At 69.1% G+C, this 57,671-nt stretch carries 51 protein-coding genes and 1 tRNA gene (1 of these 52 running past the window's edge); 28 read left to right on the top strand and 24 right to left on the bottom strand.

The features are described 5' to 3' along the window. Positions 1–2,555, top strand: partial view of an nSTAND1 domain-containing NTPase gene (locus ACNJ7K_RS03660; protein ID WP_192378726.1) — the 3' portion only. The gene continues 1,420 nt to the left of window position 1, outside the view; the window shows 2,555 of its 3,975 coding nt (coding positions 1,421–3,975); its start codon lies beyond the left edge, outside the window; it ends in the stop codon at positions 2,553–2,555. Here the strand turns inward: ACNJ7K_RS03660 and ACNJ7K_RS03655 are convergent. The 5 genes from ACNJ7K_RS03655 to metG all read right to left on the bottom strand — a co-directional run bounded on the left by ACNJ7K_RS03655 (position 2,519) and on the right by metG (position 8,818). Beyond that, on the bottom strand, positions 2,519–3,838 hold the full coding sequence (locus tag ACNJ7K_RS03655; RefSeq protein ID WP_487041217.1) for an aminodeoxychorismate synthase component I: 1,320 nt from the start codon (positions 3,836–3,838) through the stop codon (positions 2,519–2,521). The two genes, ACNJ7K_RS03660 and ACNJ7K_RS03655, sit on opposite strands and share 37 nt — an antisense overlap. Positions 3,839–3,850: 12 nt before the next feature. Further along, positions 3,851–4,729 carry an RNA polymerase sigma-70 factor gene (locus ACNJ7K_RS03650; RefSeq protein WP_487041216.1) on the bottom strand — a complete coding sequence of 293 codons (879 nt, stop codon included), beginning with the start codon at positions 4,727–4,729 and terminating at the stop codon, positions 3,851–3,853. Then, positions 4,726–5,877, bottom strand: a complete 1,152-nt coding sequence (locus ACNJ7K_RS03645) for an NAD(P)/FAD-dependent oxidoreductase (protein ID WP_487041215.1) — start codon at positions 5,875–5,877, stop codon at positions 4,726–4,728. The genes ACNJ7K_RS03650 and ACNJ7K_RS03645 overlap by 4 nt, the downstream gene beginning before the upstream one ends. Positions 5,878–6,010: 133 nt before the next feature. Next, positions 6,011–7,150, bottom strand: coding sequence for a DUF2786 domain-containing protein (locus tag ACNJ7K_RS03640; protein WP_487041214.1), 1,140 nt, complete (start codon positions 7,148–7,150; stop codon positions 6,011–6,013). An 87-nt stretch (positions 7,151–7,237) separates the two neighbouring features. Next, positions 7,238–8,818 (bottom strand): methionine--tRNA ligase, encoded by a 1,581-nt coding sequence (gene metG / locus ACNJ7K_RS03635; RefSeq protein WP_487041213.1) that lies wholly within the window; start codon positions 8,816–8,818, stop codon positions 7,238–7,240. Between the two features lie 22 nt (positions 8,819–8,840). On the opposite strand from metG, the gene ACNJ7K_RS03630 reads away from it, so the two are divergent. The 7 genes from ACNJ7K_RS03630 to ACNJ7K_RS03600 all read left to right on the top strand — a co-directional run bounded on the left by ACNJ7K_RS03630 (position 8,841) and on the right by ACNJ7K_RS03600 (position 16,031). Further along, positions 8,841–9,671: a TatD family hydrolase gene (locus ACNJ7K_RS03630; protein ID WP_487041212.1), complete on the top strand. Its 831-nt coding sequence runs from the start codon at positions 8,841–8,843 to the stop codon at positions 9,669–9,671. Positions 9,672–9,711: 40 nt separating this feature from the next. Then, positions 9,712–10,788 carry a maleylacetate reductase gene (locus ACNJ7K_RS03625; RefSeq protein ID WP_487041211.1) on the top strand — a complete coding sequence of 359 codons (1,077 nt, stop codon included), beginning with the start codon at positions 9,712–9,714 and terminating at the stop codon, positions 10,786–10,788. A 79-nt stretch (positions 10,789–10,867) separates the two neighbouring features. Beyond that, positions 10,868–11,296, top strand: coding sequence for a DoxX family protein (locus ACNJ7K_RS03620; RefSeq protein WP_060652141.1), 429 nt, complete (start codon positions 10,868–10,870; stop codon positions 11,294–11,296). A gap of 141 nt (positions 11,297–11,437) precedes the next feature. Continuing rightward, on the top strand, positions 11,438–13,117 hold the full coding sequence (locus ACNJ7K_RS03615) for a sulfatase family protein (RefSeq protein WP_487041210.1): 1,680 nt from the start codon (positions 11,438–11,440) through the stop codon (positions 13,115–13,117). A 391-nt stretch (positions 13,118–13,508) separates the two neighbouring features. Then, positions 13,509–14,636 (top strand): resuscitation-promoting factor, encoded by a 1,128-nt coding sequence (locus ACNJ7K_RS03610; RefSeq protein WP_159419015.1) that lies wholly within the window; start codon positions 13,509–13,511, stop codon positions 14,634–14,636. A gap of 53 nt (positions 14,637–14,689) precedes the next feature. Beyond that, on the top strand, positions 14,690–15,598 hold the full coding sequence (rsmA, locus tag ACNJ7K_RS03605) for a 16S rRNA (adenine(1518)-N(6)/adenine(1519)-N(6))-dimethyltransferase RsmA (protein WP_120281691.1): 909 nt from the start codon (positions 14,690–14,692) through the stop codon (positions 15,596–15,598). 226 nt (positions 15,599–15,824) lie between these two features. Then, a complete protein-coding gene (locus ACNJ7K_RS03600; protein ID WP_006553820.1) occupies positions 15,825–16,031 on the top strand; it encodes a cold-shock protein in 207 nt (68 codons plus the stop codon). A 63-nt stretch (positions 16,032–16,094) separates the two neighbouring features. Here the strand turns inward: ACNJ7K_RS03600 and ACNJ7K_RS03595 are convergent, their stop codons facing one another. Beyond that, on the bottom strand, positions 16,095–16,361 hold the full coding sequence (locus ACNJ7K_RS03595) for a hypothetical protein (protein WP_120281692.1): 267 nt from the start codon (positions 16,359–16,361) through the stop codon (positions 16,095–16,097). 90 nt (positions 16,362–16,451) lie between these two features. Between ACNJ7K_RS03595 and ACNJ7K_RS03590 the strand changes: the two genes are divergently transcribed. The 3 genes from ACNJ7K_RS03590 (at position 16,452) to ACNJ7K_RS03580 (ending at position 19,736) form a co-directional block, all read left to right on the top strand. Continuing rightward, positions 16,452–17,387 (top strand): 4-(cytidine 5'-diphospho)-2-C-methyl-D-erythritol kinase, encoded by a 936-nt coding sequence (locus tag ACNJ7K_RS03590; RefSeq protein WP_026061828.1) that lies wholly within the window; start codon positions 16,452–16,454, stop codon positions 17,385–17,387. Between the two features lie 44 nt (positions 17,388–17,431). Beyond that, a complete protein-coding gene (locus ACNJ7K_RS03585; protein ID WP_487041209.1) occupies positions 17,432–19,225 on the top strand; it encodes an ABC-F family ATP-binding cassette domain-containing protein in 1,794 nt (597 codons plus the stop codon). Between the two features lie 73 nt (positions 19,226–19,298). Continuing rightward, positions 19,299–19,736: a DUF6069 family protein gene (locus tag ACNJ7K_RS03580; RefSeq protein ID WP_487041208.1), complete on the top strand. Its 438-nt coding sequence runs from the start codon at positions 19,299–19,301 to the stop codon at positions 19,734–19,736. A 74-nt stretch (positions 19,737–19,810) separates the two neighbouring features. On the opposite strand, the gene ACNJ7K_RS03575 is transcribed toward ACNJ7K_RS03580, so the two are convergent. The 3 genes from ACNJ7K_RS03575 to ACNJ7K_RS03565 are packed head-to-tail and all read right to left on the bottom strand — an operon-like array spanning position 19,811 to position 23,273. Further along, positions 19,811–20,965: an acyl-CoA dehydrogenase family protein gene (locus ACNJ7K_RS03575; protein WP_268655270.1), complete on the bottom strand. Its 1,155-nt coding sequence runs from the start codon at positions 20,963–20,965 to the stop codon at positions 19,811–19,813. A gap of 2 nt (positions 20,966–20,967) precedes the next feature. Continuing rightward, positions 20,968–21,762: an enoyl-CoA hydratase/isomerase family protein gene (locus ACNJ7K_RS03570; protein ID WP_268655271.1), complete on the bottom strand. Its 795-nt coding sequence runs from the start codon at positions 21,760–21,762 to the stop codon at positions 20,968–20,970. Then, positions 21,759–23,273 carry an acetyl-CoA acetyltransferase gene (locus ACNJ7K_RS03565; RefSeq protein WP_268655272.1) on the bottom strand — a complete coding sequence of 505 codons (1,515 nt, stop codon included), beginning with the start codon at positions 23,271–23,273 and terminating at the stop codon, positions 21,759–21,761. Before ACNJ7K_RS03565 ends, ACNJ7K_RS03570 begins: the two co-directional genes overlap by 4 nt. A gap of 98 nt (positions 23,274–23,371) precedes the next feature. Between ACNJ7K_RS03565 and ACNJ7K_RS03560 the strand changes: the two genes are divergently transcribed. From ACNJ7K_RS03560 to ACNJ7K_RS03540, 5 genes are all read left to right on the top strand, one after another. Beyond that, positions 23,372–23,980 carry a TetR/AcrR family transcriptional regulator gene (locus ACNJ7K_RS03560; RefSeq protein ID WP_159419012.1) on the top strand — a complete coding sequence of 203 codons (609 nt, stop codon included), beginning with the start codon at positions 23,372–23,374 and terminating at the stop codon, positions 23,978–23,980. Between the two features lie 134 nt (positions 23,981–24,114). Continuing rightward, positions 24,115–24,597, top strand: coding sequence for a nuclear transport factor 2 family protein (locus ACNJ7K_RS03555; RefSeq protein ID WP_060652153.1), 483 nt, complete (start codon positions 24,115–24,117; stop codon positions 24,595–24,597). Positions 24,598–24,611: 14 nt separating this feature from the next. Continuing rightward, positions 24,612–25,073 carry a VOC family protein gene (locus ACNJ7K_RS03550; RefSeq protein WP_487041245.1) on the top strand — a complete coding sequence of 154 codons (462 nt, stop codon included), beginning with the start codon at positions 24,612–24,614 and terminating at the stop codon, positions 25,071–25,073. 24 nt (positions 25,074–25,097) lie between these two features. Next, entirely contained in the window at positions 25,098–25,769 is a 672-nt protein-coding gene (locus ACNJ7K_RS03545; protein ID WP_487041207.1) for a pyridoxine/pyridoxamine 5'-phosphate oxidase, read from the top strand. Positions 25,770–25,818: 49 nt separating this feature from the next. Continuing rightward, positions 25,819–26,859: an enoyl-CoA hydratase/isomerase family protein gene (locus ACNJ7K_RS03540; RefSeq protein WP_487041206.1), complete on the top strand. Its 1,041-nt coding sequence runs from the start codon at positions 25,819–25,821 to the stop codon at positions 26,857–26,859. 17 nt (positions 26,860–26,876) lie between these two features. Here ACNJ7K_RS03540 and ACNJ7K_RS03535 read toward each other — a convergent pair whose 3' ends face one another. Next, positions 26,877–27,527, bottom strand: coding sequence for a hypothetical protein (locus ACNJ7K_RS03535; protein WP_268655275.1), 651 nt, complete (start codon positions 27,525–27,527; stop codon positions 26,877–26,879). A gap of 95 nt (positions 27,528–27,622) precedes the next feature. Then, positions 27,623–29,332 carry a peptide chain release factor 3 gene (locus tag ACNJ7K_RS03530; RefSeq protein WP_487041205.1) on the bottom strand — a complete coding sequence of 570 codons (1,710 nt, stop codon included), beginning with the start codon at positions 29,330–29,332 and terminating at the stop codon, positions 27,623–27,625. A 204-nt stretch (positions 29,333–29,536) separates the two neighbouring features. Here ACNJ7K_RS03530 and ACNJ7K_RS03525 point away from each other — a divergent pair, with 204 nt between their 5' ends. After that, complete coding sequence (locus ACNJ7K_RS03525; protein WP_487041204.1) at positions 29,537–31,174, top strand: fatty acyl-AMP ligase; 1,638 nt, start codon at positions 29,537–29,539, stop codon at positions 31,172–31,174. Between the two features lie 25 nt (positions 31,175–31,199). Here the strand turns inward: ACNJ7K_RS03525 and pth are convergent, their stop codons facing one another. The 3 genes from pth to ACNJ7K_RS03510 form a co-directional block, all read right to left on the bottom strand. After that, complete coding sequence (gene pth / locus ACNJ7K_RS03520; protein ID WP_060652160.1) at positions 31,200–31,772, bottom strand: aminoacyl-tRNA hydrolase; 573 nt, start codon at positions 31,770–31,772, stop codon at positions 31,200–31,202. 95 nt (positions 31,773–31,867) lie between these two features. Then, positions 31,868–32,476 (bottom strand): 50S ribosomal protein L25/general stress protein Ctc, encoded by a 609-nt coding sequence (locus tag ACNJ7K_RS03515; protein WP_487041203.1) that lies wholly within the window; start codon positions 32,474–32,476, stop codon positions 31,868–31,870. 218 nt (positions 32,477–32,694) lie between these two features. Then, the gene (locus ACNJ7K_RS03510) at positions 32,695–33,873 is read right to left on the bottom strand and encodes an aminotransferase class V-fold PLP-dependent enzyme (protein ID WP_487041202.1); all 1,179 of its coding nucleotides are present in this window, start codon (positions 33,871–33,873) and stop codon (positions 32,695–32,697) included. A 154-nt stretch (positions 33,874–34,027) separates the two neighbouring features. On the opposite strand from ACNJ7K_RS03510, the gene egtA reads away from it, so the two are divergent. The 5 genes from egtA to ACNJ7K_RS03485 all read left to right on the top strand — a co-directional run bounded on the left by egtA (position 34,028) and on the right by ACNJ7K_RS03485 (position 39,535). Beyond that, positions 34,028–35,257 carry an ergothioneine biosynthesis glutamate--cysteine ligase EgtA gene (egtA, locus tag ACNJ7K_RS03505; RefSeq protein WP_183070653.1) on the top strand — a complete coding sequence of 410 codons (1,230 nt, stop codon included), beginning with the start codon at positions 34,028–34,030 and terminating at the stop codon, positions 35,255–35,257. Next, positions 35,254–36,549, top strand: coding sequence for an ergothioneine biosynthesis protein EgtB (gene egtB / locus ACNJ7K_RS03500; protein ID WP_487041201.1), 1,296 nt, complete (start codon positions 35,254–35,256; stop codon positions 36,547–36,549). The genes egtA and egtB overlap by 4 nt, the downstream gene beginning before the upstream one ends. Beyond that, positions 36,542–37,291, top strand: coding sequence for an ergothioneine biosynthesis protein EgtC (gene egtC / locus ACNJ7K_RS03495; RefSeq protein WP_159419007.1), 750 nt, complete (start codon positions 36,542–36,544; stop codon positions 37,289–37,291). Before egtB ends, egtC begins: the two co-directional genes overlap by 8 nt. Continuing rightward, positions 37,288–38,244, top strand: a complete 957-nt coding sequence (gene egtD, locus ACNJ7K_RS03490) for an L-histidine N(alpha)-methyltransferase (RefSeq protein WP_159419006.1) — start codon at positions 37,288–37,290, stop codon at positions 38,242–38,244. Before egtC ends, egtD begins: the two co-directional genes overlap by 4 nt. A 64-nt stretch (positions 38,245–38,308) precedes the next feature. Then, positions 38,309–39,535 carry an MFS transporter gene (locus ACNJ7K_RS03485; RefSeq protein WP_487041200.1) on the top strand — a complete coding sequence of 409 codons (1,227 nt, stop codon included), beginning with the start codon at positions 38,309–38,311 and terminating at the stop codon, positions 39,533–39,535. Here ACNJ7K_RS03485 and ACNJ7K_RS03480 read toward each other — a convergent pair. From ACNJ7K_RS03480 to ACNJ7K_RS03455, 6 genes are all read right to left on the bottom strand, one after another. Next, entirely contained in the window at positions 39,504–42,098 is a 2,595-nt protein-coding gene (locus tag ACNJ7K_RS03480) for a helix-turn-helix transcriptional regulator (protein WP_487041199.1), read from the bottom strand. The genes ACNJ7K_RS03485 and ACNJ7K_RS03480 overlap by 32 nt on opposite strands. A 221-nt stretch (positions 42,099–42,319) precedes the next feature. Further along, positions 42,320–43,003, bottom strand: a complete 684-nt coding sequence (locus tag ACNJ7K_RS03475; RefSeq protein ID WP_487041198.1) for a hypothetical protein — start codon at positions 43,001–43,003, stop codon at positions 42,320–42,322. A gap of 157 nt (positions 43,004–43,160) precedes the next feature. After that, positions 43,161–43,790 (bottom strand): DUF2461 domain-containing protein, encoded by a 630-nt coding sequence (locus ACNJ7K_RS03470; RefSeq protein WP_487041197.1) that lies wholly within the window; start codon positions 43,788–43,790, stop codon positions 43,161–43,163. 33 nt (positions 43,791–43,823) lie between these two features. Next, positions 43,824–44,801: a ribose-phosphate diphosphokinase gene (locus ACNJ7K_RS03465; RefSeq protein WP_006553847.1), complete on the bottom strand. Its 978-nt coding sequence runs from the start codon at positions 44,799–44,801 to the stop codon at positions 43,824–43,826. Beyond that, positions 44,798–46,273 (bottom strand): bifunctional UDP-N-acetylglucosamine diphosphorylase/glucosamine-1-phosphate N-acetyltransferase GlmU, encoded by a 1,476-nt coding sequence (gene glmU, locus ACNJ7K_RS03460; RefSeq protein WP_487041196.1) that lies wholly within the window; start codon positions 46,271–46,273, stop codon positions 44,798–44,800. The genes ACNJ7K_RS03465 and glmU overlap by 4 nt, the downstream gene beginning before the upstream one ends. 80 nt (positions 46,274–46,353) lie before the next feature. After that, positions 46,354–46,425 (bottom strand) — tRNA-Gln (locus ACNJ7K_RS03455). Between the two features lie 193 nt (positions 46,426–46,618). On the opposite strand from ACNJ7K_RS03455, the gene ACNJ7K_RS03450 reads away from it, so the two are divergent. The 6 genes from ACNJ7K_RS03450 to ACNJ7K_RS03425 all read left to right on the top strand — a co-directional run bounded on the left by ACNJ7K_RS03450 (position 46,619) and on the right by ACNJ7K_RS03425 (position 53,308). Continuing rightward, the gene (locus ACNJ7K_RS03450; RefSeq protein WP_172415033.1) at positions 46,619–47,224 is read left to right on the top strand and encodes a TetR/AcrR family transcriptional regulator; all 606 of its coding nucleotides are present in this window, start codon (positions 46,619–46,621) and stop codon (positions 47,222–47,224) included. An 83-nt stretch (positions 47,225–47,307) separates the two neighbouring features. After that, positions 47,308–47,949, top strand: a complete 642-nt coding sequence (locus tag ACNJ7K_RS03445) for a ScbR family autoregulator-binding transcription factor (protein ID WP_308257006.1) — start codon at positions 47,308–47,310, stop codon at positions 47,947–47,949. Continuing rightward, positions 47,946–48,275: a helix-turn-helix domain-containing protein gene (locus ACNJ7K_RS03440; protein ID WP_230791907.1), complete on the top strand. Its 330-nt coding sequence runs from the start codon at positions 47,946–47,948 to the stop codon at positions 48,273–48,275. Before ACNJ7K_RS03445 ends, ACNJ7K_RS03440 begins: the two co-directional genes overlap by 4 nt. A gap of 66 nt (positions 48,276–48,341) precedes the next feature. Beyond that, complete coding sequence (locus ACNJ7K_RS03435; protein WP_487041195.1) at positions 48,342–48,920, top strand: PIN domain-containing protein; 579 nt, start codon at positions 48,342–48,344, stop codon at positions 48,918–48,920. A gap of 63 nt (positions 48,921–48,983) precedes the next feature. Then, the gene (mfd, locus tag ACNJ7K_RS03430; RefSeq protein ID WP_487041194.1) at positions 48,984–52,637 is read left to right on the top strand and encodes a transcription-repair coupling factor; all 3,654 of its coding nucleotides are present in this window, start codon (positions 48,984–48,986) and stop codon (positions 52,635–52,637) included. Continuing rightward, the gene (locus tag ACNJ7K_RS03425; protein WP_230791906.1) at positions 52,634–53,308 is read left to right on the top strand and encodes a nucleoside triphosphate pyrophosphohydrolase; all 675 of its coding nucleotides are present in this window, start codon (positions 52,634–52,636) and stop codon (positions 53,306–53,308) included. The genes mfd and ACNJ7K_RS03425 overlap by 4 nt, the downstream gene beginning before the upstream one ends. 7 nt (positions 53,309–53,315) lie before the next feature. Here the strand turns inward: ACNJ7K_RS03425 and ACNJ7K_RS03420 are convergent, their stop codons facing one another. From ACNJ7K_RS03420 to ACNJ7K_RS03405, 4 genes are read right to left on the bottom strand one after another with little or no spacing between them, the layout of a single operon-like run. Beyond that, complete coding sequence (locus tag ACNJ7K_RS03420) at positions 53,316–54,428, bottom strand: class I SAM-dependent methyltransferase (RefSeq protein WP_487041193.1); 1,113 nt, start codon at positions 54,426–54,428, stop codon at positions 53,316–53,318. Further along, the gene (locus ACNJ7K_RS03415; protein WP_487041192.1) at positions 54,425–55,465 is read right to left on the bottom strand and encodes an NAD-dependent epimerase/dehydratase family protein; all 1,041 of its coding nucleotides are present in this window, start codon (positions 55,463–55,465) and stop codon (positions 54,425–54,427) included. Before ACNJ7K_RS03415 ends, ACNJ7K_RS03420 begins: the two co-directional genes overlap by 4 nt. Before the next feature lie 36 nt (positions 55,466–55,501). Further along, on the bottom strand, positions 55,502–56,290 hold the full coding sequence (locus ACNJ7K_RS03410) for a glycosyltransferase family protein (protein ID WP_277371130.1): 789 nt from the start codon (positions 56,288–56,290) through the stop codon (positions 55,502–55,504). After that, on the bottom strand, positions 56,287–57,543 hold the full coding sequence (locus ACNJ7K_RS03405) for a class I SAM-dependent methyltransferase (RefSeq protein ID WP_487041191.1): 1,257 nt from the start codon (positions 57,541–57,543) through the stop codon (positions 56,287–56,289). Before ACNJ7K_RS03405 ends, ACNJ7K_RS03410 begins: the two co-directional genes overlap by 4 nt. Positions 57,544–57,671 lie beyond the last annotated feature (128 nt).

Raw genomic sequence — 57,671 nt, 5'->3', positions numbered from 1 at the left:
ACGCCGACTACGTCGAACTCATCCACGACGCGGTGATCGACGCGTGGCCCCGACTCAAGTCGTGGATCCAACAGGACCGCGCCGGCGCTGCCCTGCGACAGCAGATCGAGGCCGACGCATCGACCTGGCTCGCCTCCGGACGCAACCGGGAACTGCTCTACCAGCGCGGACGCATGGATGTCGTGACCGAGCAGAATCCACAGCTTGCCACGGCGGGCACCCCCGAGGATCGGCGCGGACCGGTCGCGCTCAGCCCTACCGCCGTGGCCTTCCTCGACGCCTCCCGCCGGCAGATCGCCCGCGAGACACGGACCCGGCGTGTCGGCATCGCCGCGATGGCGCTGTCCACGATCATCGCGTTCGTCATGACCGGTCTGGCCTGGGACGCGAAGGGACGGGCCGAGACGGCACGGAGCACCGCGCAGTTCCAGCAGATCGTCGCGCTGTCCGACTCCCTGCGCGACGAGGACCCCACCACCTCGGCGAATCTGGCGCTCGTCGCGGCCGAACTCCAGCCCGACAACCCGGTCGCGTACTCGAGGCTCATCGCCAGCCAGGCGGTGCCCCTCGCCTACACGCTGAGCGGACACACCGGGCCGGTCTACGGCGTCGTCGTCTCACCCGACGGATCCACCCTCGCGTCGGCGAGCGACGACGGCACCGTCCGCCTGTGGGCGCTCGACGGCGACGAACCGGTCGCGGTGGGCGAGCCGTTGCAGTTGTCGTCGAAGTACATGGCGTCGGTCTCGTTCAGCCCCGACGGCCGTTTCCTCGCGATCGGTGCAGGTGACGGCGGTGTGTGGATCTACGACGCGTCCGATCGTGCCGCGCCGCGCGTGGTACTCGACCGGCAGGTCTACGCCGGCGGCGCCGTGCACAACGTGCGGTACTCGCCCAACGGCCGGGTGCTCGCCGTGCCCTACGACGACGGGCACGTCGCGCTCGTCGACACCTCGGATCCCGGATCGGGCCGGTTCCCCGTCACCTTGATCGACGACCACGACGGTGGTGTGCGGACGGTGGCCTTCCGTCCCGGAGGCCAGGTTCTCGCCACGTCCAGTGACGACCGCACCGTCCGACTGTGGGACGTGAGCACGCCGTCGCGGCCGGTGCCGCTCGGTGAGCCGCTCACCGGTTTCGGTGACGTCGCGCATTCGGTGAGCTTCAACGGCGACGGCACGATCCTCGCGGCGAGCAGCGACGACGGTGTACTGCACCTGTTCGACACCACCGATCCGCGCGCGGCCCGCCCGCTGGGGGTACCCGTGAACGCCCACACCGGTGGCGTCTGGAACATCGCGTTCCTCCCCGACGGACGCACACTGGCGAGCGCGTCCTGGGACGGCACCGCGAAACTGTGGGACCTCGACCCCTCGACACGGACCCTCGACGAGATCGGCCCGCCACTGACCGGGCACGGGGGTGGCGTGCCCACGCTCGCGGTGAGCCCGACCGGCACCACCGTCGTCACCGGCGGACAGGATTCCAACGTCCGGGTGTGGACGATGCCGCAGACCCGGATGGCGGTCGCCGACGGAGCGCTGACCAGGCCGGCGATCGATCGTGCCGGAGACCTCGTCGCGACCGGCAGCTATGGACCGGATGTCACGCTCTGGCGCGTCGGTCAGGGCGGCGACTGGAACCGCGCCGGGGGGATCGCGTTGCCGCGCCCGCTCGGCGGTGCGTACGTGTGCGCGCTCTCGCCCTCGGGCACGATCCTGGCCACGGCACCGACCTCCGGGGGCAGCGTGCAACTGTGGGACGTGCGCGATCCGGCGACACCGAAGCCGTTCGGCGAGCCGGTGCCGCTCGACACGAGGTTCACCTCCGCGCTGGCGTTCGGACCCGACGGAACGACCCTCGTGACCGGCGCCGACGACTTCTCGGTGCAGTTGTGGGACATCGCGGATCCCGCCGAACCGGTGCCGTGGGGCGAACCGCTGACGGGGCCGAAGAATCTCGTGCGCAGTGCCGCCGTCAGCCCCGACGGCCGAAGCCTCGTGGTCACGAGCGCCGACAGCGAGATCTATGCCTGGAACGTGACCGATCCGCGCTCTCCGACACGGGTGACCGTCTCGGGTGGGCACGCAACCGGGGTGAACACCGTGGCCTTCGGCGGGTCGAGCGACGTGCTGGTGACCGGCGGGGACGACCACGACGTGGTGGTCTGGGACCGCGCAGAGTCCGGAGACTTCGTGGCGCGCGAAACCCGGTTGAGCGGCCATACCGGCACCGTCTACTCCGTCTCGATCACGCCGGACGGCACCCGCGCGGTCAGCGGCAGCGACGACGGCACCGTCCGGTTGTGGGACGTCGCCGACCCGGATGGCATGCACGAGATCGGTGGCCCGGTCACCGACATGGGAACGGGACGATGGCAGGTGACCTTCGCGCCCGACGGCACCATCGTGGCCGGCGGCGGCGACGGTCTGCTCCGCACGTGGGGGCTCGACGCCGACGCCGTCGTGGCCCGCATCTGCCGTTCCACCTCGGTGCGACTCGACGAGGTACTCGACCGCTACGAGTTGCCGGCTCCTCCCGACGAGGTGTGCTGAGCGCCTGCCCGCGCGTCGCCGAGCGCGAGGATGCTGGCGGCCTTGTCCAAGCATTCCTGCCATTCGGCGTCGGGATCGGAGTCGATGGTGATGCCGCCTCCCACACCGAGGGCGCACACGCCGTTGCCGGTGTCGTCGTGGCCGAACTCGACGGTGCGGATCGCGACATTCAGTTCGGTGCCGGCGATCGGACTCGACATGCCGACGGTGCCGCAGTAGACACCGCGCGCGGAACCCTCCCACCGGGTGAGCAGCGTCCGGGCGCGGAGCTTCGGGCAGCCGGTGACCGATGCGGGCGGGAACGCCGCGTCGAGCACGTCGGCGACCGTCACGCCCGGTCGCCGCTCCGCCGCCACGGTGGACACCAGATGCCACACGCCGGGGGCGGGCCGCACGGTCAGCAGATCCTCGACCCGCACCGAACCGGTCTCGGCGACGCGGCCGAGATCGTTACGGACGAGATCGACGATCATCACGTTCTCGGCGACATCCTTGACCGACGCCCGTAGCCCGGCGGGGTCGGCGGAGCGGGGGAGGGTGCCCTTGATCGGACTCGACCGCAGCGTGTCGCCGCGGAGGGAGACGAACAGTTCGGGCGAGAGCGACGAGACCGCACCCCACGATCCCTGCAGGTAGGCGGCGCGCGCCGGGGCAGTCCGGGAGATCCCGTCGGCGAAGAACGCCAGCGGATCGCCGTCCCACCGGCCGGTGAACCGCGTGCACACGCACGCCTGGTACACCTCGCCGGCGCGGATCGCGTCGAGACAGCGTTCTACGCCGCGGCGGTGCTCGTCGCGAGGCGGTGGTGTCCAGTCGATGTGCCAGCCGGCATGTGGGGCAGCCGTCGGAGATGCATCGGTGTTCGACGGTGCGGTGAGGACCGCCGCGGCGAGATCGTCGGGGCAGGGTGCGGTGCCGAGCGTCTCGTACCACCAGCACCCGTCGGCGTCGAGACGCAGGACGGTGTCGGTCCACCCGCTCGCGGCGAGGGGCAGTGCGGGTCGGTCCGGGATGCGATCCGGGTAGGCGAGGTAACCGATGCGTCCGCCCCCGATGAGCGGCCGATCGTCACCCCCGGGTTCGGGAGCGTCCGCCGGAAGGGAGAAGACCTCCGCCGGTGGGACGGATTCGACGGACACGGACGGGACGAGCACGGCCGCCGCCCCGAACCATTCGCCCGACAGTGCCGCCGGGCCGGGAATGGCGAGGATCCTGGCGCGTTCTGCCAGTGCACCGAGAACGCGATCGACGGTGCCGCCGCGGCCGAGTCGTTCCATCCGCATGGCGTCAGCTTGTCATGCCTGGTCGGAGGTGTCGGGACGAGCCCCGAGATGCGCGAGCTTGTCGGGATTGCGGACCACGTAGACGCCGGTGACCAGACCGCCGTCGATCTCGAAATGCAACACCATGTCGAGAACGCCCGCCGAGTACACGAGGACGCCGGGCATCGAATTCACCACGGCCGGCTCGATGGTCATGTCCGGCAGCGGATGCCGGACCAGTCCGAGGAACAGGCGGGCGACCTTCGCGGATCCGAGGACCGGAACCCGGGCTGCATTGACCTTGCCGCCACCGTCGGCGAGGTACCGCACGTCGGGAGCCAGCAGCGACAGCAGTCCGTCGAGATCGCCGGTGGTGGCCGCGGTGAGGAACGCCGCGACCACCCGGTCGGTCTCGTCGCCTGCGGGAGTGAAGCGTCGCTGCCGGGCATGGACGTGCTCGCGGGCGCGGTGCGCGATCTGCCGGACGGCACTCTCGGTGCGGTCGACCGTCTCGGCGATGCGCCCGTACTCGAAACCGAACACCTCGCGCATCACGAACACTGCGCGTTCGACGGGCGTCAATGTCTCGAGTACCAACAGCATCGCGGTCGACACCGACTCGGCGAGGTCGACCTCGTCGGCTGCGTCGGGAGCGGTGAGGATCGGCTCGGGCAGCCACGGCCCGACGTAGTCCTCCCGTCGGCGTTGCGCCGACCGCAGCGAGTTCAGTGCCTGGCGTGTCACGATCTGCGCCGCGTAGGCCCGCGGGTTGTCGACGGTGTCGGTGTCGGCACGGGCCCAGCGGATGTAGCTCTCCTGCAGGACGTCCTCGCTGTCGGCGACGCTGCCGGTGATCTCGTAGGCGATCGAGAACAGCAGTCCCCGATGCTCGGTGAAGACGTCGGCGGTCATACGTGCGCCTTCTCCTGTGCGGTCGTGTGCGGTCCGCGTCGGGTCGGCAGGGCACGTCCGCGCGCCTGGAGTTGCATGGTGTGGATCGTCCCACGAACGACGGCTTCCTTCACCGAGGCTGCGAGCCGTCCGCGCACGGCCCACCTCGACGGAGTGTCGTCGCGTGCCGACAACTGCACGACGCCGCGATCGCGGCCCAGAGAGATGCAGGTCGAGACGAAGCCGAGCGAGAGCGGTGCGGGCTCGCGTCCCTGCAGCAGACGCCACACCGTGTCGGCGCCGTGGGTGCCGAGCGGCATGGCGGCCTGGCAGCTCATACGCAGGTGGTCGTTGCCGTCCACCACCACTGCGTCACCCACGCCGACGATCGGCGTGCTGTCGACCACCTGCAGGGTGTCGCGCACCCGGAGACGACCGTCGTCGTCGACCGGTAGGCCGCTGCGTCGGGCCAGGTCGGGCACGGAGAAACCGGCCGTGCGGACCACGAGAGTCGCGGAGATCTCGGAGCCGTCGTCGAGGGCGACCGAGCCGTCGTCGATGCGGGTGACCCGCGTTCCCGACCGGACCTCCACGCCCAGTTCGTCGAGCCGGAGGCGGATGTAGCGCTGCGTGGTCTCGGGAAGGGCCGCGCCCGGATCGCCGACGAGGACGAGGGTGTGCCGTGGATGGGACTGCGCGAGTTCGGTGACGGTCTCGAGGCCGGTGAGCCCACCGCCGATCACGACGACGGAGGCGTGATCGTCCGCCTCGAGGAGAGCATCGTGCAGAGCCGTGGCGGAGTCGAGGTCGGCGACGGAGAACGCCTTCTCCGCACCGGGAATCGCACCGGATCCCGACGTGCTGCCGACGGCGTAGACCACCGCGTCGCACTGCAGGACCGCTCCGTCGGCGAGGGACACCGCGTGCGGTTCGATCCGAACGGCCGAGCCGACGTGCAGCGTCGCCCGCGGGTGCAGGAGATCGGACAGATCGTGTGTGGCGGTTCCGGATCCGGCTGCCACCTGGTGGAGCCGGACCCGTTCGACGAAGACCGGTCGCGGGTTCACGACGGTGACCGCCACCTCGGGATGTTCGGCGAGCACGCGGTTCGCGGCCATCACCCCGGCGTATCCCGCCCCTACGACCACCACATGGAATTGCGTCGTCATCGCTCTGTTCCCTTCGCTGTCGGAAGTGATGTCACCGATGGGACACCGCTCGCGGCCGGGATGTGACACGGCGACGGTGCGCATTCCTGTGATGTCCGCCTCCTGCCGCCGACCTTGTCGGTGATCGACACGGTCAGCGGCCGACCGGGCGGGATTCCGGTGTCAGTGAGGCGGTCTCGGCCGCATCCCGACCGGCGTGGAAACCGTCGGCGTCGACCCCGCGACTACGCGAGTCGCGGGTGACGGGGAACAGTCGGCGGAACTCGGTGTCGACGGCATCGGATCGCCTGGCGAGGATGGGCGCGAGCGTCGTGATGGGCACCTGCGCGTCGGCGGCGGCGTGGGCGGTGGCCCGGACGTCCGCCTCGCGGAGGCGTTCGCCGATCCGATGCGCGTAGCCGGTGAGGAAGGCGCGGCGGAAGGAGGTCGCGGACGATCCGCGCCGCCCCGCCGTTCCGGCCGCCTGCACGGCCCGTCCGGCCTGCACGAGCAGGGAGGTGTACAGCATCTCGGCCTGCTGCAGGTCGGTGGCGGTGCCGACGATCGTCGCGATCTGCACCCGGGTGAACCACACCGTGCGCACGCGGTTCGCGTCGCCGATGGCGGTGAGGAGCAGGACCTTCTCGCGGATGTACGGGCTGTCGAGGTGGATGCGCCGGCCGACGACCGGGTCGGTGCCGGAATCGGGCCCGGCCAGCAGCGCCGCACCCACGGCGTGACGCGAGACGAGTTCCTGCGCCTTCGCGGTGAGCGCCTCGGCCTCGTCGGGGAAGTCGGTGGACTCGGCCTTCGACAACAGTGCCCGGATGCGTTCGAGGATCCGGGTGTCGGGCGGGGTGGGCGCAGACGGGTCGCCGGACCGGATGGACGGCCATCGCGACGGCGGGGGTGTGAGGATCGCGAAGGACGGCAGGTACTTCCAGGTGAAGGCGAGCCCTTCGATCTCGAAGCGGGTGACGTCGGGGCACGCGCGGAACAGACCGGCGGCCAGCGTCGGGGCTCCGGCCGCGTGGGCGGGACGCGGGTGCCGGCGGGCGATCTCGTCGAGCTGCCGCACCCACTCGACGGGGGCGCGTTCGGCCGCGCGCCGGATCTGCGCGTCGAACAGCATCGTGGCCGCCGTCAGTGCGACGTCGGAGGTGCCACCCGAGCGGGCCGTCACGTGGAGCACGTCGGCGGGCTGCCATCCCCGCTCGTAGGCACCGCCCAGCTCGGCGAGCAGGGAGTGCTCGTTCAGGCCACCGTATCGAACATGTGTTCTATCGCTGCGCATGCGCCGCAGTGTGGCGCACGGCACCGACAGGTTGGCGCGGCGACGGAGAAAACGCAGGTGAGGGGCTCTCCGCCGCCGGGTCGGAGCTCAGTCCTCGTCGACGTAGCGCGGGAACACCGGCGCCGGGGCGGGCAGGGTGGTGCCCGGAGCCAGGCGGGTCGCGACGGAGTCGAACTGCCGTGCCTCGGGTGCCTGTCCGAGGAGGTCGAGGATCTTCGCGGCGGCATCCGGCATCACCGGCTGGACGAGCAGACCCACGATCCGCACGACCTCGAGCGTGACGTACAGGACCGTCGCCATCCGCTCGGGATCGGTCTTGCGCAGCACCCACGGCTGCTGCGCCGAGAAGTAGCGGTTGGTCTCGCCGAGCACGTGCCAGATCGCTTCGAGACCGAGGTGCAGGGCCTGGGCGTCGAATTCGGCGCGCACCTTCGCGAGCAGCGCGTCGGCCTGGGCGAGCATGGCCTCGTCGTCGGCGGTGAACTCGCCCGGCGTGGGCACGGTGCCCTCGAGATTCTTCGCGACCATCGTCAGCGACCGCTGCGCGAGGTTGCCGAGGTCGTTGGCGAGGTCGGCGTTGATGCGGGTGACGATCGCCTCGTGGCTGTAGCTGCCGTCCTGGCCGTAGGAGATCTCACGGAGCAGGAAGAAGCGGAGCTGGTCGAGACCGTACCGGTCGACCATCTCGAGCGGGTCGACGACGTTGCCGACCGACTTCGACATCTTCTCGCCCTTGTTGAACAGGAAGCCGTGGACGAAGACCCGCTTCGGCAGTTCGAGACCCGCCGACATGAGGAAGGCCGGCCAGTAGACGGTGTGGAACCGCGTGATGTCCTTGCCGATGATGTGCAGATCGGCGGGCCAGTAGCGGCGGTAGGACTCCGACTCGGTGTCGGGGAAACCGGCGCCGGTGAGGTAGTTGGTCAGCGCGTCGACCCACACGTACATGACGTGATCGGGATGATCGGGGACCGGAACACCCCAGTCGAAGGTGGTGCGGGAGATCGACAGGTCCTTCAGGCCGCCGGAGACGAAGCTGACGATCTCGTTGCGACGGGTGGCCGGGGCGATGAAGTCTGGCTGCTCCTCGTAGAGCTCGAGCAGCTTGTCCTGGTAGGCCGACAACCGGAAGAAGTAGGTGGACTCCTCCGTCCACTCCACGGGAGTGCCGGTGTCGGTGGAGATCCGCGAACCGTCCTCGAGCAGCGTGGTCTCGCCGTCGGTGTAGAACGCCTCGTCGCGGACCGAGTACCACCCCGCGTAGGTGTCGAGGTAGATGTCGCCCGAGTCGACCATGCGCTGCCAGATCGCCTTGCTCGCCTCGAGGTGATCGGCGTCCGTGGTGCGGATGAACCGGTCGTACGAGATGTTCAGCCGCTTGTCCATGGCCTCGAACACGTTCGAGTTGCGGGACGCGAGTTCGGTGACCGGGATCCCTTCCTTCGCGGCGGTCTGCTGCATCTTCAGACCGTGCTCGTCGGTGCCGGTCAGGAAGCGCACGTCGAAGCCGTCGAGACGCTTGAACCGCGCGATCGCGTCGGTCGAGATGTACTCGTAGGCGTGCCCGATGTGCGGGGCGCCGTTCGGGTACGCGATCGCGGTCGTGACGTAGAACGGCGGGCGGGTGGGATCGCCGGCGGCCGGGCGGGAGGAATCAGGCGCAGTCATGGTGGCCAGTAGTTTATAGGGCGTGAGCGCAGCCCGTCCCGCCCCCGAAGCCCCGCAGCCGTTGAGCCCTCTCGTCGACGCCCACACGCACCTCGACGCGTGCGGCGCCGAGGACGCCGCGACGACCTCCGCGATCGTCGATCGTGCCGCCGCGGTGGGGGTCGGACGCATCGTCACCGTCGCCGACGATCTCGAGGCGGCGCGTTTCGCCGTGCGGGCCGCGCACTGGGACGACCGCGTCCACGCGGCCGTCGCCATCCATCCCACCCGCGCGAACAGCCTCGACGACGCCACTCGCGCCGAGATCGAGAAGCTCGCCGCCGACCCGCGCTGCGTCGCGGTGGGGGAGACCGGCCTCGACCTCTACTGGCCCGGCAAGCTCGACGGGTGCGCCGAACCGGCCGAGCAGGAAGAGGGCTTCCGCTGGCACATCGACCTCGCGAAGCGACTCGGCAAGCCGCTGATGATCCACAACCGCGAGGCCGACGCCGACCTGCTGCGCGTGCTGCACGACGAGGGCGCGCCCGAGAAGGTGATCTTCCACTGCTTCTCGTCGGATGCCGACATGGCCCGCCGCTGCGTCGACGCCGGATACCTGCTGAGCTTCTCGGGCACCGTGAGCTTCAAGAACGCGAAGGCCCTGCGCGAAGCGGCGCCCCTCGTGCCCCGAGAACTGGTGCTGGTGGAGACCGACGCGCCGTTCCTGACCCCGCACCCCTTCCGGGGCGCGCCGAACGAGTCGTACTGCCTGCCGTACACCGTGCGCGCGCTCGCCGAGGTGCGGGGCGAGGACGCCGAGGAACTGGCCGCGGCCACCACCGCGAACGCCGAGCTGGTGTACGGACTTTCGTAAAGGGCACGCGTGCCCCCACTCCCGTCGTGACAATACGGGCATGCGCTCCTTCGTCTACAACTCTCATCCGGTACGTGTGATCTTCGGCCCCGGTACCGCCTCGCGGGTCGCGGACGAAGTACGTCGACTCGATCGTTCCCGCGTCCTGCTGCTCGCCGGCGAGCACGTGCGGCACCAGGCGGAACTGGTCGAGAAGTATCTCGGCGATCTGCAGGTCGCGCGTTTCGACGGCGCGGTGATGCATACGCCGGTCGAGGTGACGGAACGGGTCCTCGGCGTGGTCACCGAGCACGACGTCGATGCGGTCGTCGCGGTCGGTGGCGGATCGACCACCGGACTGGCCAAGGCACTGGCCCGCCGTACGGGGATCGATCAGGTGATCCTGCCGACGACCTACGCAGGGTCGGAGGTGACCCCCGTTCTCGGCGAGACCGCCGACGGGGTGAAGACCACGCGTTCGTCGCCCGACATCCTTCCCGAGACCGTGATCTACGACGTGGAGTTCACCACGTCGATGCCGATCCCGCTGGCGGTGACCAGCGCGATCAACGCGATGGCCCACGCGATCGAGGCCCTCTACTCCGAACAGGCCAATCCGATCGTCGACGCCCTCGCGCTCGAGGCCGTTGCCGCGATCGCCCGGGGTATCCCGGCGCTCGGTGCGGACTCGGCCGATCCCGAGGGGCGTTCGGATCTCCTGCTCGCCGCGTGGCTCTCCGGCACCTGCCTCGCCTCGGCGGGAATGGGGCTGCACCACAAGCTCTGTCACGTCCTGGGCGGATCGTTCGACCTGCCGCACGCCGCCACCCACACCGTCGTCCTGCCCCACGCGCTCGCCTACAACGAACCGTCGGTACCGCACGTCATGGCGCGGGTCGCGCAGGCACTCGGCACGGATTCGGCACCCGCGGGCGTCTACGACCTCGTGGCGGCGGCCGGTGGGCCGACGAGTCTCGAGGAACTGGGGATGCGGGAGTCCGACCTGGACGAGGCGGCGCGACTGGCGACGGCGAAGCCGTATCCGAATCCTCGGGAGGTCACGGAGGTGGGTGTGCGGCGGTTGCTGGAAGAGGCGTTCACCGGTACCCGTCCGGAACCGGCTCGGAAGTCTGGTTGAAGCTACAACCATGACTTGCTATCTTAGTTGTCGCTTCAACTAAGTGGGGCTCTCCGGCCTCCTACCCGAAAGGCTCGACATGAAGACCCCTCTCGTCCGCGACATCGGCATCCTCATCGCCCGACTCGTACTCGGCGTCATCTTCCTCGCGCACGGACTGCAGAAGTTCAACTCGTGGGGATACGAAGGCACCAAGGCCGGCTTCGAAGGAATGGGCGTGCCCGCCCCGGCGATCTCGGCGTTCGTCGCCACCTGGATCGAGATCCTCGGCGGTCTCGCGCTCATCCTCGGTGTGCTCGTCCCCGTCTTCGGCGTCCTGCTGTTCCTGCTCATGCTCGGCGCGTTCTTCATCGTGCACGTGGAGAACGGAATCTACGTCGGCGACGGCGGTTTCGAGCTCGTGGCCGCGCTCGGCGCAGGGGCTCTCCTGCTCGCCGCGGTCGGTGCGGGAGCGTTCAGCGTCGACCGATTCCTCGCGCGGAAGGTTCCGCTCCTGCGCACAGCCTGACCTGCGGTTCCGAGGTGCTGTGGACGATTTCTCCCGATCGTCCGCAGCGCCTTTTCCGTCCGATGACGCGCGCTTTTCGCATATGTCTTGTTATTCTCCTGCACGACATATGCGTTCACGGATCTCTCCGACAGGATCGATATGACCGTGCAGCAAGCTGTTCCGCGTCGCGACACCACGTGGAATGTCAATCGACGGACCTTCCTCGTGGGCGCGGGCGCGCTCCTCGCTGCCGGCCTCGTGGGCGCCGGTACATCTGCGGCACAGCCTCGGACACCGCAGCGCCCCAACATCCTCATCATCATGACCGACCAGGAGCGTCAGCCGATGCACTGGCCGGCCGACTGGGCGCGCAACAATCTGCCCAATCGGCAGCGGCTCGCCGATACGGGGCTGACCTTCACGCGGTCGTTCTGCAACGCCGCGATGTGCTCGCCCAGTCGCAGCACGTTCTTCACCGGGCTCTATCCCGCCCAGCACGGGGTGGTGAGCACCCTCACCGAGGGCGGCACGCTCTCGCCCACCGAGCCCGTGCTGCCGGTGGACGGCCAGAACATGGCGAAGATGCTGCTCTCCGCCGGATACGACGTCCATTACCGCGGCAAATGGCACATGAGCAAGGGCGCCGACGGCGGCGACCCGTCGCCCGAGGACATCGCGCGGTACGGCTTCGCGGGGTGGGAGCCCCCGGAGGCGGGGCAGGACACCGCACCCGAGAACTTCGGGGGTGGCTGCGCCGACCGCGACGGCAAGATCGCCTCCGACGCTGCCGAGTTCCTGCGGTCGCGCAGCGCCTCCGACGACCGGCCGTTCGCGCTCATCGTGTCGTTCGCCAATCCCCACGACATCCTCTCGTACCCGAAGACCTGGGATCAGGTCGACGGCGACTGCAACAATTACGGTGCCTTCGCACCCGAGGCCTTCGAGCAGGGAATCGACCTGCCGCCCACCATCGACGAGGACCTGCTCCGCAACTTCAAGCCCACCGCCCAGGCCGAACTACTCCTGCTGCTCGCAGGTGCGCTCGGTCCGCTGGTCGGTCCCGAAGCCGCACGGCAGTACGTCAACCTGTACGCCTACATGCACAAGGTCGTCGACCAGCACATCGGGGCGGTTCTCGATGCGCTGGAATCGGTTTCGGGCATGCGCGAACGCACCGTCGTCTTCCGGGTGGCCGACCACGGCGAGATGGGGCTCTCCCACGGCGGACTCCGTCAGAAGGCCTTCAACGCCTACGAGGAGACGCTCAATGTTCCTCTCGTGGTGAGCAATCCGGTGATGTTCCCGAGGCCGGTCTCCACCGACGCGCTCGCGTCGCTGATCGACGTCATGCCCACCCTCGCGACGATGGCCGCCGTGCCCGACCGTTCGGCGTGGACGTTCAAGGGCGTCGACCTCACGCCCGTCATCGAGGGCGCGTCGTCCGGTGGCACGCCGCCACAGGTGCAGGACACCGTCCTGTTCACCTTCGACGACGAGAACGCCGCCGCGGCCAACGGGCAGACGACGGTGAAGCAGCCCAACCACATTCGCGCCGTCCGGCAGGACAGGTGGAAGTACGCGATGTACTTCGATCCGTCGGGACGCGCGCTGCCGCAGTTCGAACTCTACGACCTGCACGACGATCCGCTCGAGACGCGCAACCGCGCGAACCCGCTCGACCTCGCGAACTTCGACCCGGTGCAGGTCGCGACCATGCACGCCGTCCTGATGGACGTGATGGCCCGCACGGGCACCACCCCGGCCGTGCCGATTCCGCAGTTCCCCGTACCGAGCGGATCCGCCGATCTCCCGATTCCCAGCGGGTCGGCCGGACGCTGACGAAGCCGATCACCGGCAACCGCGACCATCGGTAGGCGGTCCGGAAACCTCCGCGGCCGCGACGCCGGCCGATCCATCCGAGCCTGTGGGCATCGGCACTTCGAACGCCCCCGCATAGGGCAGAGCACAGATGCGCGGGATCCTCGGTGACCTCACGGAGTTCATGTTCTTGGTGCCCGAATCGAGAGGAATTCCTCTTTCCGAGTATCGATAGAAAATGGTGATTTCGGACAATCGCACATGATCGAGGTAATACCGATCCGATATCTGTGATGTGCGTCGTGATCCGACAGAAATCATTATCTGTGCAGGTAGAGGCGATGAAGTTGCGATAACAATGCCGTCTCGTTACCGTGCTGTGATCACAGTTGTCGTCCGTCTGGAAATAATCGTGTCACCTTTCACCAAGATCAATCGCGTCAAGTCGCCGGTGTTCTACTCGGTGGTCGCCGCCGTCTTCGTCACCCTCGGTGCCGGTGGCGCCACTGCTGTGGTTCAGCACAAGGACGTCGTCCTCGACGTCGACGGTGAGCAGCGTGCCTTCGGCACGATGAACTCCAACGTCGGCGACATCCTGGCCGCCGCCGGCTACACCGTCGACGAGAACGACGTCGTGGCCCCGGCCGTGGACTCGTCCGTCTCCGACGGCGACACCATCGTCCTGCGACAGGCCCGCGAACTGCACCTCACCGTCGACGGTGAGGAGCGCTCGGTGTGGACCACCGCGCTGACCGTCGACGAGGCACTCGACCAGTTCCGCCTCTCCGACGACGCCTACGTCTCTGCTTCGCGTTCGCACCGCCTTCCGCTCGACGGCGCCGATCTCGAGGTCGTCAACCCCAAGACGGTGCGTTTCGCCGACAACGGGGCGCCCGCCGCCGAGGTGCGCGTCGCAGTGCCGACGGTCGCGGAGTTCCTGGAGTCCCAGGGCACGAAGCTCGAGCAGGCCGACAGCGTCACTCCTGCCCTCGACGCGCAGCTCGAGGAGGGTATGGAGGTCGTGGTCACCCGCGACCGGACCGAATCGCGGACCGAGAACCTGCCGATCGCGCCGCCGGAGAACCGCGTGGACGATCCGAACATGCTCGAGGGGGAGACCGCCGTGAGCGACCCGGGTGCTCCGGGCGAGCGGTCGGTGACCTTCGACGTCCACACCGTCAACGGTGTCGAGGTCGGACGCACCGAGACCGCTTCGAAGGTCCTCGCCGAGCCGCGGCCCGTCGTGGTCCGCGTCGGCACCAAGCCGAAGCCTGCCGTACCGGCCTCGGGTCGCGCCTCCACCTGGGACGCTCTCGCGCAGTGCGAGGCGACCGGCAACTGGGCGATCAACACCGGCAACGGCTTCTACGGTGGCCTGCAGTTCACGCAGCAGACGTGGGCCGGCTTCGGCGGCACCCAGTACGCGCCGCGTGCCGATCTCGCGACCCGCGAGCAGCAGATCGCGGTCGCGGAGAAGGTCCAGGCGACCCAGGGCTGGGGTGCGTGGCCGTCCTGCACCAGCAAGCTCGGTCTGCGCTGACCGGCACGGGTGCGCACGGTGTGACCTGCTCCCGAGTGCGCTAGGTTCACCACGTGTCAGCAGACGATCCCGAAACCACTCCGAGGGCCACCCCGGCTTCTCCGCGCGGGCTCGCCGCGCTGCTCGGACCCGCCGAGGTCCGCGCACTCGCGGAGGAGTTCGGGGTGCGCCCGACGAAGCAGCTCGGCCAGAATTTCGTGCACGACGCGAACACGGTGCGCCGCATCGTCAACGTCGCCGGGGTCGGCCCCGAGGACGTCGTGCTCGAGGTCGGGCCCGGGCTGGGTTCGCTCACCCTCGCCCTGCTCGACGTCGTCGATCGTGTGGTCGCCGTCGAGCTCGATCCCGTTCTCGCGCAGCGTATTCCCACGACCGTGCAGGAGCGTGCCCCGCAGCTCGCCGACCGCTTCGACGTCGTGCACATGGACGCGATGAAGGTGCTGCCGAAGGACCTTCCCGTCACGCCCACCGCGCTCGTCGCCAACCTGCCCTACAACGTCGCGGTGCCGGTGCTGCTGCACCTGTTCTCCGAGTTCCCCACTCTGCGAACCGCTCTCGTGATGGTGCAGGCCGAGGTCGCCGATCGGCTCGCAGCCGAACCGGGCGGCAAGATCTACGGCGTGCCCAGTGTGAAGGCGCGGTTCTTCGGCGACGTCCGCAGGGCCGGCGCCGTCGGGCGTGCGGTCTTCTGGCCCGTTCCCCAGGTGGAATCGGGCCTCGTGCGCGTCGACCGCTACACCGAGCCGCCGTGGCCCACCGACGCGCAGACGCGCGCCCGGGTCTTCGCCGTCGTCGACGCGGCCTTCGCTCAACGGCGAAAGACGTTGCGCGCAGCGCTGAGTGGATGGGCGGGCTCGCCAACGGAGGCCGAGAGGCGCCTGCTGGCCGCCGGTATCGAGCCGTCGACCCGCGGGGAGAAGCTCGACGCCGCCGCCTTCGTGAGGCTTGCAAGCGTGCAGTGATCCCGGTCACTCCTCCTGGCGGCGGGCTGCGATGTGTGGTTAAGTTGTCCTCGGTCGTTAGGTAGTGTGTTCGTGGTTTACCCCTCGCACATTTCTGGTTGCGAGCGGAGGCGATAGCCACGATGGAATCGTTTCAGCCGTGTAGTGACAGACCCGGGAGCCGAAACCGACTCCCGACGAGACAGAACGTCTACATCCGTTCTGCCTGCAAGTGAAGGACAGCAACATGGCTGAAGGTACTGTGAAGTGGTTCAACGGCGAAAAGGGCTTCGGCTTCATCGCTCCCTCGGACGGCTCCGCTGACGTCTTCGTGCACTTCTCCGAGATCCAGGGCCGCGGCTTCCGCACCCTCGAGGAGAACCAGCGCGTGAGCTTCGAGATCGGCCAGGGCCAGAAGGGCCCGCAGGCCACCGGCGTGAACGTCATCGGCTGATACCGATAACTCTCCGAATCCGGGCCGGCACCTCAGGGTGCCGGCCCGGATTCGTTCGTCCGGTCAGCCGATCATCGCTCCGTAACCGGTGATGCCCACGCCGGACGAGCCGGTCGACGACCCCGCGGAGTCGGCCGAACCGGTGGCCACGCCGGCCGAGCCGGTGGGCGGGTTGACGCAGTCCACGAGATTCAGCGAGCGCAGGACCAGGTCGCCGAGCGAGCAGACGCGCGGCGGGGCCGGTTCGGCCGAGGCGACGCCGGCGGTTCCCAGCGTGGCCGCCGCGGCGACGACGCAGACGGCGACCGCATTGCGTACGGATCGAGTCACATTTCCTCCAGTGTGTTCACGAGTCGCCCGATCGTAGAGCGCGGCCGCGGCGGTCGGGAAGCATCCGTATCCCGAGTAAGCTCTGTACTCGTGCTTTCCGTCGTGCCGACCCCCGTGACAGTGCGGGTCCCGTCCAAGGTCAACCTGCATCTCGCGGTGGGCGACCTCCGTCCCGACGGCTACCACGACCTGCACACCGTCTTCCAGGCCCTGTCCCTGTACGACGAGGTGTCGGTGGTCCCCGCCGACACCCTGAGCGTGACGGTGCGCGGTACGGGCGCCGAGGTGGTGCCCACCGATTCGACGAACCTGGCGTGGCGCGCCGCCGAGATGATGGCGGAACGAGCCGCGCGCACCCCCGACGTGGCGATCACGATCGACAAGGGCATCCCCGTCGCCGGCGGAATGGCCGGTGGCAGTGCCGACGCGGCCGCGACGCTGGTCGCGCTCGACGCGCTGTGGGGAATCGGGGCACCCCGGGAGGACCTCGCGGATCTCGCCGCCCGGCTCGGCAGCGACGTGCCGTTCTGCCTCCACGGCGGCACGGCGATCGGAACCGGACGGGGTGAGCGCCTCGTCCCTGTCCTCACCCGCGGCACCTTCCACTGGGTGCTGGCCCTCGCGAAGGGCGGCCTGTCCACACCGGTCGTCTTCCGCGAACTCGACCGGCTGCGCGCCGAGGGAGAACCTCAGCGTGTCGGCAGCGCCGATGCCGTGCTCTCCGCGCTCGGCTCCGGCGACGCCCACCAGCTCGCGCCGCTGCTCGGCAACGACCTGCAGGCCGCGGCCCTGTCTCTCGACCCCATGCTGCGGCGCACGCTCCGGGCGGGTGTCGAGGCCGGCGCCCTGGCGGGCATCGTCTCCGGTTCGGGCCCCACGTGTGCGTTCCTCGTCGAGGACCAGCACGCCGCGGTCACCGTGAGCGCCGAACTCGCCGGCGCCGGTGTGTGCCGTACGGTGCGGGTCGCCTCAGGTCCGGTGCCGGGCGCCCGTGTCGTCGGCGACGCCGATCCCGCACACCCCTGATCCTTGTAGTACATCCCCGCAATTCTCGGAAGGCGTTGCTCCACGTGGCGAATCTGATCAACCTCGAACAGGTCTCGAAGTCGTTCGGCATCAAGCCGTTGCTCGACTCGGTGTCCCTCGGCGTGAACGAGGGGGAGCGGATCGGTGTCGTCGGCCTCAACGGCGGTGGCAAGACGACGATGCTCGAGGTGCTCGCCGGCATCGAGGAGCCCGATTCGGGCCGGGTGAGCCGCGTGAACGGTCTGCGCATGGCGGTCGTGACCCAGCGCGGCGGCCTGCCGGAGGGCTCGACCGTCGGCGAGGTGGTCCTCGGGCCGCTCGGGGTGGCCGAGCACGAGTGGGCGGGCGATGCGCGCATCCGCTCGGTGCTCACCGGCATCGGCATCGACAATCTCGGTCTCGACGCGGTCGTCGACGGTCTGTCCGGTGGCGAACGTCGCCGGGTCGCCCTCGCCGCGGCCCTCGTGCAGGATCTCGACCTGCTCGTCCTCGACGAGCCCACCAACCATCTCGACGTCGAGGGCGTGCAGTGGCTCGCCGAGCACTTGCTGTCGCGGCGCAGCGCGCTCGTCGTCGTCACCCACGACCGCTGGTTCCTCGACACCGTCGCGACCCGCACCTGGGAGGTCGTGAACGGTCGGGTCGAGAGCTACGAGGGCGGCTACAACGACTGGATCTTCGCGCGCGCCGAGCGTGCCCGCCAGGCCGACGCGATGGAGGAACGCCGTCGCAATCTCGCGCGCAAGGAACTCGCGTGGCTGCGTCGCGGTGCCCCGGCCCGCACGTCCAAGCCGAAGTACCGCATCGAAGCCGCCGAAGCGCTGATCGCGAACGTGCCGCCGCCGCGCGACTCGGTGGCGCTGGCGTCGTTCGCGAAGCGTCGCCTGGGCCGCGTCGTCATCGAACTCGAGGACGCGACCCTCACCACCCCGGACGGTCGCGAGTTGGTCCGCGACCTCACCTGGCGTCTCGGCCCGGGCGAGCGGATCGGTCTCGTAGGCGTCAACGGCTCGGGCAAGACGACCCTGCTGCGCACGCTCGCGGGCGAACTCGAACCGGCGCAGGGACGTCGCATCCAGGGCCAGACCGTCGAGATCGGCTGGCTGCGGCAGGAACTCGACGACCTGCCCACCGACATGCGGGTGCTCGAGGCCGTCAAGGATGTGGCCGAGCGGATCACGTTGGGCGACAAAGAGATCTCCGCCGGTCAGCTCGCCGAACGTCTGGGCTTCACCCCGGCCCGGCAGCGCACCCCGGTCGGCGACCTGTCCGGTGGTGAGCGTCGTCGCCTGCAGCTCACGCGCGTGCTCATGGCCGAACCGAACGTGCTGCTCCTCGACGAGCCCACCAACGACCTCGACATCGACACCCTCCAGCAGCTCGAGGACCTGCTCGACGGCTGGGCCGGAACCCTCGTGGTCATCAGCCACGACCGGTATCTCGTCGAACGCATCTGTGATTCGACGTGGGCCCTGTTCGGCGACGGCCGGCTCACGAACCTTCCCGGCGGCATCGAGGAGTACCTGCGCCGGCGCGCGGCCATGGGTGACGGCGACGTGCCGTCGGTGGCGTCGACCGTCTCGAAGACCGGTGACGCCGTGGAGCAGCCGAAGAAGCGCGACGGTGCCGCCGAACGCGCCGCGCGCAAGGAACTGTCGCGCCTCGAGCGTCTCGTCGCGAAGCTGACCGAGAAGGAGGAGAAGCTGCACCACGACCTCGCGGAGGCTGCGACCGATCCCGATCGGCTGCAGAAACTCGACGTGCAGTTGCGTGAGGTGGTCGCGGAGAAGGAAGCGGCCGAGGAGCAGTGGATGGAGCTCGCCGAAGATCTCGACTGAATCCTCTTGACCTCGAGTCGGCTCGAGGTCGCAGGATGGGCGTCGTCAGAAGGAACGCCCATCAGGAGGATTCATGTCCGTCACCGAAACATCCGGCACCTCTACGTATCTCCCCCAGTCCCGGCTCGCGCGTTCCGCGGTCGTGGTTGCCGCGTCCGTCGTGACGGCGCTGGTGGTCAACCTCGTGCTGTGGGCCGTCGGCCTCGTCGCGGGTGGCTCGTTCGAACACACCGACGCCGGTGAGGTGATGAGCGCGGCGCCGGGCGGCGTTGTGCTCATGTCCGTCGTCCCGCTCACCGTCGGTCTCGCCGTCGCGGCCCTGCTCACCCTGTGGTGGAACGGTTTCGCGCGGATCGCGCAGGTCGTCGGGGTGCTGCTGCCGCTGGCGACGATCCAGGGCACGATCTCCGCGGACTTCGACACGCCGAGCACCGTCGCTCTGACTCTGATGCACGTCGTGATCGCCGTGGTGGTCGTCGTCGCGCTGGAGATGCTCCGTGCGCGTGACTGAAGCAAGTTGGGGGAGGAAATGTGCACTTCTGCAAGGAAAGTCGCACATTTCCTCCCCCGAGTTCGGGTGGAGACCTACAGGCCGAGCAGCTTGCTGATGATCTCGTTCATGATCTCGTTGGTGCCGCCGCCGATGCCGAGGACACGGGCGTCGCGGAAGTGACGCTCGACCTCGCTCTCACGCATCAGGCCGATACCACCGGCGAGCTGAACCGCCTCCATGACGGCGTGGTCGCACACCTTGACGGCGTTGTTCTTCGCCATCGAGGTCTCGAGCAGCATGCCCTCGCCGTTGACCCACCGCTCGGCGACCGAACGGCAGAACGTCTTCGCGGCGGTGATCTCGGTGGCGAGCTCGGCGAGGCGGTGACGCACGACCTGGCGCTTGGACAGCGGACGGCCCATCGTCTCGCGGGATTTCACCCACTCGACGGTCAGGTCGAAGCACCGCTGCGCGGTGGCGACGGCCTGGAAGGCCAGCGACAGGCGCTCACCCTGGAACTGCTGCGCGATCTGACCGAACGCCGAGTTCTCGGCACCGATGAGGTTCGAGACCGGCACGCGCACGTCGTCGTAGAACAGCTCGGCGGTGTCCGAGCACAGCCAGCCCATCTTGTCGAGTTTGGGGGAGACCGTGAAACCCGGTGTGTCCGTAGGGACGACGACGAGGGAGATGCCACCGGCGCCGGCATCGCCCGTGCGCACCGCGGTGGTGACGAAGTCGGCGCGCGTACCCGAGGTGATGTAGAGCTTCGCGCCGTTGATGACGTACTCGTCGCCGTCACGACGCGCGGTCGTGCGGATGTTCGCGACATCGGAGCCGCCGCTGGGCTCGGAGATCGCGAGCGAACCTATCGCGCGACCCTCGAGCGCGGGACGTGCGAACCGCTCGATCAGGTCGGTGTTGCCCGACGAGACGATGTGCGGGGTGGCGATGCCGTGGCTGAACAGCGCCGAGATCAGGCCCGACGAACCGCCGGCGAGGATGATCTCCTCGAGGATCGCGAGCATGTCGAGGGCGGTGCCGCCCGACCCGCCGTGCTCCTCGGCGACCGAGGCGCCGAGCAGGCCCGCGTCGGCGGCCTTGCGGTGCAGTTCGCGCGGGATCTCGCCGGCACGTTCCCACTCGTCGAGGTGGGGGACGATCTCCTTGCGGGTGAAGTCGGCGGCAAGCCGACGAAGTGCCTTCTGTTCGTCGGTGTCCCAGCGGATCACTTCGGTGGTGGTCATGCCTACTCGCCCTTCCAGACGGGTTCGCGCTTCTGCATGAAGGCCATGACGCCTTCGAGGGTGTCGGCGCTGGTGGTGAGACGTGCGAGGGCCTTGTCGGTGAGTTCCCAGGGCAGGTCCTCGGCGGGGATGTTGCCGTCGATGATGCCGCGGGCGACGGTCTTGCTGGCCTGCACCGCGAGCGGGGCGCCCTTCGCGACGTCGGCGGCGAGAGCGAGCGCGGTGTCGAGGACGTCGGCCTGCGGGACGACCCGGTTGACGAGGCCCCAGCGCAGGGCGTCGGCGGAGGACATCGGCTTGCCCGTCAGGACGAGTTCCATCGCGACGGCGCGGGGGACGGCCTGGCCGATGCGGAAGACGCCGCCGGCGCCGGCGATCAGGCCGCGGTGCACCTCGGGCAGACCGAATTCGGCGGTCTCGGAGGCGACGACGAGATCGCCGGCGAGGGCGAGTTCGGTGCCACCACCGAGCGCGGTGCCGTTGACCGCGGCGATGACGGGCTTGGAGATGTGATGCTTGACGACACCGGCGAAGCCCCAGTGGGCGGTCTCGGGAGGGGTGACCCCGTCCGGTCCCTTGGTGCCGAGGGCCTTGAGGTCGGCGCCGCCGCAGAAGACGGCGTCGCCGGCGCCGGTGAGCACCACGACACGCACGTCGCGGTCCTCTTCGGCGCGGTCCCAGGCCTCACCGAGTGCCTGGTGCACATCGGCATCGATGCTGTTGGCCGCCTTGGGACGGTTGATGGTGACGAGCAGGACGTGCTCGCGCTTCTCGACGAGAACGACGGGTTCGCTCACGACCGGTACTCCTCGGGGGACAGGTGCTCGATGCGGGTGACGGTGAGAGTGCCGCCGTTGTCGGTGACGTGGACGGTCTCGCCGACGATGTCTGCGCCGGCGGCGAGGACCGCGGCGCCGGTGGCGTCGGTCTGACCGGAGACGCGCAGGCCGTCGGGGGTGAGGCCGACGAGGAAGCCGATCGACGGGTTGCCGTCGCGACCGAATTCGGCCGTGGCGGTGACGATCTGGACCTCGCCGCTGTAATCGGTGGCGGCCTCGGGCGCCGACGGCTCGAGCAGCACGTGCTCCGGGTCGCCGACGTAGCCGTCGGTGTGCGGCGCGCAGCCGAGGACCACGACGTGCTGGTAGGTCAGGTAGCCACCGTTGCCGTGCACGAGGGCGAGCTCGCCGTCCTGACGCAGACGCTTGGCGACCGACACCACCGAGTGCAGGGTGTAGCTGTTGAGCGGGCCACCGAAGAAGGAATGGCCACCGGTCACCGACGGGACGGTGTCGCGGGGGAGACCGAGCTGCTCGATGAGCAGCTTCGGCACCACCGGGAAGCAGCTGTAGGCGTCGATGATGTCGAAGTCGCCGGGGCGCAGATCGGTCGCCGACAGCGTGCGGCGCAGCGCGTCGTCGAGTGCGGCCGAGCGCCCGAAATCGCCGCGGGCGAGCACATCCGAGGGCTCGGTCGCGCCGGCGCCGCCCCACACGTAGAGCAGCTGGTCGTCGGGGACACCGAGTTCGCGGGCCACGGCGAGCGAGGTGACGACGACGGCCGCGGCCTGGTCGACGAACGGCATCGCGTTGACCAGCAGTGGGTACGGATCGGTGACGAGGCGGTTCTTACCGGCGACGGTGCGGATGTCGTCGGCGGTGCGGCGCTCGGGGTTCCAGGACGCCGGGTTCTCGGCGGCGAACTGCGAGAAGGCGGCGTACAACGTCGCCGACCAGTCGAGCGACTTCTCGCGCGAGTGCCCGAGATCGTGGCTGAGCCGGTTCTCGAACAGCGGGTAGACCCGCGTGGGGACGATCATGCCGGCGCGCTGCATGGCGGGGCTGCCGAGATCCTCGTTGCTGATCGGCGCGGGGCCGCCCGGGGCGGTGGTCCATCCGAGCGTGACCGGATCCGTTCCGACCTTGTACGAGTTGGTCGCCGAGGCCTGCGCCTCGCCGCCGACGAGCAGCGCGACGGTGCTGGTGCCCGCGGCGATGTCGTGGCCGATGCGGTCGAGCAGGGCCGCCGGCCAGTGGCCGCCGATCGGCGTGGTCGACGTGTGTTCGGGCGCCGCGCCGAGACGTTCGGCGAGCAGGCCCGGCAGGTCGTCGTAGTTCCAGCTCGCGGTCTTGATCGCGTGGATGGTGTCGATCCGCGTGGCGAGATCGGCGCCGGAGTCGGCGATCGCAGCGAGGGTGGCCTCGTGGATGAGGTCGAGCGGTTCACGCGGGTCGGCGGGCGCACCGGCACGGCCGGAGCGCAGGTCGCCGACGCCGATCACGACGGGCACCCGAGTGGGGTCGGTCATGGCGTTCCTTCGGTCTGCTCGGGGAGGAGGACGCCGCCAGCTTAATACGGACTATTTCAGTCTGTAAATTGAGGAGTGGTCTGGCACACTTGCCCGATGTGACCGAAGTACCCGCCCCGCGCCGCCGCGGCCGACCCCGCGACGCCGACCTCGAGGACCGCGTGTTCGACGCCGTGCTCGAGGTGTATTCCGAGACGAGCTGGCGTGGCTTCACGCTCGACGCGGTCGGGCGACGCGCGCGGGTGGGCCGCGCCGCCCTCTACCGCCGCTGGTCGAGCAAGGACGACCTGCTGGTCCAGGCCCTCGAAGCGCGCAGCCCACTGCCCGTGCCGATCGACACCGGCGCGCTCCGATCAGATCTCGTCGAACTCGCCCGGCAGCTGTTGCGCGGTTACCGGACCACCCCCGGTCTGGTGAGCCTGCGCGTCGCGCTCGACGCCCGCGCCAATCCCGAACTGCTCGCCCGGCTGATCCACACCCTCAACCGCAGCCGCGTACTCGCGGCACGCACGATCGTGCACCGCGCCGTCGAGCGCGGCGAACTCCCCGCCGACACCTCGGCGACGTTGCTGCTCGAGATGGTCACCGGCACCGTGCTCAGTCACGCCCTGTTCGCGTTGACGACACCGGACCAGAGCGTCGACGACGACTACGCCGAACTCGTCGTCGACGCGACGATCCGCGCGTTGCGCCGTCCCGAGTCGTGACCGGTACGGTCTCCCGTGACCGAATCGCGATCGAATGCCGCCTGGTAACAGTGTGATTCCGGCCGCTTGCGCCGGTCGTCCGGGCTAGCCTGGAATGCGAATACTCGCAGGGGGGCGCCAATGGGAGGCCGACGATGGATGTGCAGGCGGTAGCGGAGATCACGCGGCTCAAATACCGTTATGCGCGAGCGCTCGACACGAAGGACTGGGACGAACTGGCGAAGACCCTCACCCCCGACGCACACGCCGTCTACGGGGAGCATCTCGTTTTCGACTCGCGCGACGCCTTCATAGGTTTCCTCGAGAACACGCTGGGAACGCGCTTGATCACGGAGCACACGTGTTCCCATCCCGAGATCGACATCGCCGACGACGGCCGCACCGCCACCGGAGTGTGGTTGCTGTCCGACACCGTGATCATCCCCGAGGACGGGATGTTGTTGCGCGGATCGGCCTACTACCACGATCGATACAGTCTCGACGACGACGGATGCTGGCGTATCAGCCGCACCGGTTACCAGCGGAACTGGGAGACGGTCACATGCATGGGCGACGCGGCCTCGGTACGGTTGACGACCAATCGATGGGCGCTGCTGCAGCAACCGAAAGCGTCCTGAGCGGAAACGACACGATGGTCCCGGAAGGCTCCGCCGATTTCCCCCGTTCGGGAGGCTCCGCCGATTTCCCCCGCTCAGGGGCGCTGCCCTACCTGACGGTGCCGCGGGCCCACGAGGCGATCGAGTGGTACACCCGGGTCTTCGGAGCCTCGCTGACCGCCGATCCGGTCGTCATGGACGACGGTCGCGTCGGGCACGCCGAACTGCGGTTCCCCAGCGGAATGGTCTATCTCGCAGACGAATTCCCCGAACTCGGACTCACCGCGCCGCAGGAGGGGGCGGTCTCGGTGAGCCTGATGCTCGAGGTGGCCGACACCGACACGGTGCTCACCCGCGCCCGTCTGGCCGGCGGTTCGGTCGAGAGGTGGATCAACGAGGCCCACGGCCATCGCAACGCCACCCTCCTCGATCCCTTCGGGCATCGCTGGATGCTCGTCGGCCCGTTGACCGGCAAGCTGCCGCCCCCTCGGGAGTGAACTCCGGCTCGGTACCATGCGGCGATGAGCGAGATCGCGCGTCGCAGTGAGTTTCCCGATGTCCGTGGCTGGATCCGGGCCCTACCCACCCTCACGGCGTCCGCGCCGCCGTTCGAACCGGCCGCGACGCCGCAGGAGACCTTCCTCCGGTGGCTCACCGAGGCGGCCGAGGCCGGCGTCGCCGAGCCGCACGCCGCGACCCTGGCGACCGTCGACCCATCCGGGACGCCCGACGCGCGCATGCTGCTGATCAAGGACGTCACCGACGACGGCTGGTGGTTCTCCGGCGACGACCGTTCCCCGAAGGGCCGCCAGCTCGACACGACACCGGCCGCCGCGCTCACCGTGTACTGGCGCGAACTCGGCCGGCAGATCCGCGTGCGCGGGCCCGTCCTGGTCGGCCCACCCGAGGTGTGTGCCCGCGACTTCCGGGAACGGTCGATCTTCGCCCGCGCGGTCGCGTCCACGGGACACCAGAGCGAGGTCCTCACCGATCCCGGCGAGTACGACGACCTCGTGCGGGAACGCCTGACCGCGCTCGAACACGATCCGGACCTCGTCTCGTCACACTGGACGGCGTGGTGCGTCGCCGCCGAGACCGTGGAGTTCTGGCAGGCGGACCCGGGCAGGCGGCACCTGCGGTATCGCTACCGGCGGGTGGGGGATCGGTGGGTCACCGAGGAACTTCATCCGTGACGTGTCGCGTGAGAAGGATCCGTCCCTTGCGACCGGTAGGCTCCCGCCCGTGAACGAGTCCTTCATCCGCACACGCGTCGCCAACGGAGTCGGCGAAGTGCAACTCGACCGTCCCGGTGCGCTCAACGCGCTCGACCGGTCGATGATCCGCGACGTCCGTTCGTCGCTTCTCGCCTGGCGCGACGACCCGGCTGTGACGGCCGTGCTCGTCACCAGCACGTCCGACCGCGCGTTCTGCGCCGGTGGCGACGTCAAGCCGGTGCGCGAGGTGGCCCTCGAGGGACGCTTCGACACCGTCCGGGAGTACTTCGCCGACGAGTACCGCCTCGACGAACTGGTCGCCACCTACCCGAAGCCCTACCTTGCGCTCCTCGACGGCGTCACGATGGGTGGTGGCCTCGGTATCTCGGTGCACGGCGCGGTGCGCGTCACCACCGAGAAGACCACGATGGCCATGCCCGAGACCGCCATCGGGTTCGTCCCCGACATCGGGTCGAGCCACTTCCTTCCGCGTCTGCGCGGCACCACCGCACGGTGCGACGCGGTGGGGATGTATCTCGCACTCACCGGTGCCCGCATCGACGCCGGCGACGCGCTGGCCGTCGGCCTGGCCACGCACTACGTGCCCAGCTCCCGCATCGACGACTTCGCCGACCGCATCCGCGCCGGCCGGTGGCGCGACGCCCTCGACGAGTTCGTCGAACCGGCCCCCGAATCCTCCCTGGCGCACCGTTTCCCCGATATCGAGACGGTGTTCGGCGACGGCACGGTGCTCGACATGGTGACCCGCCTCGACGGCCTCACCGACATCGACGCCGAGTGGGCCGAGCAGACCCGCACCGCTCTGCGGTCGGTGTCGCCGACGAGCGTGTGGGCCACGGCCGAACTCATGCGGCGCGGTGCCGAGAGCACCCTCGAGGAATGCTTCGCCCGCGAACTCGACGTCGCCGTGCGCGTCGCCGCGACGCCGGACTTCATGGAAGGTGTGCGCGCCGTGCTCGTCGACAAGACCCGCGACCCGCAGTGGTCGCCCGCGACGCTCGAGGACGTCGATCCGGCGGCGATCGCCGCACTGTTCGGCGACGGATAGCCCCGCGACCTGCTCGTCTACCGGGCGTGACGCTGCGGTACCTGCAGGTCGACGACGATGGGCTGCCCACCGAGGGTCGCGTGGATCTCGGGCTTCTCGAGCCCGCCGGCCAGCAGGTACTCGCCGAGCAGCGTGAGCAGTTCGTCGTTGTCCGCTATCGGGTCGCCGTGCGATCCGGTGCTACGCGGGTCGCCGTGCGCTCCGGTGCTGCGGGAGTCGCGGGAGGTCAGTTCGTTCTGTGCGAGTCGCGCGGCGATACGCACCGACGCCACGCCCATCGAATTGCGCCGCGACGGGACCGGACCCGGTGCGGTGATCGTGCCCAGGCTCTCGGTGGCCGTCGGGGTCGTCGTGGTGGTGGCGGGCCCGCTCGCGGAGCCGTTCGTGCCGGTGCTGCTCACCAGGGTCGTTCCTTCCTCGGAATTGCCGGCGCCCACCCCGCCGGCCGGGTCACCTTCGAGCGACGATGCGTCCCCCACGCTCGTGCGGTGTGTTCCGGGATCCGGCGTGCTCGTCAGCGGGGTACTGCTCGGAAGAGGAGTGCTCGGCAGCGGGTAGACGAAGGTGCCCGAGCGCTTCGCGCGTCCGGATCGCCTGCTCGTATCCGCCGTCCCACCGGACGACAGGTCCTCACCGGCTGCGGCCGGTACGTCGTCGTTCATCGACACAACTCCTGATTCCACCCGAATACGTCGGATCGACGAAAGGGAAAGTATCAGTAAAATCCGCTGGACGCACTACCCGTCCGGCGTCGCCGGGACGCTCAGTCGGTCGCTGCGACCAACGGTTCGAGAGTCAGCTCCGGCAGCTCCTTGAGGATGTACTGCAGCCGCCACTTGTCGCTGACGAGAGCGAGGAGCACGCCGTCCGACCGGGTGAACACCTCGACGCCGCGCTGGCGGTTCAGTTCGTCGGCCGAAGCCGCATCGGTGCGACGCGCGAGCGAGTAGCCGAGATGCTCGATCTTCGGGTCGACGTTGTACTCGGCCTTCATCCGCGCCGCGACCACCTCGAACTGCATCGGACCCACAGCGGCCATCACCGGCGACGCGTCGCCGCGGACGTCGTTGCGGAGGATCTGCACGACGCCCTCGGAGTCGAGCTGGTCCACGGCCTTGCGGAACTGCTTGTACTTCGAGGCGCTCTCGGCCCGCAGGATCGCGAAATGCTCGGGCGCGAACGACGGGATGGGCGGGAACTCCACCTTCTTGTCGACGTAGAGGGTGTGGCCCGGCGCCAGCGCGGTCGCGTTGACAAGGCCGACGACGTCGCCGGGATAGGCGTTCTCCACCGTGGAGCGTTCGCGGCCGAAGACCGTCAGCGCGTACTTGGTGGCGAAGGGCTTACCGGTCTGCGCGTGCGTGACGACCATGCCGCGCTCGAACACACCCGAGACGACACGCATGAACGCGAGCCGGTCGCGGTGGGCGGTGTCCATGCCGGCCTGCACCTTGAACACGACGGCGCTGAACGGATCGTCGACCTCGCGAGCGGTCTCGTCGATCGCGAGACGGGCCCGCGGCGGCGGTGCGAGCGTGACCAGGGTGTCGAGGATCTGCCGCACACCGAAGTTGAGCATCGCCGACGCGAAGATCACCGGCGAGGTCTGCCCGGCGAGGAACAATTCCTGATCGTGGTCCTGGCCGTTGGCCGACAGCAGTTCGGACTCCTCGGCGGCCTCGACCCAGGTGTCGCCCTCGAGGGCGAGCGCCTCGTCGGGGGACAGATGCTCCTCGGGGGCGATCTTGGCGCCGCCGGCCGTGCGGGTGAACTTGATGTACTCGGCCGCGTCTCCGTCCTCGCCGCGACGCAGCAGACCGCGGAAGTCGCCGGCGATGCCCACGGGCCAGAACAGGGGAGTCGGCATCAGGCCGATGCGCTCGTCGATCTCGTCGAGCAGTTCCAGCGGCGTCCGGCCCGGTCGGTCCCACTTGTTGATGACGGTGACCACGGGGATGCCCCGGTGGCGGCACACCTGGAACAGCTTCAGGGTTTGCGGCTCGAGACCCTTCGCCGCGTCGATGAGCATGACGGCGGCGTCGACGGCGGTGAGGACACGGTAGGTGTCCTCCGAGAAGTCGGAGTGACCGGGGGTGTCGACGAGATTGACGACGTTGACGATCTCGTCGTCGGTGCCCGCGACGTCCGAGCGGGTGTAGTTGAACTGCAGGGCCGTGGAGCTGACGGAGATGCCGCGGGCCTTCTCCATCTCCATCCAGTCGGAGACCGTCGACTTGCGGCCCGCCTTGCCGTGGACCGCGCCGGCCTCCGAGATGACCTTCGCGTGCAGGGCGAGCGCCTCGGTGAGCGTCGACTTACCGGCGTCGGGGTGGGAGATGACGGCGAAGGTGCGTCTGCGCTCGGCTTCGGCTCTGACCTCCTTCGCGGACCCGGGCTTCGCGGTGCCGGAGGACTGCGCAGGCTCCGTCGTGCCGGTGGATTGACTGTCGGCCGAAGCGTGCGGGGTGCTCAACGGGAAAACCTCTCGAAGGGGGCAGGGAGTAGGGGCGCTATCGCCGCCAACTCGTCCATGTTACTCGGCGATTCGGTGTCGATTTCCGCCAGATTCGATCACGTTTCCCCGAGGCCGCCCCATACCCACCGCTCGACGGCGCACGCTGATGTGCAACTACCGGATCTTGATCGAGGTCGTGCACCACCGGATGAGGAGCGGGTCGTGAGCAGGTTCACCGAGGAGATGTACGCGACGGCGGAGTCGGACACCGGAGCTCTGGTCACCGGCGAACCGGATACGCCGTTGCGGCAGAACTGGGGAGAGATCCACCGGCAGGCCCGCCGCATGGCCGGCGCACTGGCCGCGGCGGGAATCGGGCCCGGTGACGCGGTGGGTGTCCTCGCGGGACAACCGGTGGACATCGCACCGGTCTGCCAGGCCGTGTGGATGCGCGGCGGGAGCGTGACGATGCTGCACCAGCCCACGCCGCGCACCGACCTGCAGATGTGGTCGCGCGACACCGAGGTGGTCCTGCGGATGATCGACGCCCGAGCCGTCGTCCTCGGCGCACCCTTCGAGATCGCTGAGCCGCTGCTGCGCGAACGGGGCATCTCCGTCGTCACCGTGGAGCGGATGCGGGAGGGGAAACCCGTCGATCCCGTCGACACGGCGGAGTCCGACATCGTGCTGCAGCAGCTGACGTCCGGGTCCACCGGCTCGCCGAAGGCGGTGCGGATCACGCACGGCAACTTCTACGCCAACGCCTCGGCGATGATGGACCGCGTCAAGTTCTCGCTCGACGACGACGTCATGATCAGCTGGCTGCCGTTGTTCCACGACATGGGCATGGTGGCCTTCCTCAGCGTCCCCATGCAGGTGGGCGCCGAGGTCGTGTCGGTCACGCCGCTGGACTTCCTCCGCTCGCCGATCCTGTGGGCGGAGCTGATCAGCAAGTATCGCGGAACCCTGACCGCAGCACCGAATTTCGCGTACTCGTTGCTGGCCCGGAAGTTGTCGCAGGCGCCGGCCGGCTCGCTCGACCTGTCGTCGATGCGCTGGATGTGGAACGGCGCCGAGCCGGTCGATCCCGACACGATGGAGGCGCTCGCGGAGGCCGGCGAGCGCTTCGGTCTCGACCCGTCCGCCCTCGCGCCCTCCTACGGGATGGCCGAGACCACGCTCGCGGTGTCGGTCCCCGATCCGGGGCGCGGGATGGTGCTCGACGTGGTGGATCCGGACCTGCTCGAAGCCGGTGGGATGGCCGTGCCGACCAGCCGCACCTACGCGCGCCGCATGCCCACCCTCGGCCGTCTCGTGGCCGGCCTCGAGGGCCGGGTCGTCGGCCACGACGGACAGGTGCTGCCGCCCCGCGGCGTGGGCATCATCCAGTTGCGCGGCGAGGCCGTCACGCACGGCTATCTCACCGTGGACGGACCCGTACCCGCGCAGGACGCCGACGGCTGGCTCGACACCGGCGACGTGGGCTACTTCACCGAGGAAGGGCTCGTCGTGGTGTGCGGCCGGGTGAAGGACGTCATCATCATGGGCGGCCGCAACATCTATCCCACCGACATCGAGCGAGCAGCGGGGACCGTCGACGGGGTGCGTCCCGGCAACGCCGTCGCCATCCGGCTCGACGCGGGGGACAAGCGCGAATCGTTCGCGGTGGCCGTGGAGACCAAACTCTTCGACCACCCCGACGAGGTGCGCCGCATCGAACACGACGTCGTGCACGCGGTGGTCGCCGAGGTGGGTGTGCGGCCTCGCACGGTCGCGGTACTCGGTCCCGGCAGCATCCCGAAGACCTCCTCGGGCAAGCTGCGTCGCGGCACCTCGCTGGCGTTGCTGACGCGGGCCTGACCGTCCCGCATCGATCGATGCGGGGTCAGTGGATGCGGTTCTGGGCGCCCTCGAGGCCGAGCCTCAACAGCAGTTCGACGGCGTCGGCACCTTCCTCGCACCACACGTCGAGTTCCTTGCGTTCGGTGGCCGAGAACGGCTTGAGCACGAAGTCGGCGGGATCCTGGCGGCCGGGAGGGCGGCCGATGCCCATCCGGACCCGCAGGTAGTCCTTGGTGCCGAGCGCCGACGAGGTCGACCGCAGGCCGTTGTGCCCGTTCTCGCCACCGCCGAGCTTGAGCCGGATCGTCCCGAAGTCCAGGTCGAGTTCGTCGTGCACGACGATGACGTTCGCGGGATCGACCGAGAAGAACTTGGCCAGGGAGGCGACGGGGCCGCCGGACAGGTTCATGTAGGTGCGCGGCTTCGCGATGATCACCTGTCGCCCGTCGAGCCGGGCCTGCACGATGTCGGCGTTGCTGCGCTTGTGCGCGGAGAACTTGCCGCCGACGCGTCCGGCCAGCACGTCGGCCACCATGAATCCGATGTTGTGCCGGGTGTTCTCGTACTTCGGGCCGGGGTTGCCGAGACCGACCACGAGCGCGGCGTCGTCGCCCACGAGCTGATCCTTCCGTGCATTCGAACGACGTGCGGCGCGCCACCCCGAAGGGATGACGCGCCGCACGAGTGACTTCACAGGGAGCCGATGAAGGCTCAGGCCTCCTCGGAAGCCTCTTCTGCGGCCTCTTCGCCCTCGGTGCCCTCCAGGGCATCGGCGGAGGGAGCCTCGACGATGTTCACGAGCAGCAGCTCGGGATCGTCCTGCAGGGTCGAGCCGGCGGGCAGCTCGACGCCACCGGCCAGGATCTGGGTGCCGGCCTCGGCGCCCTCGATCGAGACGGTGATCTCCTCGGGGATGTTCAGGGCGTCGGCCTCGAGCTTGATGGTGTTGACCTCGTTGACCACCAGCGTGCCGGAGCCGGCCTCACCCGAGAGGACGACGGGCACCTCGACGGTGACCTTCTCGCCCTTCTTCACGACGAGCAGGTCGGCGTGCTCGATGTAGCGGCGGATGGGGTGGACGACGACCGACTTGGTCAGCGCGAGCTGGTCCTCGCCGTCGATGTCGAGGGTGAGGATGGCGTTGGTGCCGTGGTTACGCAGCACGGCTGCGAACTCGAGGTCGGGGAGGGCGAGGTGCCGGGGCTCGGTGCCGTGGCCGTAGAGGACGGCGGGGACCTGGCCGGCGCGACGGGCGCGGCGTGCGGCACCCTTGCCGAACTCGGTGCGGACGCTGGCTACGAGACGATTCTCGTCGGACATGATGTGACGGCTCCTACGCTGGTGGCACTTCGTGGTCGGGTGTTCTCGAACGAACGGATCCGACACGTGCGACCGGGGAGCACATTGCTTCCGTCGCAGCCGCGTCGATCACGGTGATCCAGCGATATTGCGGTTCACCCTCGCCGAGACAACTCGATCCACTTTACCGGACGACGTCGATCAGGGACAAACAGCCCTGTCGTCGACTCGTATGAGCTTCACGACCGGGCGATGTCGTGCACCGAGGCGAGGAACCTGTCGACGTCGGCGGGGGAGACGAAGTAGTGCGGCGACGCCCGCACCACCGACTGCAGGTCGCGCGAGGTCATGTCCAACAGCGTCGAACTGCGGCTGCTGACCGTGACCGTCACCGACCGCTCGGCCAGGGCGTCGCGGACCTCCCGCGGGTCGCGGCCGTCCACGGTGAACGAGACGATGCCGCTGCGCTGCTCACCGAGGTCGGTGACGGTGACGCCGTCGATGCCCGCGAGCCCCTCGCGCACGTGCCCGGCCCGGTAGGCCACCGCCTCGGCCACGGCGTCGACACCCAGATCGAGGAGATAGTCCACGGCCGCGCCGAGCCCGAGCCGGGCCGCCACTCCGGTCTCCCACATCTCGAATCGGGTGGCGTCCGGAGCGAGTGCGTAGCTGTCGGCCGAGGTCCACGAGGCGCTGTGCAGGTCGAGAACGGCCGGTTCGAGTTCGGTCACCAGGCGCGGCCGCACGTAGAGGAAACCGGTGCCGCGCGGACCTCGGAGCCATTTGCGCCCGGTGCCCGACAGCGCGTCGACGTCGAGTTCGGGCACGCTCACCGGCAGTTGCCCCACCGACTGGCACGCGTCGAGCAGCACGAGCGCCCCGACCGCGTGCGCGGCGTCGGCGACCTCCCGGACAGGGTTGACCAGCCCACCGTTGGTGGGGGCGTGCACGACGGACACGAGCCGCACCCGTTCGTCGAGCATCCCCTCGAGTGCCTCGACGTCGATGCGGCCGGACGGATCGGACGGAACGACCTCGACGGTGGCGCCGGTCGCCCGCGCGCGCTGCAGCGCGGCGATCGCGTTCGCGGCGTATTCGGCCTGCGAGATCAGGATGCGGTCGCCGGGTCGCAGCGGCACCGCGTAGAAGAAGGACGTCCACGCCCGCGAGGCGCCGTCGGACAGCGCGAGGGAGGCCTCCGGCACGTCGAACAGGCGGCCGAGCGAGGTCTTCACGGCCGTCAGGTCGTCGAGCCGTTCGTCGGCCGCCACGTACCCGCCGACCTCGGCTTCGCGCCGCAGGTGCGCGAGCATCGTCTCGAGCACCGGTGTCGGGGGCAGCGACGAGCCGGCGCTGTCGAGGAAGACCCGGTCGAAGCATCCCGGTGTGTCGCGTCGGGCCGCCTGGAGGTCCAGCACGGGCCGCTCACCTCCTCCGTCGTCCGTATCGTCGGGGTCGAGCCTGCCCGGTGGAGTGCGTTCGCGCACGCACCGGTGCGTTATCCGCGCGTCGTGTCCCCGGGCGGGTTAGTCTCGACCGCAGACCTGGCGCACCGGCCGAGGGGGTGGACGAATGGCAATGGCAGTCGATGCCGCAGCCTCCCGTGCCCGTAAGGAACTCGGCTCCCGAGCAGCAGCGGAGGACCACGTCCGCAGCAGGGCGTTCCGGCTGGGAATCCCCAGGCTGATCGGGGTCGAGCTCGAATGGCTCACCGCGCGGGCCGACGGCACCGAATCGCGTCCCGAACTCACGAGGCTCGTCGAGGCCCTCGGGCCCCACGCGCCGCGCACGGTGGCGCCGTCGTCGTCGGCCCGGCCGCTGCCGTCGGGCAGCGCGGTCAGCGTGGAGCCGGGTGGTCAGATCGAGCTGTCGAGCGTGCCGTGCACCTCGGCGCGGCAGGTGTGCGATCGGCTCACGGCCGACCTCCGCATGCTCCGGGCGTTGCTGGCCCGCCGGTCGGTGATCATGCTCGACCGTGCCGCCGACGAGGTGCGGCCTCCCCACCGTCTGCTGCGCACCCCTCGTTACGGGGCGATGGAGCTCCGCTACGACCGCATCGGCCCGATGGGCCGGCTGATGATGAACAGCACTGCGTCGGTGCAGGTTTCCGTCGACGCCGGACGCGACGAGGCGGAGATCGTGCAGCGCTGGGAGCTGCTCCACGCCATCGGCCCGGCGATGATCGCGGCCTTCGCGTGCTCACCCCGGTTGCGGGGTGCTCCGGAGGGCGACTGGGTGTCGCAGCGGATGCGCACGTGGCTCGAACTCGATCCCGACCTCGGCCACGTCCACCATCCCGCCGACTACCCGGCGTGGGTTCTCGACGCACCGCTGACCTGCGTGCGTTCGGAACTGCCCGAGTGGTACGCACCGCCCGGCGCGACCTTCGCGGCGTGGCTCGCGGGCGAGCTCGACGCCGACATCCGGCGTCGGCCCACCGTCGACGATCTCGACTATCACATGACGACGCTGTTCCCGCCGGTCCGACCGTGCGGGCATCTCGAGGTGCGTTATCTCGATGCCCAGCCGGCCGAGTCGTGGCAGGTGCCCGTCGCGGCCTTCGAAGCCCTGCTCTCCGCTCCGGAGGTCTCCGCGGAGGCGTGCGCGATCGCCGCGCCGGTGCGCGACCAGTGGTCCGAGGCGGCCCGTATCGGTCTTGCCTCGCTCGAATTGCGTGCTGCCGCAGCGGGTCTGCTCTCGCTCGCAGCGGAGTCCTCCCGCGACATGCGGTTCACCGCGGCGCTCGACGCGGCCGCGGCACGGTGCCTGCGCGGTCTGGCGCCGGGTGAGGAGGTGCGGTGACACCTGCTCGTGTTGCGCTCAGGCGTCACCTCGAGCGGGCGCGTGCCCGCACCGAGGTACTCACCTCCGTGCCGGAACAGGATCTCACCGCACAGCATTCGCCGTTGATGAGCCCGCTGGTGTGGGATCTCGCGCACATCGCCAACCAGGAGGAACGCTGGCTCGTGCGGGTCGCGGGCAGGCGCCCTGCGGTCCGCGGCGACATCGACGATCTCTACGACGCGTTCCGGCATCCCCGCGCGACCCGCACGGGGCTGCCGCTGCTCGACCCCGACGCCGCCCGCGGTTACGCGCGTGCTGTCCGCGATCTCACCTGGGATGTGCTCGAAGACAGTGCATTCGACGACGAGCTGACCCGCGAGGGTTTCGTCTTCGCGATGGTCGCGCAGCACGAACAACAGCACGACGAGACGATGCTCGCGACACACCAGCTGCGGCAGGGCCCACCTTTGCTCGACGCGCCGGAAGCGCCGCGCGCCGGAACCGTCCGCGACACCGAACGCGTCCGGATCCCCGCCGGCACATTCGAGATGGGCACGTCCACCGATCCGTGGGCTCTCGACAACGAGCGCCCGGCACACGTCGTCGAGGTGCCGGAGTTCGAACTCGACGCGGTGCCCGTCACCAACCGTCGTTACCTCGGGTTCGTCGAGGACGGCGGGTACGAGCGGCCCGAACTGTGGAGCGAGGCAGGCTGGCAGCACCGCCTCGACGCCGGTCTCGAGGCCCCGCAGTTCTGGAGTTGCGACGACGAAACAGGTTGGAGCCGAACGGCCTTCGGTCGCACGATGCCGCTGCATCCGGACGAGCCGGTCGTGCACGTGTGCTTCCACGAAGCCGAGGCGTTCGCCCGCTGGGCCGGTGGACGTCTTCCGGCCGAGGCCGAATGGGAGAAGGCGGCACGCTGGGATCCGGCCACCGGACGCAGCCGCCGATTCCCGTGGGGCGACGAGGATCCCGGTCCCGGCCACGCCAATCTCGGTCAGCGACATCTCGGCCCCGCCGTGGTCGGCTCGTATCCGCAGGGAGCGTCACCGCTCGGAGTGCACCAGCTGATCGGCGACGTGTGGGAGTGGACGTCCACACCGTTCACCGGTTATCCGGGCTTCCGCGCGTTCCCGTACCGCGAGTACTCCGAGGTCTTCTTCGGCGACGGCCACCGGGTTCTGCGTGGAGGATCGTTCGGGACCGACGAGGTCGCGTGCCGCGGGACCTTCCGCAACTGGGATCTGCCCATCCGCCGTCAGATCTTCGCCGGGCTCCGCGTCGCGTACGGGACGGGCGATGTGTAGACATCTGGCGTACATCGGACCGGAGACGAACGTCGCCGCACTGCTGTCCACCGGAACCAATTCGCTGCTCCGCCAGTCGTGGGCGCCCACCGACATGCGTGGAGGAGGGACGATCAACGCCGACGGCTTCGGTGTCGGATGGTGGAGTGCCGAAGGCACTTTCGGACGGTACCGATCGGCGTTGCCGATCTGGTCCGATTCCTTCGTCGGTGAAGGCCTGACGTCGATACGGTCGCGCACCGTCGTCGCCGCGACCCGCTCGGCCACCGAGGGGATGCCCGTCGAACGATCGGCGGCCGCACCCTTCTCCGACGACCGGTGGGCGTTCAGTCTCAACGGAGTCGTCCGGGGCTGGCCGGGATCGCTCGTCACCCTCGCCGGCGCGCTGCCCGTCGCCGAACTGCTGCGACTCGAATCTCCGACCGACGCCGCCACGTTGTGGCTCCTGCTGCAGTCGCGGCTGCGCTCGGCCGATCCCGAACCGGCGCTGATCTCGCTCGTCCACGACGTGCTGGACCTCGCACCGGACTCTCGTCTGAACATGTTGCTGTGCAACGAATCCGGGATCTGGGCCACCGCCTGGTACCACTCGTTGTGGACGTTCGTCGACGAACAGGTCGCGATCGTGGCGTCCGAACCGTTCGACGACGACAGTCGCTGGACACCCGTACCCGACCGGCATCTCGTCGCCGCGATGCCGGGCAAACTCATCGTCTCACCACTGGAGGTCGGCTCACCGTGATCGTCGACGTGCACCTGCGCCCCGAGGACCTCGACGCCAAACTGCGCGAGGACGCACGGCGCGGACTCACGTCCGATCCCAAGTACCTGTCGCCCACCTGGCTGTACGACGCGCGCGGCAGCGAACTGTTCGACGAGATCACGCGGCTGCCCGAGTACTACCCGACGCGCACCGAGTTCAGCCTGCTGCGCCGGCACGCCGCCGACTTCGCCGACGCCGCCCGCCCCGAGATGCTCGTCGAACTCGGCTCCGGGTCGTCGGAGAAGACGCACGTGCTGCTCGACGCCCTCGAACCGTATCTCCACACCTACGTGCCGCAGGACGTCTCCGAACCGGCACTGCGGTCGGCCGTCACCAGACTGGCGGCGGAGTATCCGAACCTGACGGTGCACGGGGTGGTCGGCGACTTCACCGATTCGCTCGCGCATCTCCCTGCCGGCGGGAAACGCGCGATCGCGTTCCTCGGCGGCACCATCGGCAACCTCGTCCCGAGCGAACGCGCACAGTTCCTCTCCGGGACGGCCGCGATCCTCCATCCCGGTGAGTGGCTGCTCCTCGGGGCCGGGCTCGTCATCGACCGCGACACCCTGATCGCCGCCTACGACGACGCGGCCGGAGTGACCGCGGAGTTCGACCGGAACGTCCTGCGGGTGCTCAACGACCGGCTCGGCGCCGACTTCGATCCCGGCCGGTTCGTGCACCGTGCCGTCTGGGACGCGGAGAACGAGTGGATCGAGATGAGACTCGAGGCGACCGAGGCGATGGACGTGACGATCCCGGGCCTCGACCTGCAGATCTCTTTCGCCGAGGGCGAGCAGATCCGAACCGAGATTTCCGCGAAATTCCGCCTCGTCGGTATCTCGCAGGAACTCGCCGACGCGGGATTCGTGGTCCGGCACGAATGGGTGGATCCGGACGGACGGTTCGTCCTGCTCGCCGCCTCCCGGGAGTAGTCCTCGAAAGGACGCCGACGAACCGATTCGACTTCCGCCGCGCCGACACGGGACGCTGGAGGACATGACGTCCTCCCGTCCCGTCCTGACGACCCCGGTGCTGTTGCTCATGGCCGTGGCGACGGGTCTGTGCGTGGGAGGCAACTACTTCAACCAGCCGCTGCTCGATTCGATCGCCGAAGCACTGGACACCTCCCGATCTGCCGCCGCCTCCACCGTGACGGTCGCGCAGGTCGCCTACGCGCTCGGGCTGCTGTTCCTCGTGCCGCTCGGCGACATGTTCCCGCAGCGGCGGCTGGCGGTGATGCTCATGCTGGCCGCGGCGGCGGGGCAGGGGCTGAGCGGATTCGCGCCGAACATCGGGGTGCTCGTGGTGGGCACCGCGATCGCCGGTCTGTTCTCGGTGGCCGCGCAGGTGCTGGTGCCGTTCGCGGCGACCCTCGCGACGCCGGAATCGCGGGGTCGCGCGGTCGGCACGGTGATGAGCGGGTTGCTCGTCGGGATCCTCGTGGCGCGGAGTGTCGCGGGCATCCTCGCCGAACTCGGCGACAGCTGGACGACGGTCTACCGGGTGAGCACGGTCGCCATGGTGATCGTGGCCCTCGCGTTGTGGCGGATGCTGCCGGCGACCCCACCGGTGGTCCGTCAGGGTTACGGCAGCACGCTGCGATCCCTCGGGACGTTGATCGTCACGCATCCCCGCCTGCGGACCCGGACGTTGCTCGGCGGACTGGGTTTCGCGTCGGTGGGCGCGTTGTTCTCGACGATGGCGTTCCTGCTGTCCGACCCGCCGTTCGGCCTCGACGACCTGCAGATCGGGCTCGTCGGGCTGGCCGGGGTGGCCGGTGCGTTCGCCGCGACCGCGGCGGGCCGGCTCGTCGACCGCGGTTACGGACCACCGACGACGGCGGTGGGTGTGGTCACGCTGGTCGCGTCGTGGGCGGCGCTCGCGGCGGGCGGGAGTTCACTGGTGTGGTTCGTCGTCGGGATGCTCGTCGTCGACCTCGCGCTCAATCTCGTGCACATCACCAACCAGAACATCGTGTACGCCCTCGACCCCGACGCCCGCTCGCGCGTCAATTCCGTCTACATGACGGGCTACTTCGTCGGAGCGGCGTCCGGTTCGGCGCTCGGCACGATGGCGTGGAGCGCCGGCGGGTGGACCGCGGTGTGCGTGCTCGGTGTCGGGCTGGCGGCCCTCGCGGGCGTCGTGTGGGCGCTCGATCTGCGGCTCGCCGCCCGGATGCGTGCGCGTTCGGCTACAGCGACCGGCGGACCGGCAACAGCCTGAGATCGCGCGCCCGGCCGATCGCCTCCACCCGCGTGTGCACCCCGAGCTTGCGGTAGATGCTGCGCAACTGGGTCTTGATCGTGTTGTGCGAGACGAACAACTTCTTCGCGATGTCGGCGTGCGTCGATCCCAGCGCGAGCAACTCCAGCACGTCCGTCTCACGCCGGGACAGTTCGACGTGGGTGACGGGTTCGGTGAAGACGGACCCGATCGCCTCGTCCGGGCCGATGGGACCGCCGAGTTCCGCGAGACGCCCGGCGACACCCTCGGGGAGAGTCGTGAAGGCGCGGCGGTTGCCGAGGGCCTCGGCGAGGGTGCGGGCCCGCTGCCAGCTGCGTACCGCGGCGTCCTTCTCGTCGAGATCGAGGTGGGCGCTCGCCTCCACGAGCAACGCCTCGAGATGTGCGCGCGGGAAACCGCACTCCGTCCACGGAACGCGCTTGAGTTTCTTGAGCGCGACGTCGGGATGGCCGGTGAACAGTTCGACGCGCGCGTTCGTCACCACGAGCATCGGATGGTTCTGCGGCGACTCCTCGGCGAGGGCGCGCGCGAGGTTGCCGTTGCCGAGCGCCAGCTGCAGGTCGATCTCGGCGGCGCCGAGCAGGATGCGCGAGAACGCGCCGCGGTCGAACAGATCGTGGTGCGAGGCGATGAGCCGGTGGAGTTCGGTGAGTCCGTCGTAGGCGTTGCCCGTCGCCAGGTTGTAGTAGGCCCGGCCGTAGGCGACGAATCCCCAGAGTTCCTCCGAGACCCGCGGGACGCCGAGCTCGTCGAGATATCCGACGGCACGGTCGAGCTCGAGCGAGTCGAGGTGGACGAGCGTGGACGCCACCCGACCACCCACCTTGACCATCTCTCCCCAGCGGCCCTCCGTGGGCTCGGCGTTGCTCTCGGTGCGCAGCCATTCGCGGGCGCGCGGATTGTCGCCGGTCACCGCCCAGTTCAGCGCCGAGCTTCCCGCGGCGTTCTGGATGACGAAGGCGATGTTCGCGGCATAGGCACCGCGGTAGGCGCGGCGGAAGACGGTGGTGGACTCGGTCAGATATCCGGCGAGCTGGAGCGTGATCGCCCACTGCACTCGCAGCAGCGGGAGCTGCGGGCCGAGATCGTCGGGCCGGTGTTCGAGGATCGAATGGACGAGTGGACGCAACAGGAGCGTCAACCGCGCAGCCTCACCGAATTCGCCCGAGACCCGCAGGGTCAGGGTCTGCACCGTCGCGACGTACACGGCCTGGGCGGCCCCGGGTGTCTTCCCGAGCTCGGCGAGCTCGTCGGGATCCGTGGGCAGGGAAGCGTGCAGGATCGAATGTTCGTCGAGCATCTGCGTGAACAGCGCGCGACCGGCCTGGACCGACGGGTGGTCGCCGAGCTCCTGGTCGGGGATCTGCCGGAGCACCTTGACGAGAACGTCGAAGGAACTGTCGACCATGCGCGCCCAGGATTCCTCGACGATCGCCACGGCGGTCTCCCAGTCACCGGCCTCGACCGCGTAGATCGACGCCTCGGCGGGCTTGCCGGCGTCGCGGTGCGCCCGGGCGAGTTCGACGAGCAGGGCGTCGACATGTCCGGGGCGCTCCCGGCGGGAGATGTCGAGCACGCACGAACGGACGGCGTCGGGCCACCGCCATGTCCGGGGATCGTCGAAGGGCGAATCCATCACGAGGCCTGCCGCGGCGAGCAGGGCCAGTGATGCTTCGGCATCCGCCGTGCCCGTCAGTTCGGCTGCCCGGTGGGCGGTGGCACTGTGGGCAGCGGCGACCGAGAACGCGAACTCGCGGTGCGCGTCGTCGAGTTCGTCGAGCCGGTTCTCGACGTACGTCCGCACGAGGCGGGCCAGGGCAGGGGTCGGCAGTCCTCGGGAGTCGATCAGGCGCTGGGGCCGGCTCCGGGCGACGACCGCGGCCGCCGAGACCAGGGTGGGCACACCGCCGAGTACGCGACACACGACCTCGCACTCGCTGTCGGAGCGCTCCGGTCCGGCATCGCGCAACAGCGTCGTCGTCTCCTCGACGGTGAAGGCGAGATCGGCCGCCGGGACGTACGTGGAGTCGATCCCGCGGAGGACGACCTCGGTCATGTCGGTGCTGTTGCCCGGCAGGCAGACGATCGCGTCGAGCCGTGGGCAGCGATCGAGCAGCCGGAGGGTTCCGTCGAGCACCTCGGCCGAGTTCTGCGGCGATACGCAGGCGAGCACGAGCAGGCAGGCCGACTTCAGATCGCGGAAGGTACGGACCACACGCTCGGTCGGGGAATCGTCGGGACCGCCGGTGGCGACCTCGAGGGCCGGGTGGTCGGCGAGAACCTCGAGCACACGCTCGGACAGGTCGCCGTCGCCGTCGCCGGACGCGGCGAGTTCGGGGACCCAGACGACCGTGTGGTCGGGTGCGCCGCCCCGATGGAGCCATCCTGCAACGAGGGTCCGTTTGCCGAAGCCCGGGGGAGCGTCGATCACCGTCAGCGTGGAGCACCGGTCGAGACACGCGAACAGTCGGGGCCGCGCCAGGGCCGAGGACAACGAACGCCACGCGGGTGCACCGACGCGAGGGGAGCCGGAAACACTCACGCGCACTCCTTCGGAAGGCTACGGCCCCATCTGCGCAGGCGTCGACGCCCGAGCAGCGTCCCCCGACAGGCTCTTGGTCGATCACAGACTACCTGGTCCGTTGTCGTGAGGTGCGGTAACGACAACCGTCGTGACGTGCGGGAACGACGGCAGCCCCGCACCCGGACCGTCGAGCGGACTCGACGGAGCGGGGGCGGGGCTGCGGCGGTGCGGTCCGGCGACTAGCTACCGGATGCGCTCAGACGTGCCTTCTCGAGTGCGGCGAGGGTGCGCAGGATCGTCGCCTTCTGCTTCTCCAGATCGCTGCGACGGGCGCGGGCGGCGAGGCCGTTCTGCTCGGCGACGAGCGCGAGCTGCGCCTCGATCGCGGAGAGCTGATCGAGCAGCGCGAGGGCCCGGGTCTGGATCTCCTCGACGTCCACGGCACCCGTCCGGACCGGAGCCGCGGACTTCGCCGGCTTGGGCGAGGAGGACGAGGACGAGCTCCGGGTCGCAGAGGCCGGACGCGTCGATGTCTGCGCGGAGGAACCGGTGTGGCTCTCGGTGATCGCGGCGGCGCGGGGACGCAGGGCCTTGCGCACGAGTGCCGGGTCGGGCTGCTCGGCGAGACGGATGTCGTTGAGGGCGCGGCGGGCCTCGCGGGCGGCGAGGCGGTGCTCGTACTCCTCCTCGTCGTCGGACTGCAGGGTGCCGCCGATGGGGCGCAGGCCGTACATGCCCATGAACTTGCGGGCCTCGTCGATGACGGCTTCGTGCTTACGGCATGTGGCACAGCGAGGTTCGTTGCGGAAGACCTCGACCGAGTCGGTGTCGCCACACCAGACGCACGCACCCGGCGACCATCGTCGGACCGTTCGGATTGTCGCGTTTTCCGTAGGGGCTTCGAGAGTTTGCGCGTCGGTCACGAGGTGCCACTTTAGGTGAAAGCCGAGTTACGCAGGGGAGGGGGGTCTCGCACGACCTGCGACGATTTCGCGCGGCGTGACGAAGATCATCCCCGTCTCGGCGCGTCCTTCAAACCATTGCGCCACACAGCATTTCCATACCACCCGGTCTGCCGGATCACGTTGCGGTAGCAGTGGTGAGCCAGCGCACCAACGGCCGGAACGCACGCCACGCCGAACGCACCTCCTCGAGGGTGCGCGGACTGTCGATCCACGGCGGGGAGATCTCGGTGCGGCCGGCCCACAGGGACCGGTGACGCATGAGTTCGATACGGGGATGATCGGCGTCCACGCCGCGCGGCCGGGACTTCAACCGGTCGCCGCCGATCTCGTATCCCGCGCGTTCGAGCTTGCGCACGATCCTCCCGAGCTCGGGGCCGCGACGGTCGTGATCGACCCCGGTCCGGTAACCGGCGATCTGATCGGACGAGCCGTGGAACAGGCCGGCGGCGACCCGCAACCCGGCAGCGTTGATCTCGACGTAGTAGCCGACGCTCTGCGTGACGGAGACGAATCCGCCCTGGTGGGTCTTGTACGGCAGCTTGTCCTTGCTGAACCGCACGTCGCGGTACGGGCGGAAGGCCTTGCCCTCCCCGAACTCCTCCTCGAGTTCCGCGAGCAGGGCAAGCATCGGGCCGCGCACGCAGTCGTCGTAGACGGCCTTGTGCGCGGCCCAGAATGCTTTGCTGTTGTCGGCCTCGAGATCGTCGTAGAAGTCGAGGGCCGCGACGGGAAATCCGGTGAACACCCGGACAAGTCTGCCCCGTCGTCGAGCGGAAGGTCAGGCGACCCCGTTGAACAGCGAGGTGACCGAGCCGTTCTCGAAGACCTCGCGGATCGTCTGCGCGAGCAGCGGAGCGATCGACAGCACGGTGAGGCAGTCGAACTGCTTCTCCGGCGGGATCGGCAGCGTGTTGGTGACGATGACCTCCTTGGCGCCGCACGAAGCGAGGCGCTCGGCGGCCGGGTCGGAGAGCACACCGTGAGTGGCGGCGATGATGACGTCGCCCGCGCCGGCCTCCTTGAGGATCTTCACGGCGCCGGCGATGGTGCCGCCGGTGTCGATCATGTCGTCGATCAGGATGCAGGTGCGGCCGTCGACCTCACCGACCACGCGGTTCGACTTGACCTGGTTGGGAACCAGCGGGTCGCGAGTCTTGTGGATGAACGCCAGCGGCGCGCCACCGAGGGTGTCGGCCCACTTCTCGGCGACACGCACACGACCGGAGTCGGGGGAGACCACGGCGATGTTCTCGACGCCGTACTTGCCGCGGATGTACTCGGCGAGCTGGCCCTGGGCGTGCATGTGGTCGACCGGACCGTCGAAGAAGCCCTGGATCTGATCGGTGTGCAGGTCGACCGTGATGATGCGGTCGGCGCCGGCGGTCTTGAGCAGATCGGCGATCAGGCGGGCGGAGATGGGCTCGCGGCCGCGGTGCTTCTTGTCCTGACGGGCGTAGGGGTAGAACGGCAGGATCGCGGTGATGCGCTTGGCCGAACCACGCTTGAGCGCATCGATCATGATGAGCTGTTCCATGACCCACTGGTTCAGCGGGAACGGATGGCTCTGCAGCACGAAGGCGTCCGAACCACGCACCGACTCCTCGAAACGCACGAACGTCTCACCGTTCGCGAAGTCCCGTGCCGTCTGCGGGGTGAGGGGGACGCCCAGTTCCTTCGCGACCTGCTCCGCCAGCTCGGGATGGGCCCGGCCGGAGAAGAGCATCAAGTTCTTCTGGTTGTCGATCCAATTGGTCACTGGTTCTGGCCGTCCTTCTGGCGATCGTGGTCGTGCTGCTGCTGTGCTCTCGATGCTGCCTCGGCAGCGGGGGTACCGGCGCGATTTCGCTGGACCCATCCTTCAATATTGCGCTGTGGCGTACCCGACACCGCCAGCGCCCCCGGAGGAACGTCGCGACGGAGTACTGTGCCGGCGCCCGTGTAGGCGCCGTCGCCCACCGTGAGGGGAGCGACGAACATCGTGTCCGACCCGGTCCGGACGTGTGACCCGACGACCGTGCGGTACTTCTTCACGCCGTCGTAGTTGACGAACACGCTCGACGCTCCGATGTTGGAGTGCTCGCCGATCTCCGCGTCGCCGACATAGGTGAGGTGGGGGACCTTCGAATGCGCCCCGATCTGCGCGTTCTTAGTCTCGACGAAGGCGCCGAGCTTGCCGCACGCGCCGAGTTCGGTGCCGGGACGCAGATAGGTGAACGGGCCCACCGTGGCCTCCGCGCCGATCACCGCGTCGGAGCCGTGGGTGCGCACCACGCTGGCACCGGCGCCGACCTGCACGTCGGTCAGCGTCGTGTCGGGGCCGATCTCCGCGTCGTCGGCGATCACCGTGCGGCCGCGCAACTGCACACCCGGGTGGATGGTGACGTCGGTGCCGAGCACGACGTCGACGTCGATCCACGTCGAGACCGGGTCGATCACCGTGACGCCCTCACGCATCCAGTGCTCGAGCAGGCGCCGGTTGAGTTCGGTGGTCAGTGCGGCGAGCTGGACGCGGTCGTTGACGCCGGAGACCTGCACGGCGTCGTCGGTGTGCACACCGCGGACGGTGTGGCCCTCGCCGCGGGCGATCTTCACGACATCGGTCAGGTACAGCTCGCCCTGCGAGTTGTCGGCGCTCAGCTTGCCGAGAGCCGACCGCAGCGCGGCCGCGTCGAAGGCGTACACGCCCGTGTTGATCTCCTGGATCGCGCGCTGCGTCGGGGAGGCGTCCTTCTCCTCGACGATCCCGGCGACGTCGCCGTCGGTGGTGCGCACGATGCGTCCGTAGCCGGTGGGCTCGGACACCGTCGTGGTGAGGACGGTGACGGCGGCCGGCTCGGTGTCGAGGTGCGCGTCGAGCAGTTCCTGCAGGGTGTCGGGGCGGAGCAGCGGGACGTCGCCGGCGGTGACGACGACCGTGCCGTCGAAGTCGTCGGGGAGGGCACCGAGGCCGCACTCCACGGCGTGGCCGGTGCCGAGCTGTTCCTCTTGGACGGTCACCAGGATCTCGCGGCCGAGACCCGCGGCGACGGCGCTCACCTCGGCGGAGACCTCCTCGCGGCGGTGCCCGACGACGGTGACGAGATGGGCGGGTCCGAGTGCGGCGGCGGCGTACAGGGAGTGCGCGAGCATCGTGCGTCCACCGAGGGTGTGCAACACCTTCGGTGTCTTCGACCGCATCCTTGTTCCTGCTCCGGCTGCCAGCACGACGATCGCGGTCTGCACCTGCATGTAGCTCCCTCGACACGTTTCTGCACGCCGGTCCGTGCGTGCACCGGGGAAGCGCTGAGACTCCCCCGGGACGGTTCCCGCTCCGCCGCCAGGACTCGAACCTGAACTATCTGAACCAAAATCAGAGGTGCTGCCGATTACACCACGGCGGACTGCCACACCCCCGCGGCGGAACCGGCGGGCGTGCGCCCCCGATCCTCGCACGAGACGGCGTCGACGTCGAACCTGGGGTGGCGCGATCGGGAATGGATAGGCTGTCGAACGTTCGAGTACGTCCCGCCGCCGAAGGAGGACCCTGTGTCGCAGGCGTCGCAGAAGCGAACCGAGCGCACTCCGCGGATCCGGATGACGGGCACGCAGCGTCGGGAACAGCTCATCGAGATCGGCCGCGCCCTGTTCGCCGAGCGCGGCTACGAGGGCACCTCCATAGAGGAGATAGCTCAGCGGGCGCAGGTCTCCAAGCCGGTCGTCTACGAGCACTTCGGCGGTAAGGAAGGCCTCTACGCGGTGGTCGTGGACCGCGAGATGACCGTTCTGATGTCGATGGTCACCGAGAGTCTCACCCGCAACCGGTCGAGGATCCGCGTCGAGCGGGCCGCGCTCGCACTGCTCACCTACATAGAGGAACGCACCGACGGCTTCCGCATCCTCGTGCGCGACTCGCCGATGTCCGCCGAGGAAGGCACCTATTCGAGCCTGCTCAACGAGGCGATGCGGCAAGTGGGGGAGCTGCTGACCGGCGACTTCTCCCGGCGGGGCCTGAACCCCGAATTCGCTCCGCTCTACGCCCAGGCGCTCGTCGGTATGGTCGCCACCACCGCGACGTGGTGGCTCGACCGCCGCACCCCGTCGAAGGAGGATGTGGCGGCCCACCTCGTGAACCTGTGCTGGAACGGCCTCATCGGTCTGGAAGCGGACCCGAAGCTCGGGGAACCCCCGGTTTCCGAATAGTCCTCTCGTTTTCGGGACGGTCTGCTCTCTACTTTCAGGTAAGTGGCGTTATCGTTGGGATACCCGTGAGAAGGCAGGCTGTGGTGGGACGACAAGTACGCGCAGAGGTGACGCGCGAATCGGTGCTGCAGGGCGCAGCGACGATCTTCGTGCGCGACGGGTACGCGGACGCGAACCTGGGCGACATCATCGAGGAGGCCGGCGTCACCAAGGGTGCGCTGTACTTCCACTTCGGTTCGAAAGAAGAACTGGCGCGCGGGGTGATCGACTCCGGCTATCTCCGCTTCGAGGCCGCCGCCGAATCCAAGATGGACCGCCGTTCCCCGGCGCTCGAGACACTGATCGACCTGTCGGTCCTGCACGTCGACATGTCCGAGACCGATTCCGTGGTGCGGGCGATGTTCCGGCTGCTGGTCGAGATCGGCGACTACCAGGGCACCGAGCACCGGCCCTACGAGATCTGGCAGAACAACCTGCAGGAACTCGCAGCCCGGGCCGCCGAAGAGGGCGACCTCGTCGAGGACGTCGACGTCCACGCCGTCTCCCTGTTGCTGCTCGAGCAGGCGATGGGCGCACGGATCATGGCGAACGCCCTCAAGGCGACCGAACGGCTCGCCGAACAGACGGGCGCGATGTGGCGGATGGTCCTGCCCGCGCTGGTGCCGGCGAACAAACTCGAATACTTCCGGCAGTTCGTGGAGCGCCGTCTGCGGCTGCAGTCGTGAGTTTCGGGCCGTTCTCCGCCGGGGAGGCCCCCGCGGCGCTGGCGGGTCTGCTCGACCGGTTCGGACCCGACACCGCCGTGACGATCGGTGTCGTGCCGTCGTTGCTCACCATCGCCCAGGCCGCCGACGTCCTCGGCTGCTCCCGCCGACACGTCGCCCGCCTGGTCGACACGGGCGCACTCGCCGCCGACTTCCACGGCCTGCACCGGCGGGTGTCGCGCTCCGACGTCCTCGAACTCGCGAAGCAGCAGGCGGAGGTGGTCACGACGGTCCTCGACGGACTCGCCGACCTCACGCGGCGCGAAGGACTGTACGACCCGTTCTGACAGCATGACGCGGCCCGCCGCGGCAGCACGGTACGGTCCGTTCCGACGATTCGACGAAGGGTGACGATGCCGGTTCGAGTGGTGCTCGGTGCGACGGTCCTCGCCCGCCCCCGCCTGCGCGATGTGGCGCTCGCCCTCGCCGAAGAGGGCCTCTACCAACCGTTCTGGAGCGACGGGATCATCGCGGAAGTGGACCGCCGACTACCGCAGGAACTGCTGCGTCCCGCCCGCGACTTCCTCTTCGCCGAACTCGACCGCGCCTTCCCCGACGCCCGGGTCGTCTGGCCCACCACCGTGCTCCGCGAGGTGCCGCACGTGACGGGACCGAGGGAGGCACACGTGACCTCGGTGGCGCTGCTGTGCCACGCCGACGCCGTCGTCACCGCCGACCCCGAGCTCACCGGGGCACTGGAACGATCGGGCGTCGAAGCGTGGACACCCGACGCCTTCGTCACCTTCGCGCTCGACGCCGATCCCATCCGCACCCGCGCGGCACTGCTGAGAATGGTGCGCCGCCGCTGGCTCGCCGACGGCGACACCCGGCGCGAGGTGGGCGACGACGAACTGCTCGCCAGGCTGGCCGAGTGGGCGGCGCGCGATCTCGGTGCCAACAGCGCCGACCTCCTCGCGCCCCCGGCGCGGTGACGCCCGGGGGAACAGCGGAATAGACTCGACAAGGTTCTTGTCCCACACTCAGGAGCGCCTTCCTTGTCTGCTGTGCCCCCGGCCGCTGTCCCACTGTCCGGATTGGCGCGGATCGCGCTGGCCGACGACAGACTGCGCAGAATCGGCGAGCTCGCCGGTTCCGCCGAACAGGAGATCGTCGCACCACCCGCCGCGCGGCCGTTCGTCGCGGCGGCGCTGGCCGAGAAGTCACCGCTGCTCGTGGTCACCGCCACCGGACGCGAGGCCGACGATCTCACCGCCGAACTCACCGAGATGCTCGGCGAGGGCGTCACGCAGTTCCCTTCGTGGGAGACCCTGCCGCACGAGCGCCTGTCGCCGAGCGCCGACACGGTCGGCCGTCGCCTGCACGTCCTGCGTCGCCTCGCCCGTCCCGACGATCGCGATCTCGGGCCCGAACTGCGGGTCGTCGTCGCCACCGTGCGGTCGCTGGTGCAGCCGATGGCTCCCGGACTCGGCGAGATCGACCCCGTCACGTTGCGGGTCGGCACCGAACACGACTTCGAGGAACTCGTCGAGCGACTCGTCGAACTCGCGTACACCCGCGTCGACATGGTCGGCAAGCGCGGTGAGTTCGCGGTGCGCGGTGGCATCCTCGACGTCTTCCCGCCCACCGCCGACCATCCGGTCCGCGTCGAGTTCTGGGGCGACGAGGTCACCGAACTGCGCTGCTTCTCCGTCGCCGACCAGCGTTCGATCTCCGAGGTCGACGTGCCGGTGCTCGTCGCACCGCCGTGCCGCGAACTGCTGCTCACCGACGAGGTCAAGGCCCGCGCCGCGCAGCTCGCCCAGGACAACCCGGCCGACGCGGCGCTCGTCGAGATGCTCGACAAGATGGCCGGCGGCATTCCCGTCGAGGGCATGGAAGCGTTGCTTCCGGTGCTGCAGCCCGGTGAGTTGCAGTTGCTCACCGACGTTCTGCCCGCCGGGACGCACGTGCTGATCTGCGATCCGGAGAAGGTCCGCACCCGCGCGAGCGATCTCGCCCGCACCGGGCAGGAGTTCCTCGAGGCGTCGTGGACCGCCGCGTCGATCGGGGGCGCGGCGCCGCTCGACACCTCGAACCTCAACGGAGTGGACGGCCGGAAGCTCGATCTCGGTGCGTCGGCCTACCGGTCGTTGCGTCAGGTGCGCGAGGCCGCGCAGGCCGCGGGCAGACCGTGGTGGACGCTCAGCCCGCTCGCCTCCGGTGCCGACACCGAACTCGTCCTCGACGTGCAGCCCGCCCCCGAGGTCCGCGGCTCCGAGGACCTGCTGTCGATGCTGTTCGTGAACCTGCGCGCCCACGTCACCGCCGGTGGCCGCGCGGTGATCGTCGTCGCCGGTGCGGGCACCGGACAGCGGATCCTCGAGCGGCTGAAGGAGAACGAGGTCCCCGCCGCCAAGCTCGAGCCGGGCACCGAACCGGTGCGCGGGCAGGTCGGTGTCATGCGCGGTTGCCTGCACGAGGGCGTCGTCCTCCCCGGCAATGACGACAACGTGGTGCCGGGGCTGGTGGTCGTCACCGAGGCCGACCTCACCGGCAACCGCGTGGTCACCGAGGGCCGCAAGACTCCCGTCAAGCGTCGCAACCAGGTCGACCCGCTCGCCTTGAACGCCGGTGACTTCGTCGTCCACGACCAGCACGGCATCGGCAAGTTCGTCGAGATGGTCGAGCGGACCGTCGGCGGCGCCCGCCGCGAATATCTCGTCATCGAATACGCACCCGGCAAGCGGGGCCAGCCCGGCGACAAGTTGTTCGTGCCGATGGAACAGCTCGACCAGCTCTCCCGGTACGTCGGCGGCGAGCTGCCGTCCGTCAGCAAGCTCGGCGGATCCGACTGGGCCAACACCAAGCGCAAGGCGCGCAAGGCGGTTCGCGAGATCGCCGGTGAGCTCGTGCGGCTGTACGCGGCGCGGCAGGCCTCGCCCGGCCATGCCTTCGCGCCCGACTCGCCGTGGCAGAAGGAGATGGAGGACGCCTTCCCCTTCACCGAGACACAGGATCAGCTCACGGTGATCTCCGAGGTCAAGGCCGACATGGAGAAGGCGGTGCCGATGGACCGCGTCGTGATCGGCGACGTCGGCTACGGCAAGACCGAGATCGCGGTGCGTGCGGCGTTCAAGGCCGTGCAGGACGGCAAGCAGGTCGCGGTGCTCGTCCCCACGACCCTGCTCGCGCAGCAGCACCTGCAGACCTTCACCGAGCGGATGGCGGCCTTCCCCGTGACGGTGAAGGGACTGAGCCGGTTCACCGACGCATCCGATTCGCGCGCGGTCACCGAGGGCATGGCCGACGGCACCGTCGACATCGTCGTCGGCACCCACCGCCTGCTCCAGACCGGGATCCGTTGGAAGGACCTCGGTCTCGTGATCGTCGACGAGGAGCAGCGTTTCGGCGTCGAGCACAAGGAGCACATCAAGGCGCTGCGCACGCACGTCGACGTGCTCACGATGTCGGCCACACCGATCCCGCGAACCCTCGAGATGAGCATGGCCGGGATCCGCGAGATGTCGACCATCCTCACCCCGCCCGAGGAGCGGCACCCGATCCTCACCTATGTGGGTGGTTACAACGACAAGCAGGTCGCCGCGGCGATCCGCCGGGAGTTGTTGCGCGACGGCCAGGTCTTCTACGTCCACAATCGGGTGAGCTCGATCGACAAGGCCGCCAAGCGACTCCGCGATCTCGTCCCCGAGGCGCGGGTCGCGGTCGCGCACGGGCAGATGAACGAGGAGACTCTCGAGAAGACGGTGCAGGGCTTCTGGCAGCGCGAGTTCGACGTGCTGGTGTGCACGACGATCGTCGAGACCGGTCTCGACATCTCGAACGCCAACACGCTCATCGTCGAACGCGCGGATTCGCTCGGCCTGTCGCAGCTGCACCAGCTGCGCGGTCGCGTCGGGCGTTCGCGTGAGCGCGGCTACGCGTACTTCCTGTACCCGGCGGAGAAGCCGCTGACGGAGACCGCCTACGACCGGCTCGCCACGATCTCGCAGAACTCCGATCTCGGCGCGGGTATGGCCGTGGCCATGAAGGACCTCGAGATCCGCGGCGCCGGTAACGTTCTCGGTGCCGAACAGTCCGGTCACGTCGCCGGGGTGGGCTTCGACCTGTACGTGCGGCTCGTCGGCGAGGCCGTCGAGGCGTACCGGGCCGCGGCCGACGGCCGCACGGTCACCACCGACGAAGCACCCAAGGAGGTGCGGATCGACCTTCCCGTCGACGCGCACATCCCGGCCGACTACGTCGCGTCCGACCGGTTGCGTCTCGAGGCGTACCGCAAGCTCGCCGCCGCGAACGACGACGTCGCGATCGCCACGGTCGTCGACGAACTCGTCGACCGCTACGGTCCGCTGCCCGAGGAGGTCCAGCGGCTCGTGTCCGTCGGCCGGTTGCGGTTGCTGTGCCGCGAGTACGGCCTCGAGGAGGTCGCGGTCACCGGCACCCAGATCCGGATCTCGCCGATGGAATTACTCGACTCGAAGCAGATGCGGCTGAAGCGGTTGTATCCGGGCGCGCAGTACCGCGCGACGAGCGGTCTGGTGCAGCTGCCGATCCCGCGGACCGGCGGGGTCGGATCGGACCGGGTGCGCGACGTGGCGTTGCTGCAGTACATCGCCGATTTCCTGCTCGCTCTCGACGGTAAGCCGCAGGGTTCGGTGGATCTGAACAGTGCGGCGACGGTGAACGCATGACCGACTACACCGCTCTCGCCGAGGCGGCGGCCGTGATGGACAGACTGTGGTCGTTCGGGGGTTGGGAGGTCACCCAGACCCACGAGAGTCTGCGCCGCTATCTGATCGAGGAGACCTACGAGGTACTCGACGCCGTCGAGTCGGGTGATCCGGACGAGCTCCGCGAAGAACTCGGCGACCTGCTGCTGCAGGTGCTGTTCCACTCCCGGATCGCCGAGGCGAACGGCCAGTTCACGGTGGACGACGTGGCGGCGACGCTCGTCGCCAAGCTCGCCGCGCGCAGCCCGCACCTGACCAACGGGCACACCGGTCCGCTCGACGTCGCGGAACAGGAAGCGGCGTGGGAGATCGCGAAGAAGGCGGAGAAGGCACGCGCGTCGTGCCTCGACGGGATCGCAATGGCGCAGCCTGCACTCTCCCTGGCCGACAAGGTGATCGAACGCGCGAGGCGAGCGGGTTTCCCGGAGGACCTGGTGCCCGACGCATTGCGGGTCGTCCGGATCACCGGCACGGGTGACACGGAGTCGACGCTCCGATCGGCGATCCTCGCGTTCGTCGGATCGATCCGGGCGACGGAGAAGGCCGCGCACACCGACGGTGTTCCGCACGGCGGGCTCGACGAGGATGCGTGGCGTCGCTACTGGGCACCCGCCGACGAGCACCGCGCCTGAATGTGTCTCATCCGACCCAGCGGACCCCGTGCCGGCTGTCGGGTGGAATACACCAGCGGCCCTCGAACTCCGGGAACTGCGCCCGCACTTCGGGGAGCAGATCGGGGACGGTGAGCAGGATGCAATCGGGGGATGCGTCGCGCAGAGCGGTGAGGTCGACGATCGGGACGTCCGTGCCCGGCATGCGCCGGCCGGCCTTCGCGGGTGACCCATCGGCGACGGCCTCCATGAGTGAGCGGTCGACGCCCGCGCGCGCGAAGAGCGCCACGGCCCGGGAGGCCGCGCTGTAGGCGAACACCCGTCGGTGTTCGGCGGCCGACTTCCGCAGCCAGGAGACGAGTTCGTCCACCTGGCGGTCGGCCTGCCGCTGCAGGGTGCGCAGCGTCGCAGCGCTCGTGATGCCGGTCGCCCGTTCGGCGGCGAGGATCCGGCGCGCGCTCAGTCCGGCATTCGTCCACGGATCCCGCTCGGCAGCGACCAGCACGGTGCCGCCGTAGAGGTCGAAGGTCCAGGCCTCGGAGATGTGCAGTCCCACGTCCTCGAGCAGTCGCCGCAGTGCGGTCAGCGAGTAGTACGCGAAATGCCCGTGCCGCAGGGCGTTCCACTGTCCTTGCGAGACGATGGCGGAGAGGGTGTGGAACTGCAACAGCAGCACACCGTCGGGGGACAGCGACGCCGCGCGTTTGAGGAAGGCCGCGCGCTGATCGGTTTCGTGCATGATGCCGAAACTGTCGAGGACGACGGACGCGGCGGCCCCGGGGACGGCGGGCCGGAATCCGCGTTCGATCAGCAGGGGAAGCCAGGTGCCGCCGTGCGGGCTGCCGAACTCGATCACCGTGCGGCCCTTCAGCCTGCCGGCCTTCCCGACCGCCTCGACGGCCTCGCGGGCCTGCTCGCGCAGCGCCTCCGGCTCGATGCCGCGGGGTTCGTCCGGGACGGTGTCGTCGTCCGCCAGTTGCGCGAGTCCGCACCCGGTGCACAGAACCATCGCCAGTTCGTGGGCTGATTCGGCGGGTGAGGGAGACGAATCCGCGGATGGAAAGAGATCGGCGGGCGGGACCGCCCCGAGATCGAGGACTCGTTCGAGGCGATCGTGGCCGCACGCGCGGCACCTGTTCATTCTCGGGACACGCCCGCCGGACGTGGCCGCAGCGTCGGGTCGAGGCGTCCCGCATCGGACAGCCGCCGCAGATGTGCCAGACGTGTGAAGCGCTGCGTGAAGTCCTCCTTCGTGAGGTCGTCGGCGACGAAGTGCCGGAACAGTTCGGCTGCGCCCGCGTCGACACTCCACGACGGGACGAAGGCCGGCATGGCGCGGCGGATGGCCGAGAAGTCCACGCGGTACGACCGCGGGTCGGGGCCGGTCTCGCCCGTGATGGAGACGAACGAACCGGGGACCGCGCGGGTGACGGACTCGGCGATGTCGCGTACGCGGACGTTGTTGGACTCGGTGCCGACATTGAAGGCGGCACAGTACACGTCGCTCTCCGGTGCGGTGAGCGCGCACGTGAACGCGAGGGCGATGTCCTTCGCGTGGACGAGGGGACGCCACGGCGTCCCATCCGACAGGACGCGCACCTCGCCGGTGAGCACCGCGGTGCCGACGAGATTGTTCACGACGATGTCCGCACGGAGCCGCGGCGAGTATCCGAAGGCCGTGGCGTTGCGGAGGAATACGGGACAGAAGCCCGAGTCGGCCAGTGCCGCGACGTCGTCCTCGACCCGGACCTTGCTCACGGCGTAGGGCGTAAGAGGACGGAGCGGGGCGCTCTCGTCCACGAGATCATCGCCCGCGCTTCCGTACACCGAGCAGGTCGACGCGTAGAGGAACCGGCGCACACCGGCCTCCTTCGCGCACCTGGCGAGGTGGACGGACCCGAGATGGTTGATGTCGTAGGTGATCTCGGGTGCGAACGCACCGAGCGGGTCGTTCGACAACGCCGCGAGGTGGATGACGGCGTCGAAACCGGTGAGGTGCTCGACTCCCACATCGCGGATGTCGACGGTCATGCCGGGCGGATCCTGCGGTGCCGTACCGAGGGTGCATTCGGCGAACAGGCCTGTGTCGAGGCCGACGACCTCGTGACCGCGGGCGAGCAGTTCGGGCACCATGACGGATCCGAGATAACCCTGATGGCCTGTGACGAGTACGCGCATGTCAATCTCTCCCGGGATCGTCGGCAGTCATGAGGTTCACGAGGTCACCGCCGGTGTCTCCCACACCGTCCACGGATGGATACCGCGTGCGAAGTTGTCGTCGAGTTCGGCGCGTTCCTTGAAGGTGTCGGCCGGCTTCCAGAAGCCGAAGTGGCGGTAGCCGAACAGTTTTCCCTGTCCTGCGAGCGGACCGCACACGTCGGCGACGAGGTCGCCGCCGGGTGGCAGCAGGTCGAAGATCGCCTGGTTCAGGACGAAGTATCCGCCGTTCTCCCAGATGGGGAACTCGCTGACCGGGGTGATCTCCTTGATCTCACCGTTCTCCGCGACGTCCACGCAGTGGAAGGACGACTGCGGGGGCACGACGAGCATGGAGGCCGTGGCGCCGGACGCGTGGAACGCGTCGATCATGTCGTCGAGCGGGGCGTCGGTCAGCACGTCCGCGTAGTTGGCGAGGAAGTACTCGTCGCCGTCGAGATGCTTGCGGACGCGGCGCAGGCGTTCACCGATCGCCGATTCGAGCCCGGTGTCGACGAAGGTGATCTTCCAGTCGCTGATGTCGGTGCTCAGGCAGTCGACCCGGTTGCCGTGCAGAACGAAGTCGTTGGACTGTTCCTCGTGGTAGTCGAGGAAGAACTCCTTGATCTTGGACGCGCCGTAGCCGAGGCAGAGGATGAACTCCTTGTGCCCGAAGTGCGCGTAGTACCGCATGATGTGCCACAGGATCGGGCGCGGACCGACCATCTGCATCGGCTTGGGCATCTGGTCGTTGCGATCGTTGCGCATGCGCATGCCGTAACCGCCGCAGAACAGTACAACCTTCATGATGTGGTCCTCCAGGACAGTTCGGGTTCACCGATGGTCGTGTGGATGGTGGGGAGGGGGAAGACGAGACGTCCTCCCCAGTCCGCGATGTAGGCGAGTTGGCGGGTCAGTTCGGGTTCGAGGTTCCAGGGCAGTGCGAGGACGATGTCCGGCCGGTCCTGGGCGATCCGCTCGACGGGTTCGATGGGGATCCGGGTCCCCGGGGTGAAGCGTCCGTGCTTGTACGGATTCCGGTCGACGGTGTAGGACAACAGATCCGGTCGGATCCCGCAGTAGTTGAGCAGGGTGTTGCCCTTGCCGGGCGCTCCGTAGCCGACCACCGACAGACCCTCCTCGCGGCACTGCAGGAGGAAGCGCAACAGCTCCAGACGGGAGGTGCGTGCGAGCGGTTCGAGCCGGAAGTAACCGGTGGGATCGTGCAGTCCTGCGCGCCTTTCGATCTCGAGTATCTCCGCGACGCGCGGTGTGCGGTTCTGTGCGACCTGATCGGGTCGTGCCCACACGCGGATAGAGCCACCGTGGGTGTCGAGCAGTTCGACGTCGACCACCCGGAGCCCTCCCGACGCGAGGGCCCGGGCGGCCGACAGCACCGTGTAGTACTGGAAGTGTTCGTGGTAGATCGTGTCGAACTGGCCGAGCGCCACCAGGTTCAGAGCGTGGTGGACCTCGATGCTGAGCCAGCCGTCGTCGGCCATGAGCAGGCGCAGTGCCCGCGTGAATCCGACGAGGTCGGGTACATGGGCGTAGACGTTGTTGGCGACGACGAGGTCCGCAGGTCCGTGTTCCGACCGGATGCGTTCGGCGAGTTCGACATCGAGGAATCCGGTGTGGGTCGGCACGCCGGCGGCCCGGGCCGCCTCCCCGACGTTGACCGACGGTTCGATGCCGAGGCACCTGATGCCGGCGTCCACCGCGTGACGGAGCAGGTATCCGTCGTTGCTCGCCACCTCGATCAGGGTCGAATCGGGCCGTAGCCGCCCGCTTCCGAGCGCGTCGTGCACGAAGCGCCGGGCATGGTCGACCCACGACTGCGAATACGAGGAGTAGTAGGCGTACTCGGTGAAGGTGTCCTCCGGCGTGATCAGCGCGGGTATCTGCAGCAGCAGGCAGTCCTCGCACAGACGCAGGTGGAGCGGGTAGGTGCATTCCGGGATGTCGAGCTGCTCGGCCGTGAGGAATCGTTCGCACGGGGGAGTGGCTCCGAGGTCCAGGATGCTGGTCAGGCGGTCCGAATTGCACAGTCGGCACTTCATGCGGGTGCCCCCTCGCTGGAAGAGCGTGTCCGGGCCGGCGCCCGAAGTCGATGCCCCAAATAAACCATACTCAAAGAAGGGAAACAAGCCGAAAAAAGACTTTAGTTTGGTTTCGGTGTTTGCTGGAA

It is taken from the genome of Rhodococcus shunpengi (assembly GCF_048381395.1).
Lineage (GTDB): Bacteria > Actinomycetota > Actinomycetes > Mycobacteriales > Mycobacteriaceae > Rhodococcus.
Note: the sequence above shows the minus strand (reverse complement) of the source record. Positions and strands in the feature narration are given on the sequence as shown.

Excerpts from the sequence above, each read along its gene's own strand:
- ACNJ7K_RS03655 (WP_487041217.1), bottom strand. The coding sequence starts at position 3,838 with ATGCGGATGGAACGACTCGGCCGCGGCGGCACCGTCGATCGCGTTCTC.
- ACNJ7K_RS03650 (WP_487041216.1), bottom strand. The coding sequence starts at position 4,729 with ATGACCGCCGACGTCTTCACCGAGCATCGGGGACTGCTGTTCTCGATC.
- ACNJ7K_RS03645 (WP_487041215.1), bottom strand. The coding sequence starts at position 5,877 with ATGACGACGCAATTCCATGTGGTGGTCGTAGGGGCGGGATACGCCGGG.
- ACNJ7K_RS03640 (WP_487041214.1), bottom strand. The coding sequence starts at position 7,150 with ATGCGCAGCGATAGAACACATGTTCGATACGGTGGCCTGAACGAGCAC.
- metG (WP_487041213.1), bottom strand. The coding sequence starts at position 8,818 with ATGACTGCGCCTGATTCCTCCCGCCCGGCCGCCGGCGATCCCACCCGC.
- ACNJ7K_RS03625 (WP_487041211.1), top strand. The coding sequence starts at position 9,712 with ATGCGCTCCTTCGTCTACAACTCTCATCCGGTACGTGTGATCTTCGGC.
- ACNJ7K_RS03620 (WP_060652141.1), top strand. The coding sequence starts at position 10,868 with ATGAAGACCCCTCTCGTCCGCGACATCGGCATCCTCATCGCCCGACTC.
- ACNJ7K_RS03615 (WP_487041210.1), top strand. The coding sequence starts at position 11,438 with ATGACCGTGCAGCAAGCTGTTCCGCGTCGCGACACCACGTGGAATGTC.
- ACNJ7K_RS03600 (WP_006553820.1), top strand. The coding sequence starts at position 15,825 with ATGGCTGAAGGTACTGTGAAGTGGTTCAACGGCGAAAAGGGCTTCGGC.
- ACNJ7K_RS03580 (WP_487041208.1), top strand. The coding sequence starts at position 19,299 with ATGTCCGTCACCGAAACATCCGGCACCTCTACGTATCTCCCCCAGTCC.
- ACNJ7K_RS03575 (WP_268655270.1), bottom strand. The coding sequence starts at position 20,965 with ATGACCACCACCGAAGTGATCCGCTGGGACACCGACGAACAGAAGGCA.
- ACNJ7K_RS03565 (WP_268655272.1), bottom strand. The coding sequence starts at position 23,273 with ATGACCGACCCCACTCGGGTGCCCGTCGTGATCGGCGTCGGCGACCTG.
- ACNJ7K_RS03555 (WP_060652153.1), top strand. The coding sequence starts at position 24,115 with ATGGATGTGCAGGCGGTAGCGGAGATCACGCGGCTCAAATACCGTTAT.
- ACNJ7K_RS03550 (WP_487041245.1), top strand. The coding sequence starts at position 24,612 with ATGGTCCCGGAAGGCTCCGCCGATTTCCCCCGTTCGGGAGGCTCCGCC.
- ACNJ7K_RS03545 (WP_487041207.1), top strand. The coding sequence starts at position 25,098 with ATGAGCGAGATCGCGCGTCGCAGTGAGTTTCCCGATGTCCGTGGCTGG.
- ACNJ7K_RS03515 (WP_487041203.1), bottom strand. The coding sequence starts at position 32,476 with ATGTCCGACGAGAATCGTCTCGTAGCCAGCGTCCGCACCGAGTTCGGC.
- egtA (WP_183070653.1), top strand. The coding sequence starts at position 34,028 with ATGGCAATGGCAGTCGATGCCGCAGCCTCCCGTGCCCGTAAGGAACTC.
- egtC (WP_159419007.1), top strand. The coding sequence starts at position 36,542 with ATGTGTAGACATCTGGCGTACATCGGACCGGAGACGAACGTCGCCGCA.
- ACNJ7K_RS03485 (WP_487041200.1), top strand. The coding sequence starts at position 38,309 with ATGACGTCCTCCCGTCCCGTCCTGACGACCCCGGTGCTGTTGCTCATG.
- glmU (WP_487041196.1), bottom strand. The coding sequence starts at position 46,273 with ATGCAGGTGCAGACCGCGATCGTCGTGCTGGCAGCCGGAGCAGGAACA.
- ACNJ7K_RS03450 (WP_172415033.1), top strand. The coding sequence starts at position 46,619 with ATGACGGGCACGCAGCGTCGGGAACAGCTCATCGAGATCGGCCGCGCC.
- ACNJ7K_RS03435 (WP_487041195.1), top strand. The coding sequence starts at position 48,342 with ATGCCGGTTCGAGTGGTGCTCGGTGCGACGGTCCTCGCCCGCCCCCGC.
- ACNJ7K_RS03425 (WP_230791906.1), top strand. The coding sequence starts at position 52,634 with ATGACCGACTACACCGCTCTCGCCGAGGCGGCGGCCGTGATGGACAGA.
- ACNJ7K_RS03420 (WP_487041193.1), bottom strand. The coding sequence starts at position 54,428 with ATGAACAGGTGCCGCGCGTGCGGCCACGATCGCCTCGAACGAGTCCTC.
- ACNJ7K_RS03415 (WP_487041192.1), bottom strand. The coding sequence starts at position 55,465 with ATGCGCGTACTCGTCACAGGCCATCAGGGTTATCTCGGATCCGTCATG.
- ACNJ7K_RS03410 (WP_277371130.1), bottom strand. The coding sequence starts at position 56,290 with ATGAAGGTTGTACTGTTCTGCGGCGGTTACGGCATGCGCATGCGCAAC.
- ACNJ7K_RS03405 (WP_487041191.1), bottom strand. The coding sequence starts at position 57,543 with ATGAAGTGCCGACTGTGCAATTCGGACCGCCTGACCAGCATCCTGGAC.